Here is a 56110-nt window from a genome sequence, read left to right on the forward strand (position 1 = left end):
AGCGCCAACTACAACGACGGCACCAACGTCACCGACGGGCTCACCCTGCGCACGGATACTCGCGCAAAGGTGTTCCGTCAGGCACTCGAGCAGCGCACCGACAGCCGGTCGGGACGCAGGTCCTTTGGCAGCCGTTTCCGGAGCGGATAATGCGGGTCCAACCGAAGCGTGCTGTCGCTGTCCCTGGGATCGCGCTTCCACAACATGTCGGGGCGCGAGAGCCGGAACCTTCGAGAGCCGCACGTCCGATGGAGCGGTGAGCACCTACGGCACGCAGGTGAACGACGCGGAGACGCGGACCCGGAGCCTCAACGGCCAGCTGGCCTTCCGGCACAAGGCCCCAAAGGAGGGCAAGGGTGGTCTGGTGGACCTCACGCATTGCAACCGCTGGGACCGCGACGGCGAGTCGCGCTTCCGGCGCTTCATCGCCGATGGCGGCCCGGGCACCACCACGCCAACGCATCCCGGGACAAAGCCTGGGCGGATCGTACTACGACCAGTGGTCCGCTTCAGTTCGACATGGTGGACCCGCTGAGCGAACGGAGCAAGCTGGAATACGGGAGTGAAGAGCAAGCTGACGTAGGACCGCACCTGGCTGGACGTGCTGCTCACCACGCCACAGACGCCGTCAGGCGAGCTGGACAGTGCGCTCACCAACGACTACCGGATGCGAGGGTTCGCTCGACGCAGCCTACGTGAACTGGACGCGTACGCTCAGCGAACGCGCTGGAGCCTGCAAGCCGGCCTGCGGTTCGAGCAGACGTGGTTCGAGACGGGCTGATGCGGCGAGACCCAGGTGTTCAGCTACAAATACCCCGATGGAAGTCAGGACCTGCTCAAGGCGCTGTTCCTGCCCGGTCTACCTGGTGCACCGGTGGCCGGGCGGCCTGCGCCGAACTGCAGGTGAACTTCTCGCGCAAGATCGACCGTCCGCGCTCTGGCGGATAAGTGCCCTTCATCATGTTCAGCGACGCCCGCAACGTGCGCATCGGCAACCCGGGCCTGGCGCCGGAGATGAACAACCTGGCCGAGGTGAACGCCCTGCTCCCCTTCTGGAAGAGGCCGGGCCAGCTGGCTCACCAGCGTGTTCGGACGCTACACGGAGGATGTGATCGCGGGCTGGCACTCCGCCAGCCTCGACGGCACCGTGCTGCTGAACACCTTCGTGAACTGGCAGCTACAGCGTCACTGCGGGCTGGAGAACATTGCACAGAAGGTGGAACCGGTGCAGGGCCTCCAGCTCACGCTGAAGCCGGAACGGCGCAATACCTGGACGTGGCCTTGTCACTCCGCAGACGGCGGCGTCGGGTACAGGGCCTCAGTGGAACTATAAGCTGCTCGTGAACTACCGCCTGCCAAAGGACTGGTCCGTGCAGGTGAACAGCAGTACGAGGGACCCCGCGTGCAGCCGCAGGAGCGTGGCCTGGAACAGTACGGGGTGGACCTTTCGGTGGGCAAGGACATCACCCGCCGGTTGAACGCCGTGGTATCGGTGAACGATGTGTTCTTCACGCGTCGCTGGGGCAACACGGTGGAAACGGCCTTCTTCGAACAGGAGAGCTACCGCCGCCGCGAGATGCGCTAGGATGCGCTTCACCCTCACCTGGAAGTTCGGCGAGCAGGACGGCTCCTCTTCCTGGCGCCGTCAGCCTGCCGCGCGATGCCGGCGACGGTGAAACATGGAAATGTAAGTGCGCTGGCTCCCGCACCTCCCCCAGGTGGGGCAGCCCACGGTTCCCAGATGCGTCGTAGAAGTCCAGGAAGTGGGCTTGTGGAACAGCCCCTGCGCATCATGGATGATGTACACGATGGAGGGTCCACCGTGTAGGCACCGTCGTCGAACGAATGGGTCTTCCAGTCGAAGCCGATGGCGTCCTTGCGGTGCTGAAGGGATGCTGCAAGGTGTCCGACTGGGCTCACCGTGGCCATGTCGGCGGCAACGATGCGCGCCACACGGACCCCGGGCGGGGTGAGCACGCCTGTGACGATGTAGGGGATGAAGGGTTCGTGGAACTGGTGCGTGTACTGCGTGAAGACCATGTCCCAGCTGCCTGCGGACGGCTCCACGTCCACCGGCCCGGAAGCGAAGCTGAACATGGTGGAGGAGATGTCGACCCACAGCTGGTCCTGATAGCCGCTGCCCGTACAAGCTGCACCTGGGCCGCCTCCCACGCGGGCGGGCGGGCACGGGGATCATCCTTGATGCACCCGGAGAGGAACAGGATGGAGAGCGGGAGCAATGCGGTGGCACGCATGGTCAGGATCGCTTGCGCAATTCAACATCAAGGCGCATGAAGCAGGTGCGCCCGGTGGTCATCGGCACGGCGGTGGCGCCGGCAGGTGAACCCCTTCGGCCATGGTGGCCCGCCAGGTTCCGCACATCGAACAGGTCCTTGCAGCCCACGGAGAGGCTGATGCGCCGGTCGAGGAGGCCTTCGTCAGGGGTGGCGTCGGCCAGGTGGTAGGCGCCGATGCGTGTCGCGGGTCACTGCGCCGTCGGCATCGGCGATGTAATTGGCGAGCTCTCCTGGTACTTGTAGAAGAGGATGCCGTAAGGCCATCCGGCCGTGGTTCCAGGTCAGCGAGGCGCGGGCCTCGGGGCTCCACAGGGCGGCGGGCGAGACAGCATCCTCCCTCCCGGTGATGGAGGCTCCGGTGGACGCGCATGGCGTCCATCATCCCACCCTGCGCCCACCGTGCCCCATAGGTGCGCAACCCGCCGATGTTGACGTAGGTGTAGCGCGTGCCGCTCACCTGGGCCAGGCTGATGACGTCCTCCACCTCGTTGAAGAAGGCGGTAAGCTCGGCCCGGACCAGGTGCCCCCGCTCCCGTTGTGCGCGATAGAGTGAGACCGGCGCTGCCGTGGTGCGCCCGCTCCGGACCCTGTTCGAGGTTGCCGACGATGTCGTGGTTCACATCCACGAAGAGAAGAGGTACAGCTCCTTCAAGGAAGGCGCGCGGAACCCTCGGGCATAGGCGACGGCGCGGACGGTGAGCGTCGGTGCCGGTGTCCAGCGGACGTTCAACGAAGGGATCGACGGGGCTTCGTACCGGGTGTTGTACCGCGTAGCGCAGGCCGGGTCGCAGGGTGAGGCCGCTCCACGGGCTGTACTCCGCGCTGGCGAAGGCCGCCGACCGCTGATGGTCTCGCCATCACCCGCCATCCGATCGCCCTCCCCGGTCTCGTGGTTGAGGTCGTGCCCACCTCCCCGCCAATCGGGCACTGTCCGGTGCCGAGGCCCGTGTGGCGCGCAGGTTGGTGAGCGTGAACCGCGACGTGTCCTGCGTGCCGGGCGTGGTCACCAGCTGTTCGCTCAGGTCGGTGAGGTCGCGGAACCAGGTGTTGCGGATGCGGCGGTAGCGCTGGTGCGCGAGCAGGGCGTTGAACCGGCGTCCCCGGTCCCACGGCCCTCGGCGAAGACCGCGTTATCCAGGCGGTGCGTGAGGTACTGCTCATCGAAGGCCGTCTCGTGATAGGGCGCGCGCGGACGACCCCGGTTGGTGATGCGGTCCTGGAAGGCCTCTCCCTTGTACCCCAGGTCCCAGTGCGTGCCGCGCCAACGGTGGTTGAGGCGGGCGAAGTACTGCTCACGGGGTTTCCATTGCTGGTGACGCGTGCTGTCGGCCAGGGTGGGCGCAGGGTCGTACCAGCCCGCCGGTGGAGGGGTCCCAACCCGCGAAGGCATTGCGGCCGCCAGTGATCACGAGGTCGTGGTGCCCAAGACGGGCGGTGGCGGTGCCGGTGAGGTTGAGCCGGCCGATGTGCTCGGCGTAGGCCGTAGCCCTGGCGCTGGAGCGGTCGTTGGAGCGCTTGCGGGTGATCCGAGGTTGATGGTGCCCGCCAGTGCGTTGGTGCCGTAGTTGACGCTCAGCGGACCCTCCACCACCTCCACCCGCTCGATGCCGGTGAGGTCAAGCTGCGCCAGATCGAGGTTGCCATCCTGCCGCCCGATCACCGGAACACCGTCCACCAACACCTTCACGTTCTCGCCGCCCAGTCCCTGCATGCTCACCGCGGTGCCGAGGATGTTGTCCTGGCCGAGGCGCACGGTGAGCTCATTGCGCAGGGCCTCGCCCAGGGTGTTGGCGGCCATGCGATGATCCGCCCGCGGTCGATCACACGCACCCGATGCACCGCGTTCTCCGCGATGCCGGCGCCCGACTGTCCGGTGACCACGAGCTCGGGCATGTGGATGGACGCCGGCCGCAGGTGCAGCGCGTGTGGACCGGCTCCGATGAGCGTATCGGCGAAGGCCGCAAAGCCCATCATGTGCACGCGCACCAGCAGGGGCCGCGAGGCATCCACCGGCACCGTCAGCGCACCCTGGTCATCGGCTTGCGCCGTGGTCGGTCCGCCGCCCTGCTGCCAGGTGACGCTTGCGAACGGAAGGGGGGCCCCGTTCTCAGCCACAGATGAGCCGGACCTGGGCGTGGAGGATGACCGGGCTGGTGGCAGCGGTCAGGGAGGAGGGCCGGGAGGGACGCGCAGGAAGGGACCCATCGGAAGGACCTTAGCCAAGGAGCGCACACGTGCGCGTGCGCACGGTCACGCGCACGTCAGGTTCAGCTCACTGGCGAAGCAGCCGGGCCACGGCAGGGCCACGGTCGGTGAGGAGACGCACGGTGTAGCTGCCGGCTCCAAGCCCTCCAAGTTCCATGGTGAACGGCGCGGCGCTCAAGGCCCCGAGGGAGCGCACAAGGCGGCCGGATGCGTCCAACACCTCGAGGCCCAGGATGCGGGCTTCCCCGGCATCGATGGTGAAGGTGCCATCAGGCGTGGGGTTCGGCCATACGCGGAGGTCCGCCGGCCGGTCGCGTTCGGCCAGACCGGTGGCGCTCACGAGCTCCTGGGTGAAGTCGGTCGTGCCGGAGGTGCTGCCACCGAAGCCCGTGAAGGCCACATGCCCACACGTTGCCTCCCAGGTCCTTGACGAAGTAGCTCAACGAATCCTCGATCGCCCCACTGGAAGGTCTGCATGTCGAAGCGCTTCCAATCGAAGCCGATCGTGTTGATGTGCGCGCTGTAGGCGGCGGAGGTCCAGTCGGCATCCGCAGGAGGAACACCGGCGGCCCGGGCGGCCTCGATGCCCCTTGCTTCTGGAGCACCCGGTGACCCCGTAAGGCTGCGGGATGAAGGCGACGTACTTCACGAAGGTGAGGTCCCAGCTGTCATTGGCCGGCTCGCGGTCCACGGCCGTGTGGGTCTCCAGGTCCCAGTAGGCGAAGTTCTTCGTGCTGTATGCCGCCTTGTTGATCGACCGACAAGCTCGTCGCTGCCGTCGAGGTCGGCGTGCGTGAAGGTGTACGTGCCCGTGGCCAGGCCATCGATGCGCAGCTTCCGCCAGCTGCCGTTGGCGAGGTGGATCGGAAGATGGTGTGCCGGCCACCACATGGGGGCCGATGTTGTAGTTGCCCCAGCCCAGGTCGAACTCATCGGCGAAGGGACCCTGGTTGGGGGCGCCGAAGCTCCAGCTGGTGTCCGCATTATGGGCACGCGGCCAGGTGGAGAGCCCTGTGGTGTCCACACTGTTCCAGTCGGCGATGCTGAAGGGGCTCTTCACCACTTCGACGCCGGCCTTCTGGTGTTCACCAGCACACTATGGGTCGGGGTTCGGGGGTGCAAAGCAAGTGAGGGTCCATGGGCAGGAACAAGGGGAACGCCGGGTGGTGGGTCATGGAACTGCAACATGAAAAAATCAGCGAGGCCCGGGCTTCACCGACCTGCGTCGGATGCCCAGGCCCCGGCTTCACCGGACCTCGTAATCAGTCCACTTTCGTGAACCGCTGCGTGATGACCCCATCGCCGATCGTCAGGCGCAGGATGTACTGGCCGGGCACGAGACCGGCCACATCGATCGTGGTCCGGGTCTCACCCTTGCCGGCGTTCACCGCCAGGGCAGGGATGGCCTCCTGGCCCAGGATGTTGATCGCTCATCTCCACGCGGGCCTCCGCATAGGTGTTGAGCGCGATGTTGAGCACATCGCGGGCAGGGTTCGGCCACAGGTTCAGGTCGGCCAGCGGCATGTCCTGTTCGATGGCCTTCACCAGTTCCTCGTCCACCACACGGCCGTCGCTCAGCACCAGCGACTGGGTGCCGTCCTGATCACACCGAACACACCGTTCAGGATGGCGCAGAGGAACGGACCCACGACGAGATGCGGAGCGCCGGTGACATCAAGGCTGGCGCAGATGCTGCCGCCGCCCTGGATCAACAGGCCGTTGACGTCGAAGCCCGTGGTCACGCCCAGCTGCACGATGCTCAGGTCCAGCGTGGCCGGATGGTACACCAGCGTGTGGATGCGGTACAGACCCAGCTGCTGCACCGTGAACACCGGCGTGGCGCTCACCTGCTGGATCGTGAGCCCGGTGCCGCGCGTCAGCACGTACAGGGTCTGGTAGCCGGCCGGCACCACGGCATCACCGCCGGGCAGTCCCACCAGCGTGGCGCTGCCGCCGACACGGCACTCGATGAAGTCCTCCGGCGCGATGGTACCGGCGTCCGCCAGGCACTCGTCCGTGCAGACGCTCACGTTGAAGGCCGCACCCGCACATCCAGGCTGGCGCAGATGCTGCCACCGCCCTGCACCAGCAGGCCGTTCACGTCGAAGCCGGTCGTCACCCAGCTGCACGATCCCGGGAGATCGAGCGTGGCCGGGTCGTACACCAGCGTGTGGATCGTGTACAGGCCATCGGCCGTCACATCGAAGCTCGGGTTCGCACCCGCGTTCACGATGGTGAGACCGGCGCCCTGCGTCAGCACGTAGACCGTCTGGTAGCCGGCGGGCACGTTGGCGTCACCATTGGCCGTGGCGGACAAGGTGGCCACACCGTTCTCCAGGCAAACTTCCGTGGACACCGCGGTCAGAGGTGCCGGCGTTCGGGCTGGCCACGTTGAAGGCCGCACCCGGCACATCCAGGCTGGCGCAGATGCTGCCGCCGCCCTGCACGAGGAGACCGTTCACGTCGAAGCCGGTCGTCACGCCCAGCTGCACGATCGAGAGATCGAGCGTGGCGGGGTCGTACACCAGCGTGTGGATCGTGTCCAGGCCGTCGTCGGTCACGTCGAAGCTCGGGTTCGGACCCGCGTTCACGATCGTGAGACCGGCGCCCTGCGTCAGCACGTACACCGTCTGGTAGCCGGCGGGCACGATGGCGTCGCCGTTCGGCGTCGCCGTCAGCGTCACCGCGTTGCCGTCGCCGCAGATCGAGGCGCCACCGCTCAGGGTGCCGGCGTTCGCATCGCAGTCAAGGGGACATTCCACCGCCGTGGTCACAGCGCCCGGCACGTCCAGGCTGGCGCAGATGCTGCCGCCGCCCTGCACCAGCAGGCCGTTCACATCAAAGCCCGTGGTCACGCCCAGCTGCACGATCGAGAGATCGAGCGTCGCCGGGTCGTACACCAGCGTGTGGATGGTGTATGTGCCCAACGCGCTCACCTCGAATTCCGGCACCGTGTTCACGTTCTGGATACGAGGCCTGCGCCTTGCGTCAGCACGTAGATCGTCTGGTAACCGGCCGGCACGTTGGCGTCACCGTTCGGGGTCGCGGAGATCACCGTTCCCTGCTCGAAACAGACCTCCTCGCATCCGCGGTCAGGTCCTGCGCTCGGCGTACCCACCGTGAACTGCGCTCCCGGCACATCCAGTCTGGCGCAGATGCTGCCGCCGCCCTGCACCAGCAGACCGTTCACATCAAAGCCCGTGGTCACGCCCAGCTGCACGGTGCTCAGGTCCAGCGTCGCCGGATCATACACCAGCGTGTGGATCGTGTACAGGCCGTCGTCGGTCACGTCGAAGCTCGGGTTCGGACCCGCGTTCACGATCGTGAGACCGGCGCCCTGCGTCAGGACGTACACCGTCTGGTAGCCGGCAGGTGCGTTGGCGTCGCCGTTCGGGGTGGCCGACAGCGTCACCGCGTTGCCATCGCCGCAGATCGACGCGCCACCGCTCAGGGTGCCGGCGTTCGGGCTGGCCACGTTGAACTGCGCTCCCGGCACATCCAGGCTGGCGCAGATGCTGCCGCCGCCCTGCACCAGCAGACCGTTCACATCAAAGCCCGTGGTCACGCCCAGCTGCACGATGCGCAGGTCGAGCGTCGCCGGGTCGTACACCAGCGTGTGGATCGTGTACAGGCCGCCGTCGGCCACGTCGAAGCTCGGGTTCGCACCGGCGTTCACGATCGTGAGACCAGCGCCCTGCGTGAGGACATAAACCGTCTGGTAGCCGGCGGGCACGTTGGCGTCGCCGTTCGGGGTCGCCGTCAGGGTCACCGCGTTGCCATCGCCGCAGATCGAAGCGCCACCGCTCAGGGTGCCGGCGTTCGGGCTGGCCACGTTGAACTGAGCTCCCGGCACATCCAGGCTGGCGCAGATGCTGCCACCGCCCTGCACCAGGAGGCCGTTCACATCAAAGCCGGTCGTCACCCAGCTGCACGTCGAGAGATCGAGCGTGGCGGGGTCGTACACCAACGTGTGGATCGTGTACAGGCCGTCGTCGGTCACGTCGAAGCTCGGGTTCGGGCCCGCGTTCACGATCGTGAGACCAGCACCCTGCGTCAGGACATACACCGTCTGGTAGCCGGCCGGCACGTTGGCGTCGCCGTTCGGGGTCGCCGTCAGCGTCACCGCGTTGCCATCGCCGCAGATCGAAGCGCCACCGCTCAGGGTGCCGGCGTTCGGGCTGGCCACGTTGAACTGCGCACCCGGCACATCCAGGCTGGCGCAGATGCTGCCACCGCCCTGCACGAGGAGACCGTTCACGTCAAAGCCCGTGGTCACGCCCAGCTGCACGATGCTCAGGTCCAGCGTCGCCGGATCATACACCAGCGTGTGGATCGTGTACAGGCCGTCGTCGGTCACGTCGAAGCTCGGGTTCGGACCCGCGTTCACGATCGTGAGACCAGCGCCCTGCGTCAGCACGTACACCGTCTGGTAGCCGGCGGGCACGTTGGCGTCGCCATTCGGGGTCGCCGTCAGCGTCACCGCGTTGCCGTCGCCGCAGATCGACGCGCCACCGCTCAGGGTGCCGGCGTTCGGGCTGGCCACGTTGAACTGCGCACCCGGCACATCCAGTCTGGCGCAGATGCTGCCGCCGCCCTGCACCAGCAGGCCGTTCACATCAAAGCCGGTCGTCACACCCAGCTGCACGATCCAGAGATCAAGCGTCGCCGGATCATACACCAGCGTGTGGATCGTGTACAGGCCGTCGTCGGTCACGTCGAAGCTCGGGTTCGGACCGGCGTTCACGATCGTGAGACCAGCACCCTGCGTCAGGACATACACCGTCTGGTAGCCAGCAGGCACGTTGGCGTCGCCGTTCGGGGTCGCCGTCAGCGTCACCGGCGCACCGCCGTTGCTGCACAGGGAGGTCCCGCCGCTCAGCGTACCGGCATCGGGGGCGATCACGGAGACCTGCACACCGGCCACATCCAGCGCAGCGCAGATGCTGCCGCCACCTTGGATGAGCAGACCGTTCACATCGAAGCCGGTGGTGACACCGAACTGGACGATGGAGAGGTCAAGCGTGGCGGGGTCGTACACCAGCGTATGGATGGTGTAGTTGCCCGGTGTGTTCACTTGGAACTCACTGTCCCCGTTCACGGCCTGGATCACCAGACCCGGGCCTTCGGTGAGGACGTAGAGGACCTGATACCCGGCGGGCACCACGGGGTTCGTGGCCGCTTCACCGGAAACGAAGGTCCCCCTGCATCGAAGCAGACCTCCGGTTTCTGGGTGGTGAGCGTTCCGGCGTCGGCCACGCATTCGGCGGTGACGTTCACCGTGTAATCCTCCACTTCACCCAGGGAGAAACTCGCACAAGGACCGTGGTAGACCGGGGAGCTCATGCTGATGCGCATGCGCGTGGGACCTGCCGGTGCGTTGGCGGGCACGGCAATGCTGCCGTTCACCTGGCCGAAGCCGGAACCCTGAAAGGCCAGCTCGCTTCCCGCGAACACCCCGTTGCGGTCCCAGTCCACCCACACACGGTACCTCCGCTGCAGGAAAAGAGACCGTTGCCGTCCAGCGCGATGGTGTTCGACGTGCCCGGGGTGACCGTGGCGGACAGGGCGGTGAAGTCCCCGTACCCGTTGTTGTCGCCGGACGTATTGTCGATCCCAGCATACTGCACGCGCTGTATGTTGAACGTATTGCCTGAACCACCGTCACTGGGACAGTAGGTCTGGGCGCTGATCGGGGCGGCCGCCAGCAACAAGGCGGTCGCCACGGTCGCTCGACGCGCTCGCCGTGCACGGCGCGCCGTCGGACCTGGGGGAGGATTGTGCTCCATGATCGGAAGGGATTGGATGGGTTCCTGCCGAAGGGCAAGCGTTTAGGGTTTTTGGACCAACCTTAAACAAAGTGTTCGGCCGAGTGTTCGCGGCCTGCTGGAAAAAAGGCTGGGGGACCCCTTAGAAGCGAAGGATCACTCGCTCGTGCAGCAGAGCACCACGCCGGGCCGGCGCAAGGAACTCGAGCCCGATCACCTGCACACGGACATCCGGCCAGGAAGCGACACGTACAGGCGCATGACCAGCGGCGCGCAAGGCTTCTTCGTGGGCGGGATCCGTGTAGATGTGCACCCCCGGACCGATCACCCGGGCGGCCTCCTCCACGTTGGAGAGCCAGGGCACGGCAAAACCCGCGTAGCGGTCCAGCGCCGTACCCGCTGCTTGCAGCCCAAGGAACCGGTCAGGGCCCAGTCCATGCTGAGCGGCCCAACGGCCGGCCTGGGCATTGGCCTGAAAGGACAGGAGCGTGGGGTACACATGCAGGTTGAGCGCAAGGCCGCCCAGGAGGAGGGTCGCCACGCTGCGGATGAGCACCGGTGTCGGTGCGGCCTTCCCCCATGCTCGCAGGACCCACAAGATGCCCAGGCCGGCCGCCACCGCGAAGGCCGTTCCGCGCGGCGAGGCAAAGGACCACCCGCAGAGCACGATGACCACGGCGAGCAGCGCGGCGAGCACCATCAGCTGGGCGCGCCACCATCCCCGGCCGAGGTCGCGCATGCCGCGCGCGGCCAGCACGGCGAAGAGCGGAAGGGTCACATAGATGTAGTGCGGCAATTTGAACTGCGAGAACGACAAGGCGATCAGCACGGACAAGCCTCCGAACAGGGACACACGTTCCCGGTCGGCCTTCAGCTGGCGGAACGCAAGGACCAGACCGGCGACCATGAACAGCGTCCAGGGCAGCATCAGCCAGGGCAGCTCGTGGAGGAAGTAGAGCGGGGTGGAGTCGTCCTTCCAGCGGTTCTCGCCGGTGATGCGGCCGAAGCTCTGTTCCCAGAAGAAGAAGCGGATGCCATGCAGGCCGTGCTGTTCGTACAGCCCGATGAGCATGGGCACCAGCATCACGCCCGCGATCGCGGCCACCACGGACCAGGCGGGGTTGAACAGGCGGGACCACCGACCGCGCCAGGCGGCGTCAAGCCCGAGCGCGAGGGCCGGTGCCACGGCGGCGATGGGCCCCTTGGCCAGCAGCCCCGCACCCAGCGCCACACCGCAGCCTGCCAGGGCCCACCAGCGGCGGTGCTCCATCCACACCGAGCCTGTCCAGATGGTGCCGATCACCGCTGCGGTGAGCAGGGTGTCGGTGCGGACATCGTTCGTCATCAGCAGGAAGGCCGCGCTGCATCCCATCACCAGCACGGATCGGCGCGCACAGTCCGCGTCGTCGTGCATCAGGGTGAACCGGTACAAGGCCCACAGGCCGAAGAAGGCGGCCAGGACGGAGGGAAGCCGGTAACTCCAATCGTTCACCCCGAACACCATGTGTGAGACCGTGGCGCTCCAGAACAGGAGCGGGGGCTTGTCCAGGTAGTCGGCACCGCGGAAATACAGATGGAGGAGGTCACCCCTGTCCATCATCTCCTGTGTCATGGCCGCGTACTGGGCCGCGTCCACCTCCATCAGGTCGAGGCCGAGGCCGGCCAGCACCACCACCACCAGGCCCAGGAGCGACCAGCGGAAGAAGGTGGGACCGACCATGGATCGAAAGGATCGTTAACGCAGGGGCGGCCAAGATCGTGAACCTGTAACATTGTCCGGAGCATGAAGCGCCGCGGACTGGCCACCCTGGTGATCCTTGCCACGCTGAGCGTGGTGGGCGTGGTGCTCATCCAGATCCTGTGGCTTGACCGCGCCTTCCGCATGCAGCGCGAGCAGCTCACCCTGCAGCGCCAGCAGCAGGTGCAGCTCGACAAGCAGTTCAACGACCGGGTGGTGATCGCGCTCACCGATGTCACCGAACGGATCCTGTCGATCAACAAGGACCCGTCCGACCTGTTCGACGCCGTGAAGCAGGAGCGGCCCAACTACTTCGTGGTCACCATCAACGACACGCTCCACCCCTACCTGCTCGAATCCATGCTGAAGAAGGAGTTCCAGCGCAGGGGCATCAGCGAGGACTTCGAGTACGGCATCTATGACTGCTTCACCGACTCCATCGTGTACGGCAACTATGTGGGCCTGGACTCCGTGCCTGCGGACACCACCCATTCGCAGCTGATGAAGCTGGACAAGGACGGCCACTATTTCGGGGTGTACTTCCCCGGCGGCACAGTGCGCTATGGAGCCCCGAACCCGCGAGCAGCGGCACCTGGATCTACCCGGCGATCGTCACCCTCATCGTCTTCGGCTTCTTCGCCTACAGCGTGTGGATGATCATGCGACAGAAACGGCTGAGCGAGATGAAGAACGACTTCATCGGCAACATGACGCACGAGCTGAAGACGCCGATCAGCACCATCGCGCTCAGCAGCGAGGTGATCGCCGATCCGTCCATCGTGCGCGAGCCGGACCGGCTGGCGGCCTACGCCCGCATCATCCGAAGCGAGACCGAACGCCTGCGCGCCCAGGTGGATCGCGTGCTTCAGCTCACCACGCTGGAACGCGACGGCCCATCACTGAAGACCGAGCTCGTCGACCTGCATGCGCTCATCCGCGAGGTGACCGCGTCCTTCACCCTGGTGTTGGAGGAACGGAAAGGGGACCTCGCGCTCGACCTGCGTGCCGCGCAGCCCATGGTGAAAGGCGATCGCGTGCACCTCTCCAACGCGCTGGCCAACCTGGTGGACAATGCCATCAAGTACAGCCCCGATCCGCCGCGGATCACCGTGTCCACGCGGGAGGATGGCGGCGATGTGGCGGTGGAGGTGGCCGACCACGGCATCGGCATCGCGCGCGAACATCTGCGCCACGTCTTCGAGCGGTTCTACCGCGTGCCCACCGGCAACGTGCACGACGTCAAAGGCTTCGGCCTGGGTCTTCATCACGTGCAACAGGTGATCAAGGCGCACCAGGGTTCGGTGCGTGTGCACAGCGAACCCGGAAAGGGCAGCCGGTTCACCCTGCTCCTTCCCCGCCACACCTCATCCCCATGAGCGACAGCAAAGGACACATCCTGCTGGTGGAGGACGACCCCAACCTGGGCTTCGTCATCCAGGACGCCCTGGCCCGCAAGGGCTACACGGTGCACCTGTGCCGCGACGGCAAGGAGGGGCTGCGCTACTTCAACAGCCACACCTATGACCTCTGCGTGCTGGACGTGATGCTGCCCCAGAAGGACGGCTTCAGCCTGGCGGAGGACATCCGCATCACCAACGAACAGGTGCCGATCGTCTTCCTCACGGCCAAGAGCCAGACCGAGGACCGCATCGCGGGCTTCAAGGCCGGCGGCGACGACTACCTCACCAAGCCGTTCAGCCATGAGGAGCTCGTGCTGCGCATCGAGGCCATCCTGCGCCGCACCAAGGGCAGGGGCGAGGACAAGCGCCAACGAGAACGGTTCGAGCTGGGCAGCTACCTCTTCGATCACCGCGACCTGAGCCTGAAGCATCCTGCCGGCGACCGCAAGCTCACCCGCAAGGAGGCCGACGTCCTGCGCCTGCTGTGCATGCACCAGGACCAGGTGCTCCCGAGGGAGCTGGTGCTTAACATGGTGTGGGGTGACGACACCTACTTCCTCGGCCGCAGCCTCGACGTGTTCATCAGCCGGCTGCGGAAGTACCTGAAGGCGGATGCCTCGGTGCAGATCGTGAACGTGCACGGCGTGGGCTTCAAGTTGCAGGTGGGCTGAGCGTGCGTTTACCTTGGGCGGGTGAGCCGCGTGCCCCGTTCCCTGGTCTGTGCTGTTCTTGCGGGCGTATTCACCATCACCGCGATGGCAGGCACCACGGACTCCCTGTGGACGCGCTATCAGGATGCCCGGCTGAGCGTGCGTGAGCGCCTGACCTCACTCCACCTGGTGATCCATGAACTGCGCGCATACGATGTCGACAGCAGCAGGGCCCTGGCGGAACGCATGCGTGCCGAGGCCCTGGTGGCGAAGGACACCCTGATGACGGCCTTGGCCGAACGCGACCTCGGGATCGCCGCGATCATTCAACGCGACAACGACCGGGCCCGGCTACACTTGGAACGCGCGTTGGAGCTCTACCTCCAGGTGGGCGACAGCGTGGGCCACAAAGGTGCCGGGGCCGCGCTCAGCAGCCTCGGCATCGTGCACAAGAACGCCGGCCGCATGAACGAAGCGGTCACCGCGTACCGGCGCTGCATCGCCGAGCACAGGCTCGCGAACGATGAAGGGGGCACCGTGTACGCCTTGAACGGGCTCGGCCTTGTGCACGAGATGCAGGGCACCTACGACAGCGCCCTGGTTTACTACGGTGCTGTGGCGGAAGTGGCGGCGCGCCTGAAGATGGAGGACATGGAGGCCGCAGGCTACGGCAACATGGCCAATGTGAACGCCGAGATGGGCCGCATCGGCGAGGCGATTGACCTCACGTACCGCAGCCTGGCCATCATGGAACGGCTCGGCGATCGGAAGGGCGTGGCCCTGCCTCACCGGGATCAGCGCGCTGAAGCACGCCCTGGGAGAGCACGATGAGGCGTACGCCCTGCAGCGAAAGGCCTTTTCGCTCTACACCGAGGTGGGCTACCGCCAGGGCATGATGACGGCGGGCACCACCCTTGGTTCCATGCTGCTGGCGCGCGGTGCGGTGGACAGCGCCGCCTTGGTGCTTGAGGGGACCGTGGACCTCGTGCGCGCCGCGGACGCACGCGATGTGATGGGCCGGCCGCTGCGTGACCTGGCCGCCGTGCGTCGCGCGCAACAGCGGACCGGCGAGGCGATGGACCTCTTGAACGAAGCGGTACATCTCGCGCGCGAACTGGGCGACGCACCGGGTGAGGCCCTTTCGCTCATCGGGCTGGGGTTGACCGAACTGGCCCGTGGACGTTCCGCCGAAGCCGTCAGGTACTGCGCCCAAGGCGAGCAGCTCGCCCGGGTCCATCGCACCCGGGACGAACGGATGGAGGCCTGCAGCTGCCTGCATCAGGCCTACAAGGCGCAGGGGCGCGGCATGGAGGCCCTGCGCTACCACGAGACCTGGGTGATGTTGCGCGACAGCATCGCGAACGACCGCACCACGCGGCAGCTCACCCAGCGTGACATGCTGCACACCTTCAACAAACAGCAGCTCTCCGACAGCCTGCGGCACGCCAGCGAACTGGATGAACTGGAAGCTGCGCGCACCATCGAAGCCCTGCGCGCCGACCGCAACCGGGCCCGCGCTTGGGCGGTGGGCGGTGGTGGCCTGCTGTTGCTCGTGGGCGGCGGTCTCTGGTACCGCACCGACCGCAGGCGCCGCCGCGAACGCTTCGAGAAGGAGGCCGCCCACCTGGAGACCCAGGCCCTGCGCAGCCAGATGAACCCCCACTTCATCTTCAACGCCCTCAACTCCATCAACGCCTACATCCAGCGCAACGACCCCGACGCCGCCGGATCCTACCTCACCCGCTTCGCCCGCGTGATGCGCTCGGTGCTCGAGAACAGCCGCCACGCCACCGTGCCCCTGCACGACGACCTGGAGACCCTGCGCGGCTACATGGACCTCGAACGCCGACGCCTGCAGGAGAAGTTCGACTTCACCATTCACGTGCACCCCGACATCGACCCGCAGGAGGTGCAGGTGCCGCCCCTGGTGGTGCAGCCCTTTGTGGAGAACGCCATCTGGCACGGCGTCACCCACATGGAGGGCAAGGGCCACATCACCCTCACCGTGGAGCCGCGCGGTGGCCAGCTTCTGTGGATCATCGAGGACGATGGTGTGGGGCGCCACGCCCCGAAGGCCACCGCACCCGAACAGCCCACCAAGAAGACCTCCCTGGGCACGGCCATCACCCGTAGTCGGCTTGATCTGGTGCAGAAGCAGCACGGCGGCTACGCCGGCTTCCGCTATGTGGACCGCCCCACCGGCACCCGCGTGGAGGTGGAGATGCCGTTGTTGCGGGATGGGTAGCGGTTGAACGCCCCTCCCCACACGTCCTCACGAGCCCGGCTCTGCGGGCGAAGCGATCTCCCCTCCTCACACCGTCATCGCGAGCCCGGCTCAGCGGGCGAAGCGATCTCCCCGGAAGTGCTCTGATCATTGGCCCGGGAGACCGCCACGGCGCACAGCGCACTCCCACGCAGCGCAGCGACGGGTTGGAACTGCTCCGCGTGCTCCCTCCCGCCACTTGCGCCCTCCCCCCCGCCACCTGCTCGCCGGGGCTCACCCACCCCCTGCCCCTGGGGCTTGCTTTGGGTCACCAACGACACGGAACCCCCAACGCCCAAGGCCATGACCATCACCGCCACCCTCCGCCAGCTCGCCCTCGCCGCCACCCTGTGCACAGCCGCGGTCCACGCCGAGGAGGCCCGCATCCTCCGCATCGACGGCAAGGTGCTGAGCAGCGAAGCCCTCACGGGCGCCACCCTGACGGTGTTGCAGGACGGCGCGGCCTTCACCCGCATGGACCAGGGCCTGGTGCAGTTCCAGCTGGACCTGCCCCTGGGCCACGAATACCGCCTGAGCTTCGAGCGGCCGGGCACCATCGCCAAGGAGCTGGTGTTCGATACCCGTCTTCCGGGCGATGTGCAGCCCCGCAAGGACTTCCTGTTCCACTTCCAAGTGAGCCTGCTGGCCCAGCCGGCCGAGGGTCCGATGCGCTACGACGGTCCGGTGGGCCTCATCGCCTTCAACAGCAAGGAAGGCGACTTCGGCTACGAGCACCTGCGCACGGCCCGCCTGGTGCCTGCGGAAAGCCCTGCCGCCGCCCCGGTGAAGCGCGTGCGCCGCGAGGCCGCCCCTTCGTGGATCCCACGATGGAGCTGGCCGCCTGGGTGGAGACCCAACGCGCCGAGGCCAAGCAGTGAACCCCTTGACGCCCAGCCACCGTATGACGCCCCGAAGCCGATCCGCCACGCCCATGCACCCCTTCCTGGAGACCCTCAAGCGCCGCATCGCCCGCAGCGGTCCTGGCTGGCCGTGGAGCCGCTCCACGGCGAACGCCGACCCCTCGATCCCGCCCTTCAGCGTGATCCGCAAGGCGCTCGACGACCTGGACCGGGATGACTGGCGGCCCCGGTCAGTGTCCGGTCCGCTGCAGGTGCGCGGCCAGGTGGAAGGCCTCAACGACCATCCCTGCGCGGTGAGCATCGTGCTCAACGAACGGCTTGCGCAGGTGATCGATACCGACGACGAGGGCCGTTTCGCGCTGCAGCTGCCGGAGGATGTCGCCATCCGCCTGGTGCTGGTGCAACCGGGCCACCTGCCGCGCATGATCGAGATCCGCCCCTGGGAGGACCGCCCCGCGGCCGACCATGGCAAGCCGCTGCCGATCCCCCTGCATGTGATCCTCACCCCGCGGGACGGCACGGCCGTGAAGCCCATGGCCGAGCGGATCACCCTGCTGGACCGCCACGGACGGCTGCTGGTGGAATGGGACCGGGCCCGCGGGGTGCGCGAGAGCGGTCCCCACCCGGCTCCGCTGCTCCGCCGCGCGGTCTAGCGACCCGGCCCGCCTGCCGGTGCCTCCGGCGAAGGCCAAGCTGCTGCCTCGCATCGCCGCAGCCTTGGCAATGGCGAGCCCCTGCTCCTGGCCCCTGCTTCGCCTGCCGAAGCCTTCGGCGAAGGCACGGCTCCTGCTTCCTCAACGTCCTCTGCGCCTCTGCGTGAGGCCCTTCGCTGCTCCCTCCCGCCACTTGCTCCCTGTCCCCCACCACCTGCTCGGCGGGGCTCACGCTCCCCCTGCCTCCGGGCCTTGCTTTGGGTCACCAACGAACCCCGACCCACGCCATGAACCGCCTCGCCACCCTCCGCAGCCTCCTGGTCCTCATCAGCCTCATCACCCTGGCCCAGGGCAGCTTCGCCGCCGCCCTACGCAAGGCCGCCAAGGGCAAGCCGGTGCGCACCGAGCGCCGCATGGTGGCCCCCTTCGTGGACCCCACCATGGACCTGGCCGCCTGGACCGAGCAGCAGCGGGCCGCCCAGGTCGCCACGGTGCGCATGGCCAAGTGAGCGCCTCGGCCGACCCGATCCGAAAGCCCCGATGAGGGGCTTTTCCGGTTCCTGGTGCCACCCGTCCGCTCGTGCTACCTTGCCCGCCTCAACTGAGCGACCATGAGCACCCTCACCGCCGTCATCGTGGACGACGAGCAACACTGCCGCGATGCCCTCAGCGGCCTGCTGCAGCGCAAGCATCCGGAGATCGAACTGCTGGGCATGGCCACCAACGTGCCTGAGGGCATCGACCTGCTGAGCAAGGTGAAGCCGAAGGTGCTGTTCCTGGACATCGAAATGGGCAAGCAGACGGGCTTCGACCTGCTGCAGGCCATCGGTCCGGACCGGCCGCACGTGATCTTCACCACGGCGCACGAAGGCTACGCGGTGAAGGCCATCCGCTTCAGCGCGTTGGACTACCTGCTGAAGCCGGTGGACGCGGAGGAGCTGGCCACGGCCATCGGCAAGGTGCGGCAGGAGGAACGCACGCCGCAGAGCCCCGACCAGTTCATGGCCCTGCTGAAGAACCTGACCCGTCCCGCCGGGGCTGACAAGCGCATCGCCCTGCCCGTGGCGGACGGCCTGGAGATGGTGGACGTGGACGACATCATGTACTGCGAGAGCGACAGCAATTACACGGTGGTGCACCAGAAGGACAAGAAGCGCCTGGTGATCAGCCGCACGCTGAAGGAGTTCGAGGACATGCTGGACCCCGCCCAGTTCGTGCGGGTGCACCACAGCTACCTCATCAATGTGAAGCACGTGAAGAAGTACATCCGGGGCGAGGGCGGCGAGGTGATCATGACCGATGGCACGAACGTGGCGGTGAGCCGACGCAAGAAGCAGGAGTTGATGGACAACCTGGCCAAGCTGTAGCACACCCCGGAACGGGGAGCACGCAAAGGGGCGCCCGAGGGCGCCCCTTTCCTGTTCCGTGGTGGGTGGATCAGCCGGCCAGGAGGCGCTTCACGAGCGCCGCAATGGTCCCGCCATCGGCCCTTCCCGCAAGCTGCTTGTTCGCTTCGCCCATCACGCGGCCCATGTCCTTCATGCCGCTGGCGCCTGTGGCGGCGATCACGGCGCGCACGGCGTCCTCGAGCTCCGCGTCGCTGAGCCGGGCGGGCAGGTAGGCCTCGATCACGCGGGCCTGCGCCTCCTCCTCACCGGCCAGGTCGGTGCGGCCCTGCTGGTGGAAGATGGAGGCCGCCTCCGCACGCTGCTTGTGAAGCTTCTGCAGGATGCGAAGTCCCGCCTCATCACTGATCCCGGCCGTACCTCCGCCCTCCTTGGTGAGCTCCAGCAGGATCGCGCTCTTGATCGCCCGCAGGGCGTTCAGCCGGTCCTTGTCACGGGCCAGCATCGCAGCCTTGATGTCCGCGTCGATGCGTTGTTGGAAGTCCATGCGCTCAGGCTTCAGTCCACGTTGTCGTGCAGGAACGGGTTGTTGCGCCTGAGCTCCACACGACGCTCGCCGTTCTCGTCCTGGTCCTCGGTCAGCGTGTATCGGCTGACGTTGCTGTCGGTGCTGCGGGGCCCTTCACTCAGGGCGATGCGCTTGCGCACATAGGCCGGCTCGCGCTCCATGTCGTTGATCCCGTTGGGCGAACGCAGGCGCATGGTCATCTCGCGCATCCGCATGAGGCGCTCCTCGACGCGGGCCTGATGTTCGGCCGGGTCGAGACGGGGCTGTGCCGGCTCGCTGGCGGCCGGCGGCGGGGTGGCCGGCGCGGCGGTCGCGTCGTACAGGTCGTGGCGCACCTTTCCCTCCACCGGCGGCGTCACCTCGAGCTCCACGGTGCGCTCGTTCACCGGTGCCGCGGGCCGTGCCGGTTCGTGGCCCATGGGATCATGCTGCGGCGCAGCGGGCTTCAGGTAGGGCTCGAACGGGGTGTCGACCGGCGCGTCCTTGACCTCCCGCAGTGCGGTGGGCTGGGCGGTGGCGACCGGGTTGCTGATCGGCTGTGTGATCATGGTGGGCACATCGGCGTCGAGCGGGATCACCTTGCGCGCCTCGGGCACGTGGCCCACGGCGCCCGTTTCCGGGTTCACCTGGAAACCCGTGGCGATCACGGTCACGCGCAGCCGCTCACCGAGGCTCTCCTCGCGGCAGTAGCCCCAGATCACATCGGCGCTGCTGCCGGCCGCATCCTGGATGTGGTCGGTGATCTCACTGATCTCGTCCATCAGCACCTCGCGGGCGCCGTGCGTGATGTTGAGCAGCACGAACTTGGCCCCCTTGATGTCGTTGTCGTTGAGCAGTGGCGAGGCCAGGGCCTCCTGGGCGGCGCGCAGGGCGCGGTCCTCTCCTTCCGCCTCGGCCATGCCCATGATCGCGGCACCGCTGTTGGTCATCACGGTCTTCACGTCCTCGAAGTCCACGTTCACCTTGCCGGTCATGGTGATGATCTCGGCGATGCCCCGGGCGGCGGTGGTGAGCACGTTGTCGGCATGGCCGAAGGCGTTGTCCAGGCTGAGGTTGCCGAAGAGGTCGCGCAGGCGGTCGTTGTTGATCACCAGCAACGTATCCACCGATCGGCGCAGGTCGTCGATGCCGCTCACGGCCTGGAGCTTGCGCTTGCGGCCCTCCCACTGGAAGGGCATGGTGACGATGCCCACGGTGAGGATGCCGAGCTCGCGGGCGATGCTGGCGATCACCGGTGCGGCGCCCGTTCCGGTGCCACCGCCCATGCCGGCGGTGATGAAGACCATCTTGGTGCGCGCGCTCAGCAGGTGGCGGAGCTCGTCGAGGTTCTCCTGGGCGGCGTCCTTGCCGCGCTCGGGGATGGAGCCGGCGCCGAGGCCGTCGGTGAGCGCGGGGCCGAGCTGCACCTTCACAGGCACCGGGCTGATGTCAAGCGCCTGCTTGTCGGTGTTGCAGATGATGAAGTCGACGCCCTTGATGCCCTGGGCGTACATGTGGTTCACGGCGTTGCTGCCGCCGCCCCCCACGCCGATCACCTTGATGATGGAGGAGAGCTCTCGGGGAAGGTCGAATTTCATGTCGTTGAGGATTGGAGAGTGGAACTGCGGTGGCGGGGATGCGGTCTAGATGTCGTCGTCGCTGAGGATCTCGGAGGCGCCCTTGATCACCTTGTCGAAGAAGCTGCCCACGCGGCTGCCCTGGCTGTGGCCCTTCACCTTGGGGGCCTGTGCAGGCTGGCCGCCCTGCTTGGCGCGCTGGCGGTGCAGGAAATCGAAGCCCTTCATCACCAGGCCCACGCCGGTGGCGAACAGGGGGCTGGTCACCTGCTCGACATTGCTCTTGGCCAGATGTTCATTGGGGTATCCGATACGGGCGGTCATGCCGGTGATATACTCCACGAGCTGGCGCAGGTGCTTGAGCTGGGCACCACCACCGGTGAGGACGACGCCGGCGATGAGCTGCTTCTCCAGCCCGCTGTTCTTGATCTCGAAGTGCACGTGCTCGAGGATCTCCTCCATGCGGCTCTGGATCACCTCGGCGAGCATGCGCAGGCTGATCTCCTTGGGGTCGCGGCCGCGCAGACCGGGGATGCAGACCACCTCGTTGTCCTTGTTCTCCGCGGCGAGCGCACTGCCGAACTTCACCTTCAGCAGCTCGGCCTGCTCGCGCATCACGCCGCAGCCCTGGCGGATGTCCTCGGTGATCACGTTGCCGCCGAAGGGGATCACGGCCGTGTGGCGGATGATGCCGTCGTAGAAGATGGCGATGTCCGTCGTGCCGCCACCGATGTCGACGAGCACCACGCCCGCCTCCTTCTCCTCGGCGCTCAGCACGGCGTCCGCGCTGGCGAGCGGTTCCAGGATGAGCTCGGTGACATCCAGCCCGGCGCGATGCACGCACTTGTTGATGTTGCGTGCGGCGGTGACCTGCCCGCTGATGATGTGGAAGTTGGCCTCGAGCCGCACACCGCTCATGCCGATCGGGTCGCGGATGCCCTGCTCACCATCGACGATGTACTCCTGGGGCAGCACGTGGATGATCTCCTCGCCGGGCGGCATCACCAGCTTGTACATGTCGTCGATCAGCAGGTCGATGTCCAGCTGGCGGATCTCCTCCTCCAGGCTCTGGCGCGTGATCATGCCGCGGTGGTGCATGCTGCGGATGTGCTGCCCGGCGATGCCCACGTTCACCGTGCCGATCTCCACGTTGGCGTTGGCCTCGGCCTCCTTCACGGCGGCCATGATCGAGTCCACGGTCTTCTGGATGTTGGCCACCATGCCACGGCTCACCCCTTCGGAGCGGCTTCGGCCCATGCCGAGGATCTCGATCTTTCCCTGGTCGTTCCTGCGCCCGACGATGCAGGCGATCTTGGTGGTGCCGATGTCCAATCCGGCCACGATCTCTTGTTGGTCCATGTGTACAGCGTGTTAGGGCGTTGAGCGTTGGGTGCAGACGACCTGCCCGTCGAAGCGCAGGTCGATGATGGCATGTCGGCGCCAGTCGGTCTGATCGATGCCCTGGCGGTAGAAGAGGCGGAGCTTCGCGAAGCGTGGTTCGAGGCGGTCGGCACCACCGATGCGGATGCGCTGACCGCCCACCCGGGGCACCAGCTCGAACTCGCCTTCGGGCGTGACGATGATCTGGTCGATGAGGGCGGCCCAGAAGGGGTCCTGGTGCAGGAAGGTGGCGATCCGATGCACCTCGGGCAGGTGCGATGCGGCGATCAGGCTGTCGGTGGCATGCAGGTCGATCACGCGATCCGCCGCCCCGTCGAGATGCACCGCGCCCAGGGCCACGGGCACACGCGCCGTGTGCTGCGCGCTCAGGGGCATGGTGTGACCCTCCGCATCGAGGTAATAGCCGCGGCCATCCCGGTCCAGCACGCGCACGATGGGCTCGCGCTGCTCCACCCGGACGTGCAGGATCCCGTCCAACGTGTGGTAGGCCTCCACGGCGCTCACCCAGGGCACTGCGCGCAGCCGCTCCTCGATCGCCTCCAGGTCCATCTCGGCCAGGGGCACGCCCACCACCTCCCCGCCCATGCCCAGCACCTGCTCGCGAACCTGCTGCGGGGTGATGAACCGCGCATCATCCACTTCGCGCACATCGATGGCGAGGTCCTGCACAGGCCGGCGGTCGGCGGTGCGCTCCACGAATCCCAGGGCCACCACGACCAGGGCTGCGGTGGCGGCGAGCAGCAGGGGACGGACGATGGCGCGCGGAGCGTTCATGCGGCAACGGGGTGTTGGAGGACGGCGGCGATGCGGGGCACGAGCCTGTCGATGTCGCCGGCACCCAGGGTGAGCAGCAGCTCGGGGCGCTCGGCGGAAAGGCGTGCGACCAGTTCGTCCCGGCCCACGAGGTGCTTGTCGGCCAACGCCACCCGCTCCAGAAGCCAGGACGAGGTGATGCCGGGGATGGGCTCCTCGCGCGCCGGATAGATGTCCAGCAGGAACAACCGGTCGGCGCCGGCCAGGCTCCGCGCGAACCCGTCGACGAGGTCGCGCGTGCGGGTGAAGAGGTGGGGCTGGAAGACGACCGTGAGCCGGCGTCCGGGGTGGAGCTCGCGCGCCGAACGGATCGCGGCGTCCAGTTCCGCCGGATGGTGGGCGTAGTCGTCGATGAAGATCGTGCCCGGTCCGTCGAGGATGGCCTGGAACCGGCGCTCCACACCGCGGAACGAGGCCAGGGCGGCACGCACCGCCTCCGGCGTCACACCGGCCCGCAGCGCCATGGTGGCCGCCGCGGTGGCGTTCTCCACATTGTGCCGTCCGGCCATGCCCAGGCGCAACCCGCGGAGCGTGACACCCTCGGTGACCAGGTCGAACCGGTAGGCGCCCTCGCGCACTTCCACCTGCTCCGCACGCGGCACGCCCTCTCCGCCGATGGCATAGGTGTCGGCCTTGAGCCCGGGAAGCGCGGCCTTCACACGCTCGTGCACGAGCAGCCGCCCCGTGCACAGGCCGGCGAAGGACCGATACGCGTCGAGCATCGCTTCCGCCGTGCCATAGATGTCGAGGTGATCGGGATCGGCGGCGGTGATGATGGCATCCGCGGGGCTAAGCTGCAGGAAGCTGCGGTCGTACTCGTCGGCCTCCACCACGTTCGCCACCGCCCCTTCGTCCAGCAGCACGTTGGTGTGGTAGTTCGCACTGATGCCGCCCAGAAAGGCGTTCACCGGCACACCACCGCTGTGGAGCAGATGCGTCAGCATGGTGCTCACGGTGGTCTTTCCATGCGTGCCGGCCACGGCGTAAGTGCGGCGGTCGCGGGTGATGAGCCCGAGCAGTTCGCTCCGCTTCACGATGCGCGCACCGGCGGCGGTCCACCAGGCCAGCAACGGGCTCGCTGCGGGCACGGCGGGCGTGCGCACCACCAGCACCTCGGCCGGCCGTTCGCGCAGCGTTGCCGGGATCGAGGCGGGGTCCTCGTCGAAGTGGATGCTCATGCCTTCCGCGGAGAGGCTGTCGATGAGCGGCGATGGCGTGCGGTCATAGCCCCCGACGACAGCGCCGGCACGACGGAAGTAGCGGGCCAGGCCGCTCATGCCGATGCCGCCGATGCCGACGAAATAGAGGCGTTGGACCGCGATGCTCATGGGCGCATGGAGGTGTTGGCGAGCGCGATCACCTCATCGGCGATGGCACCGGCGGCGTCCGGATGGCCGAGGGCGGCGATCGCCGAGCGCATGCGGTCCCGGGCCGGGGCATCGTTCAGCAGGCGCAGCACGGTGGGTCCGAGCTGCTCCCGTGTGTCGCTGTCGCGGACGAGCAGCGCGGCGCCCCGTTCGGTGAGGGCGCGGGCGTTGGAGGTCTGGTGATCCTCCGCTGCGGTGGGCAGGGGGACGAGGACCGCGGGCAGCTTGACCAGGCACAGTTCGCTGATGCTGATGGCGCCCGCCCGGGCCACGACCACATCGGCGCAGGCGTAAGCCAGGTCCATCCGGTCGATGAAGGCGCTCACCTTGCAGTCGACGTGGCCGATCTCGCTCACGGCCGTGCGCGCCTGGTCGAGGAAGGGCGTCCCGGTCTGCCAGATCACCTGCACCCCCGCCGCTTTCCAGACGGGAAGGGCGGCGGCCACGCCCAGGTTCACACCACGCGCGCCAAGGCTGCCGCCGGTCACCAGCACGATGGGCGCGTCACCGCGAAGGCCGAAATGTGTGAGCGCCTCGGAGCGCTTGCCCTCCAGGTGAACGGTGGCGCTGCGCACAGGATTACCGGTGAGGCGCAGGCGGTCCATCGGGAAGTACTTCTCCATGCCCGGATAGGCCACGCAGATGCGATGCGCACGCCGGCCCAGATGGATGTTGGTCCTGCCCGCGTGGCTGTTCTGCTCCTGGATGAGCGTGGGCACGCCCATGCGCTGGGCCATGGCGAGCAGCGGACCGCTGGCGTAGCCGCCGACGCCGACCGCCACATCGGGCCGGAAGGAGCGGACGAGCCGTCGGGCCTTGAGGAAACTGCGCAGCAGCCGCCAGGGCAGGCCCAGGTTGGCGAGCACCGCACCGCGCTGGAATCCGCGGATCGGCAGGCCCTCGATGCGGTAGCCGGCCGCCGGCACCTTGGTCATCTCCATGCGGCCCTCGGCCCCCACGAAGAGCACCTCCGCATCGGGCAGGCGCTCCCGTACGGCGTTCGCGATGGCGATCGCCGGGAAGATGTGTCCGCCGGTGCCTCCTCCGCTGATCATCAGCCTAAGCGGCCGCCGGAGCGGTGCGGGGTTGGGGTTGGACATGGTCGTTCGCGGGTTCGTCGTACACGCTCCGGCTCACGCTGAGCACGATGCCGATCATGAGGCTGGTGAACCAGATGGAGGTGCCGCCCATGCTCACCAGGGGCAGCGGCTGTCCGGTGACGGGCACGAGGTTGACGGCCACGGCCATGTTCACCAGCGCCTGCAGCACGAGGCTCAGGCTGAGGCCCAGGGCGGTGAGCGCGCCGAAAGGCTTGGGGCAGAGGCGGGCGATCTTCACCGCGCGCCCCATCAGGATCAGGTAGAGCAGCAGCAGGCCGAGACCGCCGAGCAGGCTGCCATACTCCTCGATGATGAAGGCATAGATCATGTCGGAGTAGGGATGCGGAAGGAAGTTGCGCGAGGTGCCGCTGCCCGGGCCGTTGGGGAGCAGGCCGCCGCTGGCGATGGCGATCTTGGCGTGCTCCACCTGATAGTTGGCGTCGCTGTCGCCCGAACCATGGTTCTCCAGGCGCGCGCGCCAGGTCTCCACACGCGGCAGGAGCCCCAGGTCACCCGCCTCGTTCACCGCCACCAGCAGGGCGAAGGCACCCGCGGCCAGACCGACCGACGCGGCGATCCACTTCAACGGGACTCCGCCGAGGAAGGCCACCAGCATGCACACGCCGAAGAGCAGCGCCGCGGTGCTGAAGTTGGCCGGCAGGATGGTGCCGCACACGGCTCCGATGGGCAGCATGAGCTTCAGCACCACATCGCGGAAGGTCCAGGGCGTGTCCTTCTGCCTGGCGATGGCGCGCGCCACGAACACGATCAGCACCACCTTGGCCAGGTCGCTGGTCTGGAAGCTCTGGCCGATGATGGGGATGCGGAGCCAGCGGCTGGCATCGTTCAGGTTGGTGCCCAGCACGAGGGTGAGCACGAGCAGGCCGATGGTGACACCGAGCAGCAGCTGCGACAGGCGACCATAGATCCCGAAGCGAAGCCGGTGCGCCCCGTACATGATGGCCCCACCGCTCGCGAGCATCAGGCCGTGCTTCATCAGGAAGTGCAGGGTGCTTCGCCCCTCCTGCTTGAACGCCAGGGAGGCGATCGAGCTGTACACGGCCAGCAGGCTGACCACGCCCAGCAGCAAGGCCACCATCCAGATGGTGCGGTCGCCGCGCAGGTGTTCGTGGAAGAGGCGGTTCATGGCGTGGGTCTAGAGCTCGAGCACGGTGCGTTTGAAGGCGTGACCACGTTCCTCGTAGTTGGCGAACCCGCCGCCACTGGGGCACGCGGGGCTGAAGAGCACCACATCCCCGCTGGCCGCCAGTTCGTGCGCCAGGAAGACCGCCGTGCGAAGGTCATCGGCCAGGAAGGCCTCTCCGAGCGCCTCGCGGAGGCCTTCCGGCACGTCGCTCGACGTGGGCGTGCACAGGATCAGGGCGCGCACGCGGTCCCGCAGGAAGTCGAGCACGGCCGGATCCAGCAGGCCTTCAGGCAGGTCGCCCGCGATCCACAGCACGGGTCTCCCGATGGTGGCGAGGGAGTGCAGCGCGGCGTCGAGGAAGGTCGCGCGCGAATCGTTGATGTACTCCACGCCGCGCGCGGAGCCGACGAACTCCATGCGATGGGGGGCGCTCCTCAGCTCGCCAAGGGCGCGCGCACGCGCCTCCACCAGGCCGGCACGGGCCTGGCGGACGGTCAACAGGTGCAGGGTCTCCTTGTCCATGGGTATCGATCGTTCAGGGGGTCAAAGGGCCTTGACGGCGGCCTTGAACCGACGGCCGCGCTCCTCGTAGTTCTCGAACAGGTCGAAGCTGGCGCAGGCGGGGCTGAGCAGCACCGCATCACCGGGCTCGCTGAGGTCGTAGGCCGCACGAACGGCGCCCTCGGCACTGTCGGTGTCCGTGATGGTGGGCACCACCGCACCGAAGACGGCATGGACCTTGGCGTTGTCCATGCCGAGGCACACGATGGCCTTCACACGCTGCTTCACCAGCGGCAACAGCGTGCTGTAGTCATTGCCTTTGTCCACACCGCCCGCGATCCAGATCACGGGCCGGTCCATGCTCTCCAGGGCGTACCAGGCACTGTTCACATTGGTGGCCTTCGAGTCGTTGATGAAGGTGACCCCGTTCACGGTGGCGACGCGCTCCAGGCGGTGCTCCACGTTCTGGAAGTCGCTCAGGCTCTCGCGCAGGGACTCGCTGCGCACGTCCAGGATGCGCGCGGCGATGCCGGCCGCCAGCGAGTTGTACACGTTGTGCCTGCCCTGCAGGGCGAGTTCGAGGATGGACATGCGGAACGGGTTTTGGTCGGTGTGGATGTGGATGTGCGTATCGTCGAGCCATCCGCCCCGGTCAACGGGACGTTGGATGGAGAAGGGCCAGCGTTGCGCGTGCACCGGATGCAGGTCAAGCCCGCGCGCCACCTCCGGATCGTCGGCATTGTGGATGAAGTGGTCCGCGCCGGTCATGTTCATCGCGATCCGGAACTTGCTCGCGACGTAGTTCTCCATCCGGTATGCGTACCGGTCCAGATGGTCCGGGGTGATGTTGAGCAGGACGGCGATGTGCGGCCGCAACGAGCGGATGCCATCGAGCTGGAAGCTGCTCAGCTCCAGCACGTACAGGGCGTGGTCACGCTCGGCGACCAGGCCGGCGAAGCTGCGGCCGACGTTCCCGCCCAGACCGGCGTCCAGTCCGGCCTTCATCAGGATATGGTGGGTGAGCAGCGTGGTGGTGGTCTTGCCGTTGCTGCCGGTGATGGCCACGATGGGCGCGGTGGTGTGCCGGGCGGCGAGCTCCACCTCGCTGATCACGGGGATGCCACGCTCATGCGCGGCGGCGACCAGGGCGGCGGAGTCGGGGATGCCCGGGCTCTTCACCACCTCATCGGCGGCCAGCACGCGGGCGGCCGAATGACCGCCCTCCTCGAAGGGGATGTCGTGGGCCTCGAGCACCTCCCGGTAGCGCGGCTTGATCGGTCCGCCATCGCTGACGAACACGGGCAGGCCGAGCTTGCGGGCCAGCAGCGCCGCGCCCACCCCGCTCTCCTGCGCACCGAGCACCACCATCGAGCTCATCGCAGTTTGAGGGTGACGATGCTCAACACGGCGAGCATGATGCCGACGATCCAGAACCGGCTCACGATCTTGCTTTCGTGGATGCCTTTCTTCTGGAAGTGATGATGCAGGGGCGACATCAGGAAGATCCGACGGCCCTCACCATACTTCCGCTTGGTGTACTTGAACCAGGACACCTGCATCACCACGCTGAGGTTCTCCACCAGGAAGACCCCGCACAGCACGGGGATCAGCAGCTCCTTGCGCACCAGGATGGCGAGCGTGGCGATGATGCCCCCCAGCGCGAGGCTGCCGGTGTCGCCCATGAAGACCTGCGCCGGATAGGCGTTGTACCAGAGGAAGCCGATGCACGCCCCGAGCATCGCACCGATGTAAACGGCCAGCTCCCCGCTGTCGGGGATGTACATGATGTCCAGGTACTCCGAGAAGATGATGTTGCCGCTCACATAGGCCAGCACGCCCAGCGCCAGCACCATGATGGCCGAGGTGCCCGTGGCGAGTCCGTCAAGGCCGTCGGTGATGTTGGCCCCGTTGCTCACCGCGGTGATGATGAAGATGACGACCAGGATGTAGAGCACCCAGGTGTAGCGCCGCGCGTCCCGACCGAACAGGCCGAGCACCGAGGAGTAGTTGAACTCGTTGCCCTTCACGAAGGGGATGGTCGTGTTCGGGCTCTTGCGGTCCAGCAGGTGATGCACCGTGCCGTCCTCCTCCACGAACGTGCTGAGCGCGGCGGGATCGAGCTGCTCGGCGAGCACCGGGGGCACCTCCACCTTGGTGCGGATGGACGGGTGGAAATAGACCACCGCACCGACGATGATGCCGATGCCCACCTGCCCGACCACCTTGAACCGCCCCGCCAGCCCGCGCTTGTCCTTCTTGAAGACCTTGATGTGGTCATCGATGAAGCCGATGACACCGAGCCAGACGGTGACGGACAGCATCAGCAGGATGTAGATGTTGTCCAGGCGGGCGAACAGCAGGGTGGGGATCAGGATGGCCGAGAGGATGATGAGCCCGCCCATGGTCGGCGTGCCCTGCTTCCCCATCTGGCCCTCGAGGCCCAGGTCGCGCACCGTTTCGCCCACCTGCATGCGGCGCAGCAACCGGATGATGCCCTTGCCGAACCACAGGCTGATGAGCAGCGACACGAAGACGGCCATGCCCGCGCGGAAGGAGATGTAGTTGAAGGCCCCGCTGCCGGGGAGGGCGAAGCCGATGGCCTTGAACAGGTGGTACAGCATGGTCAGCGGTGCATCAGTTCAAGGGTCTCCTTCAGCACGGCGGCATCATCGAAGGGGTGGCGCACTCCCGCGACCTCCTGGTAGGTCTCGTGCCCCTTGCCTGCGACGAGCACCGCATCACCGGGCGCGGCCATGCCCACGGCCTGGCGGATGGCCTCGCGGCGGTCGGCGTTCACGAACACGCGGTCCGCGTCCCCCGCGGGCACACCGGCCCGCATCTCGGCGAGGATCGCCATCGGGTCCTCACTGCGTGGATTGTCGCTGGTGAGCACCACACGGTCGCTGAGCTCCGCGGCGATGTGGGCCATCACGGGTCGTTTGGCCCGGTCGCGGTCGCCGCCGCAGCCCACCACCGTGATCACGCGCTGGTCCGCACTGCAGACACCCCGCATGGTCTCCAGCACGTTGCGCAGGGCGTCGGGCGTGTGGGCGTAGTCCACCACACCGAGCACACCGCCCGGACCTCTCACGGCCTGGAAACGGCCCCGGGGCGGCTCCAGGTCGCTCAGCGCGGTGAGCACGTCCATCGGTGCGAGCCCGAGATGCACGGCCACCGCGTAAACGGCGAGCAGGTTGCTCGCGTTGAAGGCGCCGACCAGACGGGTGTACACGTCGTGGCCATCGATGTTGAGGTGGAGGCCGGTGAGCTCGTTCTCGATGATGCGGGCACGATGGTCCGCCATGCCATGCACCGCGTAGCTGCGCTTGCGGGCCGCGGTGTTCTGCACCATCACGGCACTGTTGGGGTCGTCGGCGTTCACCAGCGCCAGCGCGTCGGCCCCGAGCTGGTCGAAGAAGCGCTTCTTGGCCTGGATGTACGCGGCGAACGTGCCGTGGTAGTCCAGGTGGTCGTGCGTGATGTTCGTGAACACCCCCACGTCGAAGTGCAGGCCCGTGATGCGCTCCTGCACCACCCCATGGCTGCTCACCTCCATGAAGCAGTGGGTCACCTTCTCCTCCACCATCTCGCGCAGCAGGGCGTTCAGTCGCACCGCATCGGGCGTGGTGTGCGTGGCCGGGATGGTGCGCTGGCCGATGCGGACCTCGACGGTGCTGATGAGGCCGCACTTGTGCCCGAGCGCGCGGAAGAGGCGGTACAGCAGGGTCGCGGTGCTCGTCTTTCCGTTGGTACCGGTGATGCCCACGAGAGTGAGCGCGCGCGAGGGATGATCGTGGAAGTTGGCCGCGGCCACGGCGAGCGCATGGGTGCTGTCGGCCACCCGCACGTAGGAGACGCCCTCCCTGTACCGCTCCGGCATGCGTTCGCACACGATGGCCGTGGCGCCGCGCTCCACCGCCTGATCGATGTGGTCGTGCCCATCGACCCGGGTGCCTTTCAAGGCGAAGAAGGCGCTGAACGGCACCACCTCACGGCTGTCGGCACAGAGCTTCTCGATGGCGGCATTGGTGCTGCCCACCACCTGTTCGAGGCGCGCGCGGTAGAGGATGTCCTTCAGCAGCTTCATGTGGTGAGCTCGAGCAGGATGGTGGTGCCCGGGGTGAAGCGATGGCCGGGGGTGAGCGACTGGCGGCGCACCATGCCCGCCCCCGAGACCTGCACGCGCAGGCCGCGGTTCTCGAGGAGGTAGAGCGCATCGCGCAGGCCCATGCCCTGCACGTTGGGCACCACGTGCTGCGCATCACCGGGCAGGCCGCGTGGCCGCAGCACCACGCTGGTGTCGGCGGCCTGGGACACCACCCATTCGCCCTCGCCCTCCTGCTGCACGGGCACGCCCAGCCCGGCAAGGGCGGTGCGCAGGTCGCCGGCATGGCCGCCGAAGGTCACCGGGGTGCGTTCCTGGGGCGGGGCCAGCCCGGCCAGGCCCGTCTGCATCTCCAGGCGGTTGCTGTGGATCTTGTCCGCGATCTCCTTGAAGATGGGACCGGCCACCACGTTGCCGTAATAGCCGCTCATGCTGGGGGAGCTCACCACCACGATGCAGCTGTAGCGAGGCGCGTCGGCGGGGAAGTAACCGGCGAAGGAGGCCTGGTAGCTCACGCCCGCGCTCTTGTAGCCCGAACGTTCCTTGGCGATCTGCGCCGTGCCCGTTTTGCCCGCGATGCGGAAGTGAGCGGCCTTCAGGTTGGTGGCGGTGCCCGTGTCCACGACCCCTTCCAGCATCCGGCGCACCTGCTCGAGCGTGGAGGGCGAACAGATCCGCTCGTTGAGCACCAACGGGTCGAAGCGCTGCAGCTCCTTGCCCGCGCGGGTCACACGCGACACGAATTGAGGCTGCATCAGCCTGCCGTCGTTGGCGATGGCGTTGTAGAAGGCCAGCACCTGGAGCGGTGTGAGGCTGATCTCGTAGCCGATGCTCATCCACGGAAGGCTCACTCCGCTCCAGCCCTTGTCGCCGGGATCGCGCATCACCGGCAGCCCCTCTCCGGGAATCCGCACCCCGAGCGGACGGTCGAGGCCCATCCTGCGCAGCCCCGCCACGAACCGCTTCGGGTCGTTGCGATAGGCCTTGTGGATGACCTGCGAAACGGCGGTGTTGCTGCTCACCTCCAGCGCGCGGTGCACGGTGATCCTGCCGTAGCCGCCCTCATGCGAATCCTTCATGATGCGGTCGTGGAACCGCACCTGGCCGTTGCGCGTGTCCACCGTATCGGTGGCCTTCACCACGCCGTCCTCGAGCGCCACCATCAGGCTCGCGGTCTTGAAGGTGGAGCCCGGTTCGGTGGTGAGGCCCACCGCGTAGTTGAGGTCCTCCACGTAGGTGCTGTCTCCCTGCAGCGTGAGGTTGCTGATCGCCTTGATGTAGCCGGTGGCCACCTCCATCACCACCACACAACCATGGTGGGCACCGTGCTTGCGCAGCTGGGCCTCGAGCGCCGCATCGGCCACGTCCTGCAGGTTGATGTCGATGGTGGTGTGCACATCGCTGCCGGGAACGGGGTCCTGTCCGTTGCCATCATCGATCGGCATCCAGATGCCTCCGGTGAGGCGGCGCTCCAGACGGCGGCCGGTGACACCGCGCAACCAGGTATCGAAGCCGCCTTCGATGCCGATGGCGTTGCTGTCCTTCAGGACATAGCCGACGGAGCGGGCCGCCAGCCGGCCGAAGGGCCGGATGCGCACGGTGCGCTTCTCCAGGATGAGACCGCTGGCGAAGCGTCCGCGACGGTACAGGGGCATCTCCTTCACCACCTGCAGCTGCTCGTGGTCCACCTTGCGCTTCACCAGGTGATAGCGGTCCCCGCGGGCCCGCGCGGCGAGCAGGTCGCGACGGTACTCGGCTGCGGTGCGATCGGCGAACAGGGTGCTGAGGGCCTGGCAGAGGTCGTCGATCTCGGCCCGCAGGAGCTCGTCACTGAGCCCGTCGGCCATCATGTCCATGCGCACCTCGTACTCCGGTACGCTGGTGCTCAGCAGCCGTCCATCCTCGCTGAAGATGTGCCCGCGGTCGGGCTGAACGGTCCGGTAGGCCGTGGCCACGTGCTCGGCGCGGGCCGTCCACTGCTCACCCTCCACCAGCTGGATGGTGAACAGCTGCACCACGATGGCCAGCGCGAACAGCAGCAGCGCGCTGTAGACGAACAGGGTGCGGAGGCGGAAGGCGCGTTGGGGGTCCATGGTCAGCGCACGGCCTCGGCCTGTTCGGGTTCGACGGTGAGCTTGCGGGGGGGTACGCGGCTCTCGCGCAAGCCGAGGCCGGAGATGTCCTCGGCCACCTGGCTCTGCTGCTCGGTGCGGTCCAGGTGGCTGCGCACGGTGATGTACTCGCTGCGCAGCTCCTTGAGGTCCGCGTCGGTGCGGTGCAGGTCGCGCACCGTGCGCTCGGTCCAGTATCCGTAGCCGATATAGACGAGCATGAGCCCGGCGATGAACAGCAGGAAGGGCATGTTGCCCAGCACCTGCTCGCGGGTGAGGAAGGACCCGTTCAGCACGCCGGCAAGGATGCCGGGCCGCTTGGTGCGCGGCGGCGCGGGAGCGCCCCCGGCTGCGGGTTCCTCTGGGGTGCGGGGTCGGTTGCGGTTCACGTTCGTTCTGCGATCCTGAGCCTGGCGCTGCGCGCCCGGGGGTTCTGGTTGATCTCCAAGTCGTCCGGTCTGATCGCCTTCGTGTTCAATGGCCTGAAGGGTCGGAGGCTGTTGCCGTAGAGGTCCTTCCGCTCCTCGCCGCCGAGGTCGCCCGCGCGCATCCAGTGCTTCACCAGCCTGTCCTCCAGGCTGTGATAGCTGATCACCACCAGGCGGCCACCGGGCCGGATGATCGACGGGCTCTCGGTGAGCAGGCGCTCCAGGGAGCCGAGCTCATCGTTCACCGCGATGCGCAGGGCCTGGAAGACCTGGGCGAGGAAGCCGTTGGCATCCTGGCGCGGCGTCACCGGTCGGAGCGCATCCACCAGATGCCCGGTGGTGGTGATGCGCTTCCCGGCGGAGGCCCTGAGGATGCAGCGGGCCACACGATGCGGCGCGTCCACCTCACCATAGGTGCGCAGCACACGGGTGAGCCCGGCCTCATCCGCGGCGTTCACCAGGTCGGCCGCGGTGCGTCGTGCGCGCCGGTCCATGCGCATGTCCAGCGGACCCTCGTGGCGGAAGCTGAAGCCGCGCGCCGCGGTGTCGAACTGGTGGCTGCTCACCCCCAGATCCGCCAGGAGGCCATCGACCGGAAGCCGGCCGAGGAAGCGCAGGTGGTTGCGCACCCACCGGAAGTCGGAGCGCACCAGCGTGAACCGCGGGTCGTGCAGGGCCCTCGCCCACGCGTCGGCGTCACGGTCGAAGGCGATGAGCGCCCCCTGGGGACCGAGGCGTTCGAGGATCGCCCGGCTGTGCCCGCCGCCGCCGAAGGTGACGTCCACGTAGACGCCATCGGGACGGATGTTCAGGCCATTGACACAAGGTTGGGAAAGAACGGGAGCGTGGTACTCACTGGCCATTCGCATTGCCTAGGCTGCCCATCACCTCTTCGGCGAGGGCGGTGAGGTCCACGGCCTCGCGCTGCATCCGAGCATGGCCCTCCTTGCTCCAGAGCTCCACCCGGTCGAGCAGGCCCATCACCTTCAGGTCCTTGCCGATGCCGGCATGGTCCATCAGTGGCTTGGGCAGCAGGATGCGGTCGCTGCCATCGAGCTCCACCCGGGTGGCCCCGTTCGTGAAGCGCCGGATGAACTCCCGGTTCTTCTCCACAAAGGGGTTCAGGCGGGCCATCATGGCCTGCGTCCGCTCCCACTCGCTCATGGGGTACAGCACCAGGCACGGCTTGAACACATCGCGGGCGATCACGAAACCCTTGGTCGCCACCTCGGCGAGCTGACGCTTCAGCCCGCTCGGCAGCACCAGACGCCCTTTGGCGTCCAGCCGCAGATCGTATTCACCCAGGAGGTTCAGCATGCGGATGCGCGTGCGAGACGGCAGCGAAAGTAGAGGTTTTGCCCCACTTTGCTCCACTCACTCCCACTTCTTACCCTGTTGTCGATAACTTGTCAACGGCGAAGCTCGGGATTTGTTGCCAAACCCCTCATCAACATTGGAAAAACAAGGACCCAGCGAGGTGGGAGAAAGTGGGAGTAATGAACACCCTCCGCGGGGCACCTTCCAGGATCACAGCATCCCGAATGGCGCGACCACGAAGCTCCCATCGGAACCACCGAAGCCTGCTCACCCCGCACCCGGCTTGCTCACATCGGCTTGTGGATAGCCCGCTGCAGGTGCGGGTGCTGACGGGAGCGCTTCACTACATTTGGACGGAAGCGGTCCCCCACAGGGCCGCGCGGTACCGATGTTGCACGGGTTGAAGGAGGAAGGCGAGTTCCGCTACGTGGAGGAGGGCGATGGTCCCGTGCTTCTCTTCCTGCACGGCCTGTTCGGGGCCCTGAGCAATTTCGAGGAGGTGTTCCGCCACTTCGCCGGGCGGTACCGGGTGGTGGTGCCCATGCTGCCCTTGTACAGCATGCCGATGCTGAGCACGAACGTGCCCGCCCTGGCCGAATTCCTGCACAGGTTCATCCGGCACAAGGGCTACACCGAGGTGAACCTGCTGGGCAATTCACTGGGCGGCCATGTGGCCCTGATCCACTGCGCCCGTCGGCCCGAAGGTGTGCGCACCCTGATCCTCACCGGCAGCAGCGGCCTGTACGAGAACGCCTTCGGCGGCAGCTTCCCCCGCCGGGAGGACAAGGAGTACCTGCGCAAGAAGATCGCCCTCACCTTCCATGACCCTCGGCATGCGACGGACGAGCTGGTGGACGAGTGCTATGAGACGGTGAACGACAAGGCCAAGCTCATCCGGATCCTCGCACTGGCCAAGAGCGCGATCCGGCACAACATGGCGCGCGACCTGCCGAAGCTCTCCATGCCCGTATGCCTCATTTGGGGAAGGCAGGACGGCATCACCCCGCCGGAGGTGGCCGAGGAGTTCCACCAGCTGATCCCCGGCAGCGAGCTGTATTGGGTGGATGAATGCGGCCATGCAGCGATGATGGAGCAACCCGCCGTCTTCAACCGCATCCTCGACGAATGGCTGACGCGCAAGCTGGCCTGAGCGCCGTGTCCGCGACTTCCGATCGGCGCTGCAACCCTTCCGGGTCATGCGCACCCTGAACGCCACGCACCTGGGCAGCGGCCGCGAGGCCCGGCACTGGCCTGCGCCCACCCTGCCCGAGTACGCCTTCATCGGTCGCAGCAACGTGGGCAAGAGCTCGCTGGTGAACATGCTCGTGGGCATCAACAAACTGGCGCGCGTGAGCGCCACACCGGGCAAGACCAGGAACGTGGAACACTTCCGGGTGGAACCGACCCGGGGCGATTCGGGTCGACCGTGGCTCCTGGCCGACCTTCCCGGATACGGGTTCGCGCGCACGAGCCGCAGCGAGCGGGAGGAGTGGAAGCGCATGATCGACCGGTACCTGCTCACACGGGAGAACCTGCAATGCGTGTTCGTCCTGGTGGACGCCCGGCACGAGCCGCAGAACAGCGATCTGGACATGATCCAGTGGTTGGGCGAGAACGGCATCCCCTTCGTCATCGCCTTCACCAAGAGCGACAAGCTGGCCCAGCCCAAGGTGCAGAGCAACGTCGCGCTGTTCCGAAGGGTGCTGAAGAAGACCTGGCAGAACCTGCCGTTGATGTTCATCACCTCCAGCGGAACACGTCAGGGACGTGAGGCCGTCCTGGAGTACATCGATGGCATCAACGCGCAGTGGGTGGCCGGTGGTTGAGGGGTGAGGGCCAACGGTCCCCGACGCCGCCCCTGCCGGGTCCCGAGGCTCACTCCTGCGGCTTCGCACCCAGCATGTGTTCGGCGAAGTAGGCGCCGAAATCGCGCATCTGCGCGGCCATGCGCCCTTCCCCGGTCGCACGCTCGAAGGTGTCGGCCATGGTGAGGATGTTCTGGTGGAAGAAGCGCTTCATGTCGTCCACGCTCATGGTCTTCGTCCACAGGTCGATGCGCAGGGTGTTCTGCTCGCGTTCGTCCCAGAGCGCCAGGAGCACGGCGCGCGCCTCACTGCGCGCCCCGCCGTCCTCGGCCTCCCAATGGATGCGCTCGGGCACATGGTTCTCGTCCAGTTGCACGTCGAGCCGGATCTCCGATGTCCTCATGGTGATGTTCAGTCGCGGGGCTTGTAGGCCTTCAGGATGGTGCGGGCGTCCGGCCCCGGAAAGAGGTCGGGCGGCCGGGTGCCCGGATGGGCGTTCAGGTAGGCCTGCACCATCCGGAGGCCGATCCACTCCCCGATGTGTCCGGGGCTTTCACGGGGCAGCCCGCTCGTGAAAGGCCCGTCGTTCAGCCAGGTGGCGATGCGCTGGGGATCCTTGCTGAACAGGTGCCCATCGCGGACGAGGGTGCGCCAGATGTTGAACTCGTTGGCCTCGCACCAGGCAAGCTGTTCCGCGGTGAAGGCCAGCTTGAGCGCGGGATCGGCCTCGGGGAGCACGGCATCGAGCAGCGCCATCACCTTGCCCACCTCCACCAGCTGGGTGAGCAGGTCCTCCCCGGTGGCATCCCTCAGGTAATGCACCATCAGCCATCCCTTCATCGCGGCCGGCACCAGCATGTCGGGCACCATCCGCCGCTTCACATAGTTGGGGAAGGCCTCCGGGGCCAGAAGGCCCACCACCGGATGATCCGCGCCGATGAACCATTCGATGCCGACGCCCAGCACGCTGTCCGTGGGGAAGATGCCGTAGTTGTATCCGGCGTTGAAGATGACCACGCGCGGCACCAGGCTGTCGGGGAAGAGCGCTTTCAGCCTTCCGAAGGCGGACCCGAACGCCGCGCGTTCCGAGGCCATGTCACCGAAGAGGCTGTCGGCGGCGGCCTGTGCGGCGGACCAGTCCGGATCGCGGGTGAAGTGCATGAGGGCCATGCTGAGCCGCGGATCATCCAGCGGAGCCGCCTGCAGCACCTGCTCCACGTAGATGCGATGGAAGTCCCCCAGGTCGGCGTAGGCGCGAAGGCTCACGGCCGCGAGCGAATCGGCGGGTGCATGGAAGAGCAGCTGGTCCAGTCGATAGGGCACCAGCTGCACCGGAACGGGCTCCACTTCATCGGAGCCGGTCGGAGCGCCACAGGCGATGAGCTGCAGGAGCATCGCACCGGAAAGGAAGCGCACCGCCCGATTACCTTTGACGCCAACGAACATCGCGCAAACCTATGAAGAAGGCGTTCCTATCCCTGGCTGTCGCAAGCCTGCTGGCCCTTCCGTCGATGGCCCAGGAGTCCCGGGGCTTCAAGCTCGGCATCAAGGCCTCCCCCAACCTGGGCTGGATCAATTCCACCACCAAGGAGCTGGAGGGCGACGGGGTGAACCTCGGCTTCTCCTTCGGCCTGATGGGCGACTTCCGCCTGGGCAGCGACAACTACGCCCTCAGCACGGGCCTCTTCATGAACCTCCTCGGCGCGAACCAGACCAGCAAGGCCTACAAGACCTCCGTCGGCGGGTTGGAGCGGACCATCCCTTCCTTCGAGTTCGCCCGTCGGTATCAGTATGTGGAACTGCCGATCCTGATCAAGCTCAAGACCAACGAAATGGGCTACATGACCTACTTCGGCCAGCTGGGCTTCGGCTCGGCCTTCTGCGTGTCGGCCAAGAGCGATGTGTACAGTTACAACGCAGCGAGCACCGGTATCGGCCCGGATGCGAAGTTCGACCGCGAGGAGAAGGCCAACATCCTGTCGGAAACGGTGCCGTTCAGGGCCTCGCTGGTGGTGGGCATCGGCGCCGAGTACAAGTTCGCCGGCAACACCACGCTGGTGTTCGGCATCAACTACAACAACGGCTTCACCGACACCTTCGACAAGGACAAGCTCTTCGACCGGAAGGATGCCGAAGTGGCCGACGAGGTGGAGGCCCACGGAAAGCTGCACTATGCGGAGCTGCTCCTGGGCGTGTACTTCTGATCCCGGTCAACGACCCATTGAAAGGCCCTGCGCACCTTCGCGGGGCCTTTCCCATTGCAGACGACCATGGACAGCATCGGCATCGCGGACCATATCTCGGGGTGGTTGAAGGATCAATGCGTGCGCACCGGCCAGCACGGCTTCGTGGTGGGCGTCAGCGGCGGCGTGGACAGCGCGCTCACGAGCACGCTCTGCGCCCGGACGGGCCTGCCCACGCTCTGCGTGGAGATGCCCATCCACCAGGCGCATGCCCAGGTGCAGCGCGCACAGGACCACATCAGCTGGCTTCGCGAGCGTCACCCGAACGTGCGCATGGAGGTGGTGGGCCTGACGCCGGTCTTCGACCAGTTCATCGCCTCCCTTCCGTCCTTCCCCGACCGGGCGGTGATGGAGTTGGCCCAGGCCAACGCCAGGGCCCGCCTCCGGATGACCACGCTCTACTACTTCGCCGGTCTGTTGCGCCACCTGGTGGCCGGCACGGGCAACAAGGTGGAGGACTTCGGCGTGGGCTTTTTCACCAAGTACGGGGATGGCGGGGTGGACCTCTCCCCCATCGCCGACCTCACCAAGACGGAGGTGGTTGCCGTGGCCCGGTCATTGGGGGTGATCGACAGCATCCTTCAGGCGAAGCCCACCGACGGCCTCTGGGGCGATGACCGGAGCGATGAGGACCAGATCGGCGCGAGCTATCCGGAGCTGGAATGGGCCATGGACCTGCGCGAACGAGCGAGCGACCCGTCGACGCTGGAGCTCACCCCGAGGCAGCGCGAAGTGCTGGCCATCTACGATCGGCGCAACGCGGCCAACCGCCATAAGATGGAGCCCATCCCGGTATGCACGGTGCCTGCCGGGCTGAAGTCCTGAAGGTCCGTGCTCCGCATCCGCTCCGTCGTCCTGTTCGCCGCACTGGAGGTCGTTCCAACGCTGAACGCACAGACGGAGCGCTGGGCGACACCCACGAACGGCGGCTTCGACAGCACCTACGTGCTGGACCTCACCCACCTGCTGACCCTGCGGGTGTACATGAGCACGAAGTTCAACTCGATCGAACTGCGTGATGGGGCGCGGGAGAGCCGGGTGACCTACCGGCCCAACACCAACATCAACCTGGGCCTCGGCGCCAGCTACCGCGGCCTCACGGGCAACCTGGGCTTCGGGTTCGGATTCCTGAACAACGACGATGCGGAGCTGGGGGAAACGCGCTACCTCGATGCCCAGGGCAACCTGTTCGGTCGGCGGTTCGCGGCCAACTTGTTCGCACAATCCTACAAGGGCTACTACATCGACGTGTTGAGCTACCCCGGTTCCACGGAGGGCGACACGCTTTATGCGCGCATCCTGCGGGAGGACCGGGTGCGTCCCGACCTGGTGCAGGAGAACCTCGGGCTCAGCGTGCTGCACATCCTCGGGAACCGTCGCTTCAGCTACCGGGCGGCGTTCAACCAGGACGCGTGGCAGCGCCGCAGTGCCGGGTCCATGTTGGTGGGTGGTTACGGGGTGTTCCAGGCCATGCGGTCCGAGCGGCCGGAGATACCATCCGAAGTGGACAGCCTGTTCGCACCCGCCCTGCGCTTCCGGCGCCTGGAGCAGGCCGAGCTGGGGGGCTTGATCGGGTACGCGCACACCTTCGTCATCCGGCACCATGTGTTCCTCTCCCTCTCCATCGCAGGTGGCCTTGGCCTGGTGCGCAGCGAAGGCTGGTATCCGGAAGCGGACACGGACCGGCGCGACATCATCTGGTCGGCCGGCCTGCGGAGCCAGCAGCGCATCGCACTCGGCTACAACAGCGCCCGCACCTGCGTCGGCCTGTCCTTCTCGAACGAGACCTCCAGCACCAACCCCGCACGCGACGCCACCTATGCCTGGAACGTGGGCAACCTGCGCCTCTTCGTCGCCTATCGCGTGCCGGTGCGATTGGGCTTCGTGGACAAGGTGATGGGCCGGCTGGGGCTGTTGTGATCCCGGTGAGGCCGGCTCCCGGCCAGGGCGCTAGCTTCGCGGCATGAACCACCGTGCTCCCTTCCGCACACTGGCGCTCGCAGCGCTTCTGTCCACCGCAACGGTCCCCTTGCTCGCGCAGGACAGGTCGGCCAGCGGTCATCTGCTCAACTGGACGAACCCCATCGCGGTGGAACAGGACACCGTGGTGAACAAAACCCACAAGCTGCCGGCTCATGCGTTCATGGTCCACGAAGCGGAACCCGGCGCGGCCCTGAACGCGTTGAAGGCCGCCTATGCCGGCCAGAACGCAAAGTTCAGTGGCTCGGACCCGATGAGCGGCCTGGTGACCGTGACCGTACTGGGTGAAGCCCCGGTGCTGCTGCTGGCCTCGGCGGCAAAGGACAAGAAAGCGGGTGGAGCGCGGATGCGCGTGACCTTCGCTGCGAACGACAGTACGGCGATCGAGGGAGGGCGCGATGCCGCCCATGCCCTTGCCATCCAGCTCAACCGCGCGATCGTGCAGCAGCAGATCGATGCCCAGCAGAAGATCGTGGACAAGGCCGGGAGCAAGCTGGAGAGCGCACAAAGCGACCAGGCCAAGGCCCAGAAGAAGGCCAGCAATGCGGCCAGCGACCTGGAGAAGGCCAAGAAGGAGAAGAGCAAGCTCGCTGACAAGCAGGCCCAGCTGCAGAAGGAGCAGCAGCGGGCCCAGGAGCGCTACAACACCAGCCAGGCCCCGAAGGACCTGGAGAAGCTCACCAAGGTTCAAGGGCAGCTCGTGAAGGTGCAGCAGGACCTGGCCAAGCAGCTCAAGAAGGAATCCGATGCCCAGAAGGCCGCGAACAAGCGCCAGGATGAGATCCCCGACGCGCAGAAGGCGCAGCAGGTGCACCAGGTGAGCAAGGAGCAGGCCGTGAGCGAACTTGAAGCCTTGAAGCGCAAGCTGGAGGCCATCCGCTGATCAGATCCGCACGCCCAGCACGAGCACATCGTCCACGCTGGGCCTCTCCTGCTGCCAGAGCGCCAGCGCGTCCTGCACGCGACGCTCCTGTTCGTGCATCGGCAGGCCGGCGATGTCGGAGAGCAGTTCCTTGAGGCGTTTGCGCCCGAACTTCCTGTCCGCGGGACCGCCGAACTGGTCCTGGAGCCCGTCCGAACAGAGGTAGAGCATATCGCCCGGACGGACATCGACCTCCTGCTCCGTGAAGGACCCGGACACATCGGGCAGCAAGCCGACAGGCATCCTGTCCGCGGTGAACTCGGTGAGCACGCCACCACGCACCCGATAGAGCGGATGCAGGGCCCCGGCGAAGCGCAGGGTTCCGGCGCGATGGTCGAGCACACAGAGCCCGATGTCCATCCCGTCCATCGGCCCCTGTCCGCCCGGCCGTTGAAGGGCACGGATCATCGCGTCGCGCAAGCGGTCCAGGACCTCGGCCGGACGCGCCACGCGCTGTTCCACCACCACCGCATGCAGCAGGGTGCTGCCCAGGATGCTCATGAGGGCACCGGGCACACCGTGTCCGGTATGGTCCGCTACGGCCCAGATGGTGCGCCCGTCCAGGTGTGCGCACCAGGGCAGATCACCGCTCACGATGTCCTTGGGACGGTGGAGCAGGAAATGCCCTCCGGTGTGCCGGTCGAGAAGGGAGATATCCGGCACCACGGCCTGCTGGATGTTCAGGCTGTAGCGGATGCTGTCCGTGAGGTCGCGGTGCGCGGCTTCGATCACGGCGCGCTGCTCCTGGGCCTCGGCGGTGCGGGCGCGCAGGTCCTCGCGGAGGCGCACCTCGCGTTGCACCAGACGGTGGCGGTTATGGGCCATCACCGTGGAGATCACCATCACGGCGGCGAGCAGGGTGCCGCCATGGGCCATCACTTCGGGGGGTGACAGCGCGCTGTGCGCACCGAGGAAGAGGACGTTGGCCGCCACGGTGAGGCCGACCACGGCAAGGCCCCAGGCCAGCGGCCAGAGGATGATCATCGAGGCGCCGACGAAGAGCACCGCATAGGCCAGCGCGTGCAATCGGAACAGGTCGGGCCCCATGAAGCTCCACATGTAGGCGTTCTCGAGGCTGATCAGCAGAAAGGGCACGAACACGAAGGAGGCCGGTGTGAGCGGCAACCGCCTGCGTCCGACGATGAGCCCCACGATCGCGGCGCTGACCAGAACACGGAGCACGAGGAACTCCGTCCAGCGCTCGGGCATCACCGCGTGGTCGTTCAGGGCGAAGAGCGGATTCAGCAGCGCCGCCACCCAGCTGCCCAGTACGTGATGGCGCCAGGCCGTGCGGTCGAGCTCGGCGCGCCATGCCGGCACCGCACCGGGGTCCCCGGTGCGGAAGAGGCCGATGGTGAACCCGAAAGGCGGACGGACCGCGAGCGCGCGCGTGGGCATCAGGCCCGTGTACGTGAAGGCGGAGGAGAGGTTCAGGGCGGGCCGTGGCGGCTGGATGCCTGTCGGACCTACCCGATCGTCCACGTCCGCTCCCCGAGCAGCAGCGCATCCAAGTCACCCCCGCCCTCTTGCTCCCTGGCCTGAGCCACCTGGGCGTTGATGCGCTCCTCCACGGTGGGGCGCTGCGCCACGTAGAACAGGCCGAAGGGTCGCGGCATGGCCCCCTCGTGGCGCGGATCCTCGAAGAGGCGCACCAGGATGCTGGCCTTGAAGCTGTCGTGCTGGTCGTGCACCCAGAGGTCGCCCATCGATGCGCTGCCGTCGGCCAGGTCCACGATCACCGGGGTCATGCCATCGAGCTTGATGCCCTTGGTGCCGTTGGCGAACTCCGCGTATACCTCTTTCCCAAGGAACTGAGCAGCTACCAACGCGTGGTGGAGAAGGACGGCGCTTTCACAGAGAAACTGAACAGCCTCTTCGAGTACGACCTGGTCTGCATGGGCAGGAAGGACCGGCAGCAGTTTGCTGCATCACGTCAGAACATCAAGGGCGGATCGAGTATTTCGATCAGCATGCAGCCCACAAGCGATGCGGAATTGCAGCGTATGGTGCTAATGCCCCAGGTCACCACGACCCTGGTGAACGACCTTGTGGAACAGGCGCGCCACTTGGAGTGGTTGGAGCGGGAGGCGAAGCGGCAGCAGGCGAAACAAGCGCGATACAAGTTGAGGAGCGCGTTGTTGCCGGTGGTGTTCCCGTGCTGGGGGGAGGGAGTGCCCGGAGAGGAATGAAACAACACCGAGAAGTCGCGTCCATGCTCACCGAGTTACCTTTGAAACACTGAACCGCAAGCCATGAGCACCGACGCCATGAAGCTCGAATTGATCGAGTGGCTGACCAAGCTGAAGGACCCTGGTGTGATCGCGTCGCTGCTCCATTGGAAGAAGGCCAGCGAAGCGGAGGACTGGTACGCCACACTTTCCCCGGAGCAGAGAGCTTCCATCGATCGCGGTTTGGCCGATGCCGACGCAGGCAGGACCATTCCTTCAGTAGAAGTATGGAAGCGCTATGGCCGGTCCGCCAAGGGTTGAGTGGACGCCGGAAGCGCTCGAACAGCTGGAGCGCATTCATGGCTTCGTTCGTCATCAGTGGAACGAGCGCATCGCCGAGCGGTTCCTGACCCTTGTCATGGAGTTCGAGGAATTGATCCTCCGCTACCCGAACGGCTTACCGGCGTCCCCTGCGCATCCGGATCTTCGCATGGGTCCGATCCACAGGAATGTGTAAGCCATCTATCGTGTGGATCCGGATAGGATACTGATGATCACCTTGCTGGATACCCGGGCGGACACTAGTGCTTGGTTCTGAGGGCCGATCCTTGAAGTGAACAGGCAAGATGCCTGTTCGACATTCACCCGATCGTCCACGTCCGCTCCCCGCGCAGCAGCGCATCCAGGTCACCCCCGCCCTTCTTCTCCCTGGCCTGGGCCACCTGGGCGTTGATGCGCTCCTCCACGGTGGGGCGCTGCGCCACATAGAACAGGCCGAAGGGTCGCGGCATGGCCCCTTCATGGCGCGGATCCTCGAAGAGGCGCACCAGGATGCTGGCCTTGAAGCTGTCGTGCTGGTCGTGCACCCAGAGGTCGCCCATCGATGCGCTGCCGTCGGCCAGGTCCACGATCACCGGGGTCATGCCATCGAGCTTGATGCCCTTGGTGCCGTTGGCGAAGACGAGCGGCTTGCCGTGCTCCACGAAGAGCGTGTGGAAGGGCTTGCTGGCCTTCTCGGTGAAGACCTCGAAGGCGCCGTCGTTGAAGACGTTGCAGTTCTGGTAGATCTCGATGAGGCTGGTGCCACGATGTGCATCGGCGGCCAGCAGCACCTCGCGTAGGTGCTTGGGGTCGCGGTCCATGGCGCGGGCCAGGAAGGTGGCATCGGCGCCCTTGCACAGGGCCAGCGGATTGAAGGGATGGTCCACGCTGCCCATGGGCGTGCTCTTCGTCACGGCGCCTTCGGGCGAGGTGGGCGAGTACTGCCCCTTGGTGAGGCCGTAGATCTCGTTGTTGAAGAGCAGCACGTTCACGTCCACGTTGCGGCGCAGCAGGTGGATCAGGTGATTGCCACCGATGCTGAGCGCATCGCCATCACCGGTGATCATCCACACGCTCAGGTCCGGCCGCACCGCGCGCAGGCCGCTGACGATGGCGGGGGCGCGCCCGTGGATGCTGTGCATGCCATACGTATCCAGGTAGTACGGGAAGCGCGAGCTGCAGCCGATGCCACTGATGAAGACGATGTCCTCCTTGGGGCGCCCTTGTTCCTTGAGGACGGTCTCCACCTGCTTCAGGATGGAGTAGTCGCCGCAGCCCGGACACCAGCGCACTTCCTGGTCGGACGCGTAGTCCACCTTCGCCGGGGCGCCGTTGCTGTTGATCACTTCCGAGGCGGTGGTCATGGCTGGAGGAGTTCGATCGCGGCGGCCTTGATCTCCGCGGCGGTGAAGGGCATGCCCTGGATCTTGTTGAGCCCCCTGGCGTCCACGAGGTACTCGGCGCGGATCAGCTGGCGAAGCTGGCCGCTGTTCATCTCGGGGACCAGCACGCGCTTGAAGCGGGAGATCAGTTCGCCCAGCTCCTTGCGGAAGGGGTGGAGGTAGCGCAGGTGGACATGGCCTACGCAGCGGCCCTCGGCGCATAGCTCGTTCACGGCCGTCTTGATGGCCCCGTAGGTGCTGCCCCAGCCGAGGATCAGCAGGTCACCGCTGTCCACCCCGTTGCTCAGGTCCAGGGGGGGAACGCCCTCCACCACCTTGCGCACCTTCTCGGCCCGCAGCCGCACCATCTTCTCGTGGTTCAACGGATCGTAGCTGATGTTGCCGGTGCCGTCCTCCTTCTCGATGCCCCCGATGCGGTGCTGCAGGCCGGCCATGCCGGGGATGGCCCACGGGCGCACCCCGTTCTCGTCCCGCGAATACGGGAGGAACTTCTCCATGTCCGCCTCCGCCTTGGGCGTGGCGAAGGGCGGCCGGATGGCCTTCAGATCGGCGGCCGAGGGGAACCGCCAGGGTTCCGCGCCGTTGGCGATGTAGCCGTCGCTGAGCAGGATCACCGGGGTCATATGCTCCACGGCGATGCGCACGGCCTCGAAGGCCATCTCGAAGCAATCGGTGGGGCTGCTGGCGGCGAGCACGGGGATCGGGGCTTCGCCGTTGCGTCCGTGCACCGCCTGGAACAGGTCGGCCTGTTCGGTCTTGGTGGGCAGGCCGGTGCTGGGGCCGCCGCGCTGCACGTTCACGATCACCAGCGGGATCTCCAGCATGAAGGCAAGGCCCATCGCTTCGCCCTTCAACGCGATACCGGGACCACTGCTCGCTGTGGCGCCAAGCGCACCGCCGTAACTGGCACCGATGGCCGAGCAGATCGCCGCGATCTCGTCCTCGGCCTGAAAGGTGCGCACGCCGAAGTTCTTGTGGCGGGCCAGTTCATGCAGGATGTCGCTGGCCGGCGTGATCGGGTAGCTGCCGTAGAACAGGTCGAGGCCCGCCTTCTGGGCCCCGGCCACCAGACCGAGGGCGATGCCCTGGTTGCCGGTGATGCTGCGGTAGGTGCCCTTGGGCAGCGGTGCGGGCTTCACCTCGAAGCGGGTGGTGAAGGTCTCGCTGGTATCGCCGTAGTTGTAGCCGGCAAGGAGGGCCTTGCGGTTGGCCTCCAGAAGCTCCAGCTTCCTCCCGAACTTCTGTGCGAGGAACTGTTCGCTGTTGTCCAGGCTGCGGCTGTACATCCAATTGATGAAGCCGAGCACGAACATGTTCTTGCAGCGGTCCTTCTCCTTCATGCCCAGGGCGGTGTCCGCCAGGGCGTTCCGGGTCATCTTCGTCACGTCCACCGCGTGCACGGTGTAGTTGGCGAGGGTGCCGTCGGTGAGGGGGTCCTGCCGGTCGATGTAGCCGGCCAGCCGCAGGTTCTTGGCGTCGAAGCCGTCGCTGTTGGCGATGATGATGCCGCCCTGCTTGAGCTTCCCGAGGTTGGCCTTCAGTGCGGCGGCGTTCATCACCACGAGCACATCGGCCTGGTCGCCCGGGGTGAAGACCTCGGTGCTGCCGAAGTGGAGCTGGTAGCCGCTCACGCCGGCGATGGTGCCCTGGGGTGCCCGGATCTCCGCAGGGAAGTTCGGGAAGGTGCTGACGTCGTTGCCGAACAGCGCGTTGGTGTCGGTGAACTGCGCGCCGGTCAACTGGATCCCATCGCCGCTGTCCCCGGCGAACAGGATCACCACGTTGCGTCGCTCTTGGACCGTCTTCGTCCGGGTGGGGCTCTCCATGGGCAAATGCGCGGCAAAGGTACGGGCGGGGGTGGGGCGCTCCGTGATGCCGGTCACTGCCGAAGGAACACGCCCGGGGGAGGGATGTTCCGGCCTCAGACCACCTCGCCCATGTTCACGGCCTCCACGGCCTTGACCTGCGGGGCCACGCGCTTGATGGCCTCCTCCACGCCGGCCTTCATGGTCATGGGGCTCATGGCGCAACCGCGGCAGGCGCCGTGCAATCGGACACGCACGATGCCCTCCGAAGTGATCTCCTCCAGGGTGATGTCGCCGCCGTCGGCCTCCAGGAAGGGGCGCAGGTCGCGCAGGGCTTCCTGCACGCGTTGTTCGAGCTGGCTGTGTTCGCGGCGGGGCATGGTTCAGGCGGTGACCGGCTGGCGGAGGCGCTCCAGCACGGCGGTGCAAAGGTCGGTGAACGCGGCCGCGCTCGGGGTGCCGGATTGCAGGACCGCAGGCCGGCCCACATCCCCCGCCTCGCGGATGCTCTGCACCAGGGGGACCTCCCCGAGGAAGGGGACGCCGAGCTCCTCGGCGAGCTTCCGGGCCCCGCCCTGGCCGAAGATGTGGTAGCGGTTGTTGGGCAGCTCGGCCGGGGTGAACCAGGCCATGTTCTCCACGATGCCCAGTACCGGCACGTTCACGCTGGGCAGGCGGAACATGCCCACGCCCTTGCGCGCATCGGCCAGGGCCACGGGCTGAGGCGTGCTGACGATGATGGCGCCGGTGAGGGGCACGGCCTGCACCAGGCTGAGGTGGATGTCCCCGGTGCCGGGGGGCAGGTCCACGAGCATCACATCGAGCTCGCCCCAATCCCCGTCCTTGAAGAGCTGCTCCAGGGCCTTGCTGGCCATGGGACCGCGCCACACGATGGCCTGGTCCGGTTCGGCGAAGAAGCCGATGCTGAGCAGCTTCACGCCATGCGCTTCCACGGGCACGATCACCGGCTTCCCGTCGCGCTCGCTGGTGCGGGGGCGTTCCTTCAGCACATCGAACATCAGCGGCATGCTGGGGCCGTGGATGTCGGCATCCACCAGGCCCACCTTCAGCCCGCGTGCTGCCAGCCCGGCGGCCAGGTTGGCGGTGATGGTGCTCTTGCCCACACCGCCCTTGCCGCTGGCCACCGCCACGATGTGCTTCACGCCCGGCAGCACTTTGCGCACGTTGGCGCGCTCACCGCTCAGCGGGTTCACGGTCACCCGCACCTGCACCTCGTTGCCCAGTTCCTTCTTCACCTGGAAGGTGACGGCCTCCTCCATGCGCTTGCGGCTGTGGAGGGCGGGGTTGCTCACCTCCACGGTGATGTGCAGCGTGTTCTCGTCAACGACCACCTCGCGCACGAGGTCCAGGGCCAGGATGTCCTTCTTCAGGTCGGGCTCGATGACACGCGAAAGGGCGGCTTGGATGGCTTCGTCGGTGATGGGCATGGGCACGGTGCGCGAAACTAACGCCCGGCACGGTGCGCTGTTCACGGGGTCACCGCGCCGGCACCGCCGCCGATCCCGCCCTGTCCATCAGCCACAGCTGGGCGATGGAGGGATCCTGGAAGAAGGCGATGGTGTACGGCACATCGGCCGGGGTGGCGTTCACCATGCGGTCCACGGCGATCCGGTTCAGGACATCCTCGCTGCTCACGATGGCGATGCGCGCCATGCCGGCCTGCACCAGCAGGGGAACGTACGCGCTCATGGTCCACGCCTGGTCGGCGAAGAGGATGGGGCCCATGCGGCGTCCGTCGCTGAGCCAGTGCTTCAGGCCGTGCGCACGCACGATCTCCAACAAGCGGAGCAGGGTCTCCCGGTACTTCGGGCCGGGCACGGCCTCCTTCCACGTGAGCCGAACCAGCTGCTGCGTGGGGTACACCTCGATCCGGGTGTCGGCATCCTCGTGGGCAACGAACATCACCATGGCCATGGCTGATCGGAGGATGAAGGTAGCCGATCCGACGGGATGCCACCAGGGCCTCAAAGGTCGAGCTCGCTGGCCGGGTCCCAGAACCTCCGGGCGAAGTCGACCACCTGATCATCCTTCACCTTCACCCCTTCGCGCTCCAACAGCTTCCGCATGCGGTCCTCCGGTCCGAAATGGTGCTTGCCGGTGAGCAGACCGCTGCTGTTCACCACCCGGTGGGCGGGCACCTTCGGCTTCACCGTGTGGCTGTTGTTCATGCAATAGCCCACGATGCGGGCCGATCGCGCAGCTCCGAGGTACCGGGCGATGGCGCCATAGCTCGTCACGCGTCCGCGGGGGATCTGGCGCACCACGTCCATCACGTCGGCGAAGAAATCGCGCTTGTCCGCCGGAGTGTCGCGAAGGGGGACGCGCTTGAGCCGCACGAAAGCGGGCTCTTGCACGGCGCCATCACGCACCTGTTCACGAGCGGATGATCGGTGATCGGAGCTTCCCTTCTTCGCCATGGTTCACCGGACCGGTAGATGAATGCCGAACATTCGATGGGATCAAAGGTCGGGTGCCGAATGAAAGCTCCTATCGTTGTACCTTCCATCGTCCTTACGATCATCGAATCACAACACCGATCATCATGAAACGCTCTGGAACCCCTGCCATCCGGCCCTTCCTGGTCCAGTTTTGCATTCGTTTCAACACGTTGTTCACAAAGGGGGGGGTAGAACGCTCCTTTTCCTGATGATCACCGGCGCCACCACCGCCCAGGCCCAGCGGACCAGCTGGGTGCAGGGGAACGAGGTGGTGGTGCTGACCCCGGGTGAACCCGCGAGCATCTTCGCCCTTCCCCAACCCAACGACCCCAATGCCGGTGCGGACCAGTACAGCGGTGGCGCGGCCACCACATCGGCCTATGTTCAACTGGACGACCTGGGCTGCATCCTGTTCTTCGCCATGGACGGTGACCTGTACGACCGCAATGGCTATCGCATCGCCCAAGGAGGTGACCTCGGCTGCAGCAGCAATGCGGGGTGCCTCCTTGTCGGAAGCACGGAGCTCATCGTAGCCCCCGTGCCGGGTCGGTGCGGTCATTGGTATCTCTTCCACAGCATCGCGGTGGCCGGCTCCCAGGCCGATCCCGTGCTGCACGTCTCGGTGCTCGACATGACCCTGCAGAACCCCGCGTTCCCCAACGACCCGGAGCGGCGCGGACGCGTGCTGGACGACACGGACCTGGACGCCGCCGGGTACGATCTGATGTTCGCATGGCCCTATGCGAACCCGATCGCGGTCGACCTCGGCGCACCTTTCGCTGACCCCTGGGGTGCCGGCGAGCGCTGTCTGCATATGGACGCCATCCGCTCCGAAGCGACGGGCCGCACCTTCTTGTTCGCTACCAACGGTGAGGTGATCGCCCGGTACGAACTCACCAGCAGCAGCATCCTGCTCCTGGGCAGCCAACCCGTGGATCTGGCCGGTGCGGTCCTCAACCCGACAGCTCAGCCACGCGTGGCCAAGGGCGAGTTGGAGGCCGTGGCCGTGGGCAGCACCGTGCGCGTGGCCTTCAGCATCACGTTGTACAGCGACCAGATCATGCCGCCCCCGCCGGACTACAACGCGTTCCTGGTGCATGTGGCCGCGTACGACGCCGCACTGCCCACCGTACCACGCACCTTCTACGAGATCGTACCCATCGGCGACCTGCTCATCACCGCACCACCTGCGCCGACCAACCTGGGCACCACCGTGGCCTACCCCGGTGCCGGAGGGGTGGAGTTCACCGCCGATGGTGCGTTGGTGTATTGGTGCCGGAGCCTCGCCGATCATGGCCAGCCCTTTTGGGATGGACTGCACCACTTGGGCTATTTCGATTGGGCCACGCTCACGACCAACTCCTTTCCCACCATCGCCTTGCTGCCCTCGGTGGACAGCGAGCTGGAGCTCGCCCCGGCCCCCGACGGCAATGGGCTCGCGCTGTATGTGGCCGGCACGGACGACCAGGGCAACGCCTGGCTCAGCGCCTTGAGCGGACCGGATGATCCCAACACGGCCACCTGGCTGCCACAGGCCATTGCAGTGGATCAGGCGAGCCTCTGCGCGGACCCTTCCCTGGGGTGGAACAACGTGCAGGACCGCTACCACCTGCTGCAGGCCCAGGGCTACGACGATGCCTCCTTGGAGCGCATGAGCGATCCCGTGTGCTGCCAGGAGCTCCAGGACATGACCTGTACGGTGGCCTATGCCGCACCTGTGGGCGTGGGCAACTGGACGCCGACCGACAACCCGTTCTGCGATAAACCCGTGGTGCGCATCTGCGAAGAATTGCGCCTCCCCACTGGCGCTCACATCACCGCCCAGGACCTCACCTTCGCCTTCAGCGCGGATGCCGCCCTGGTGATCGAACCTGGCGCCAGCCTCACCTGCACCAACTGCACCTTCACCAGCGCATGCGAGGGGGAATGGTGGAAAGGCATCCGCGTGGAGGGCACCACCAGCGATGGGACGCAATCCCAACAATACCAAGGACGATTATCGCTCTGGAGCAGCGAGGTTCGCAACGCGGAGGTGGGCGTGTGGTGCGCGCGGGAGCTCACGCCCAATGCCGGTGATCCCGACCACTATGGAGGTCGCGTGTTCACGTCGAACAGCACCTTCAGGAACAACATAACCGGAGTGCGGATCGAACGGTTCCATCGCATCGTGGGTGGCAACGAATTCTATAATCTCTGCACCTTCAGCAACACCGAGTTCATCACTGATGCCGACTGGCCTGACATGGCCATATCGCCATTGTGCCATGCTCGCTTGACCGATGTCAACGGCGTCCGCTTCGGTGGCTGTGCCTTCCGAAATAACGACCACACGGCCTTTCAACTGAAACGACGCGGCTGGGGGATCTATGCCTTCGACGCCACCTTCACCTGCAAGGGGGGCATGAACTACGCGGACCACACCTTTGACAACCTCTCCATAGGCGTACTGGCCTTTGCCCCGGACATGACCAAGGTGTACGAAGTGGACGGCATGGGTTTCCACAACAACGCCTACTACGGGCTCATCGACTTCCAAGGGCGGCAGCCGGTGGTGACGAACAACGAATTCCATACGCTCACAACGGATGTACTGCCTGGAGGAACGGCCAGCTGTGGCATGTACCTCTGGAGCAGCGAGGGGTACACGGTGGAGCGCAACACCTTCCTCGGCGAACCCAACGCGCTCTCGCCCACCGTGGGAATCTGGTTCCGGGGGCCGGCCAACGAGGACAACCGGACCTACGACAACGTCTTTGATGGGCTGACGGCTGGAACCATCGCATATGGCGACCATGTAGGCCCCGGACTACCTGGCACAACCACCCTACCAGGCTTGCAATGGCTGTGTGGTGATCATGGCCAAACCCTGGAAAATTCCTACGACCAAATGGTACTGGCAGAGGATGGATCCATCAGGGCCACACAGGGTGAGTCGAACCCGGCCTCCATGGCCGCCAACAACCGTTTCTTCCGGCAATCCAGCTTCCCATGCGACCCGAAGGACGTGTACGTGTATCCGCTCATCAGCCCAGCGCTATTCGATGTGGATTACAAGTACTTTGAGCAGGACAATGACCCTTCCTTGAACCCTGAGCTGCGGCCCAAGTGCATCCACGACCCGGCACCGTCCTACGACCCGCTCTCATTCGTAGATGAGTACTACGACCTGGAAGTGGTAGGGAGCAATGTGGCATTTAATAAAGTGGAGGACTGCAAGAATGGAATCCTGGACGATTTAGGAGGAGGTGGGCATGTCGTCCAACTGAACGAATACCAGCTCCGCCTGCAGGAACTGGCCAGCGCCGTGGCCCAATACCTGGGTAATGTGGATGGCGGCGACAAGCCGGACCTGCTGGAGCTGATCCACTTCGCCAACCCCTGGCACCCCAGCCATGTGTTGCGGGATGCAATGCTGCAACAATCCCCCTTGAGCGATGAGGTGCTCGTGGCGGCCATCTGGCGCGAGGTGCCCATGGACCCCTGGCACCTGACCCAGGTGCTGATCGGCAACAGCGAACTGACCAATGAGGTCTGGCAGGCCCTGGAGGAGAGCCAGGTGCTGAGCCCCTTCTTCCTGGCCATGGTCGACCAGTACCAGGGGCAGCAGAGCCCCCGCGAATTGTATGAGCAGGAGATCGTGCTGCGCCAAGGCCAAAAGAGCCGCCTTCAGCACCGCCTGCTGCGGCGTTATGCCCAGGACACCTTGAGTACCGGCGACCCCACCGACAGCATGGACGTGGTGCTGGCCATGGACCCGAGCCCCACCGCACGGCTCGCACAGTATTGGCTAGCCTGCAGCCGGAGTGATGCGGCCACCGCAGCCACGCTGGAGGCATTATTACACGAGGTGGAGGGAGCGGATGAAGTGATCGACCTCGGGGCCATGCTCTTGCGCGCACAGGGGAGCTGGAGCGACATTCAAGGTGATGACCTACAGGCATTGGAGCTGTATGCCGTTCAAGAAGGACGCCAAGGCAGCGCGGCGGCCTGGGCAGCCCAGATCGGCTTGGCTGAATTTGACAGCCTGCCGCCAGCCTTGATCCCGGCGGAGCTACGCACCTTATGGCAGCCCCGGAAGCGCCAATGGGAAGGGACATACGACCTGTTACAGGCTTACCCCAACCCGGCGAACGACCGGGTGGTGATCACTTTCTTACAAGGGGTCATGGCCGGTCAATTGGTCTGCTACGACGCACAAGGGAAGCTGATCCATGCCGTCCGCATCGGTGAGGGCGCCCCCTTTGTGGTGATCGACACCCGCCACTGGGCTCCAGGCCTCTACCTCGCCACGGCACAGCGGGATGGCTATCGCCTGGGTGAGGTCAAGTTCACGATCTCGCGATGAGCAAGCCCTTCGCGGTATTGACCGTTGTTCTGGCGGGGAGCATTTCGCTCCCCGCCCAGAACACCTTCATCGTGGACTTCGACAGCGTGCAGATGGATAATAACGCGCCTGCGTACAGTGTGGTCGAATTAAACGATGGAGGATACCTGGTGGGCAGCATACAACGCTGGCACGATGGCGATACGACCGGCAGGACGCATGTCATCCTGCGCCGAACGAACTCTTCAGGCCAGGTGACCCATGAGCGGGCGATCCATCATAACGTGAACAGGACGTTCAACAACGGCCTCTTCGGCGCCATGGTCCGCAGTGATACCCTGTTGGTCAGCGGGATCACCACCTACGGCCCCAGCCCCTACGAGTGTACCCTGAACTTGTACTGGTTCAATGAGGATGGGGATACGGTGGCCACCAAGCGGCTGCTCTCGTACAGCACTCAGGACTCCAGCTTCATCCAACATTGGCAAACTATACGGACCATGGATGGCGGGTACGCACTGTGTGGTGTTTATGACCCAATAGATGATAGCCCTCAAGCCCTTATTGTACGGACAGATCACCAGGGAGACACGTTGTGGGTAAAGAATTACGGCAACATAGGTCAGCAGGAGAATGCCTACAGTCTCAGTGAGCTTTTGGACGGAGGGTTCGCTCTAAGTGCGATCCATTCCGAAGGCAACCCCAATGACTCGCACACCTTGTTCCGCACTGATAGCCTCGGTAATCAGATCTGGCGTAGGCAGTACGGAAATTTGGGGTGGATGATCCCTTCTGTGCGCACGGCCTCCGATGGTAACATCATCACGTTTTCGGACTACAAGGAATCAGTCGGTTCTGCGGCCTGGCAACAGATCGAGCTGCGCAAGTGGGACCTGAACGGCGTAGTGATGTGGAGCAAGAAAAGCCACTGGAGCCCCAACAGCAGCAGCGTACCCGGTGATCTCGAGGTCCTGCCCGATGGCAGCATCGTCTGCAGCATCTGGCACTCCGGTGCGTGCCAGCTCGCCAAGTTCAACGCCAACGGGGACAGCCTTTGGTCGCGCGGCTATGTGGTGTACACCTATTGGG

Annotated in this window: 63 protein-coding genes (1 of these 63 cut by a window edge); 26 read left to right on the forward strand and 37 right to left on the reverse strand. The window is 66.3% G+C overall.

Going from position 1 to position 56110, the window contains the following annotated elements:
• From IPM49_08640 to IPM49_08660, 5 genes are all read left to right on the forward strand, one after another.
• Positions 1–150, forward strand: a 150-nt coding sequence (locus tag IPM49_08640; protein ID MBK9274590.1) for a hypothetical protein, incomplete at its 5' end; no start/stop codon positions are given.
• 106 nt (positions 151–256) lie between these two features.
• A complete protein-coding gene (locus IPM49_08645) occupies positions 257–535 on the forward strand; it encodes a hypothetical protein (protein ID MBK9274591.1) in 279 nt (92 codons plus the stop codon).
• Positions 536–601: 66 nt separating this feature from the next.
• Positions 602–781, forward strand: coding sequence for a hypothetical protein (locus IPM49_08650; protein ID MBK9274592.1), 180 nt, complete (start codon positions 602–604; stop codon positions 779–781).
• A 303-nt stretch (positions 782–1084) separates the two neighbouring features.
• Positions 1085–1333 (forward strand): hypothetical protein, encoded by a 249-nt coding sequence (locus IPM49_08655; protein MBK9274593.1) that lies wholly within the window; start codon positions 1085–1087, stop codon positions 1331–1333.
• A gap of 69 nt (positions 1334–1402) precedes the next feature.
• Positions 1403–1585, forward strand: a complete 183-nt coding sequence (locus IPM49_08660) for an outer membrane beta-barrel protein (GenBank protein ID MBK9274594.1) — start codon at positions 1403–1405, stop codon at positions 1583–1585.
• Between the two features lie 1328 nt (positions 1586–2913).
• On the opposite strand, the gene IPM49_08665 is transcribed toward IPM49_08660, so the two are convergent.
• From IPM49_08665 to IPM49_08675, 3 genes are all read right to left on the reverse strand, one after another.
• Entirely contained in the window at positions 2914–3027 is a 114-nt protein-coding gene (locus IPM49_08665; GenBank protein ID MBK9274595.1) for a TonB-dependent receptor, read from the reverse strand.
• Positions 3028–3315: 288 nt separating this feature from the next.
• Positions 3316–3687, reverse strand: a complete 372-nt coding sequence (locus IPM49_08670) for a hypothetical protein (protein ID MBK9274596.1) — start codon at positions 3685–3687, stop codon at positions 3316–3318.
• A gap of 15 nt (positions 3688–3702) precedes the next feature.
• Positions 3703–4095, reverse strand: coding sequence for a TonB-dependent receptor plug domain-containing protein (locus IPM49_08675; GenBank protein ID MBK9274597.1), 393 nt, complete (start codon positions 4093–4095; stop codon positions 3703–3705).
• A gap of 35 nt (positions 4096–4130) precedes the next feature.
• On the opposite strand from IPM49_08675, the gene IPM49_08680 reads away from it, so the two are divergent.
• Complete coding sequence (locus IPM49_08680; GenBank protein ID MBK9274598.1) at positions 4131–4418, forward strand: hypothetical protein; 288 nt, start codon at positions 4131–4133, stop codon at positions 4416–4418.
• Positions 4419–4569: 151 nt separating this feature from the next.
• Here the strand turns inward: IPM49_08680 and IPM49_08685 are convergent, their stop codons facing one another.
• From IPM49_08685 to IPM49_08725, 9 genes are all read right to left on the reverse strand, one after another.
• The gene (locus IPM49_08685) at positions 4570–4902 is read right to left on the reverse strand and encodes a T9SS type A sorting domain-containing protein (protein MBK9274599.1); all 333 of its coding nucleotides are present in this window, start codon (positions 4900–4902) and stop codon (positions 4570–4572) included.
• A gap of 862 nt (positions 4903–5764) precedes the next feature.
• Positions 5765–5890 carry a T9SS type A sorting domain-containing protein gene (locus IPM49_08690; protein MBK9274600.1) on the reverse strand — a complete coding sequence of 42 codons (126 nt, stop codon included), beginning with the start codon at positions 5888–5890 and terminating at the stop codon, positions 5765–5767.
• Positions 5871–6083 carry a hypothetical protein gene (locus tag IPM49_08695; protein ID MBK9274601.1) on the reverse strand — a complete coding sequence of 71 codons (213 nt, stop codon included), beginning with the start codon at positions 6081–6083 and terminating at the stop codon, positions 5871–5873. The genes IPM49_08690 and IPM49_08695 overlap by 20 nt, the downstream gene beginning before the upstream one ends.
• Entirely contained in the window at positions 6077–6532 is a 456-nt protein-coding gene (locus IPM49_08700; protein ID MBK9274602.1) for a hypothetical protein, read from the reverse strand. Before IPM49_08700 ends, IPM49_08695 begins: the two co-directional genes overlap by 7 nt.
• Positions 6529–6858, reverse strand: coding sequence for a hypothetical protein (locus IPM49_08705; protein ID MBK9274603.1), 330 nt, complete (start codon positions 6856–6858; stop codon positions 6529–6531). The genes IPM49_08700 and IPM49_08705 overlap by 4 nt, the downstream gene beginning before the upstream one ends.
• Positions 6797–7462, reverse strand: a complete 666-nt coding sequence (locus IPM49_08710) for a hypothetical protein (protein ID MBK9274604.1) — start codon at positions 7460–7462, stop codon at positions 6797–6799. The genes IPM49_08705 and IPM49_08710 overlap by 62 nt, the downstream gene beginning before the upstream one ends.
• Positions 7459–9663 carry a T9SS C-terminal target domain-containing protein gene (locus IPM49_08715; protein MBK9274605.1) on the reverse strand — a complete coding sequence of 735 codons (2205 nt, stop codon included), beginning with the start codon at positions 9661–9663 and terminating at the stop codon, positions 7459–7461. Before IPM49_08715 ends, IPM49_08710 begins: the two co-directional genes overlap by 4 nt.
• On the reverse strand, positions 9609–9977 hold the full coding sequence (locus IPM49_08720; GenBank protein MBK9274606.1) for a hypothetical protein: 369 nt from the start codon (positions 9975–9977) through the stop codon (positions 9609–9611). Before IPM49_08720 ends, IPM49_08715 begins: the two co-directional genes overlap by 55 nt.
• 432 nt (positions 9978–10409) lie before the next feature.
• Complete coding sequence (locus IPM49_08725; GenBank protein ID MBK9274607.1) at positions 10410–11987, reverse strand: glycosyltransferase family 39 protein; 1578 nt, start codon at positions 11985–11987, stop codon at positions 10410–10412.
• Positions 11988–12050: 63 nt separating this feature from the next.
• Between IPM49_08725 and IPM49_08730 the strand changes: the two genes are divergently transcribed.
• The 9 genes from IPM49_08730 to IPM49_08770 all read left to right on the forward strand — a co-directional run bounded on the left by IPM49_08730 (position 12051) and on the right by IPM49_08770 (position 19198).
• Positions 12051–12662 carry a hypothetical protein gene (locus IPM49_08730; GenBank protein ID MBK9274608.1) on the forward strand — a complete coding sequence of 204 codons (612 nt, stop codon included), beginning with the start codon at positions 12051–12053 and terminating at the stop codon, positions 12660–12662.
• Positions 12663–12664: 2 nt separating this feature from the next.
• Positions 12665–13381: a hypothetical protein gene (locus IPM49_08735; GenBank protein ID MBK9274609.1), complete on the forward strand. Its 717-nt coding sequence runs from the start codon at positions 12665–12667 to the stop codon at positions 13379–13381.
• Positions 13378–14076: a response regulator transcription factor gene (locus IPM49_08740; protein ID MBK9274610.1), complete on the forward strand. Its 699-nt coding sequence runs from the start codon at positions 13378–13380 to the stop codon at positions 14074–14076. The genes IPM49_08735 and IPM49_08740 overlap by 4 nt, the downstream gene beginning before the upstream one ends.
• 21 nt (positions 14077–14097) lie before the next feature.
• On the forward strand, positions 14098–14886 hold the full coding sequence (locus IPM49_08745; protein ID MBK9274611.1) for a tetratricopeptide repeat protein: 789 nt from the start codon (positions 14098–14100) through the stop codon (positions 14884–14886).
• Positions 14774–16300: a histidine kinase gene (locus IPM49_08750; GenBank protein MBK9274612.1), complete on the forward strand. Its 1527-nt coding sequence runs from the start codon at positions 14774–14776 to the stop codon at positions 16298–16300. The genes IPM49_08745 and IPM49_08750 overlap by 113 nt, the downstream gene beginning before the upstream one ends.
• A 321-nt stretch (positions 16301–16621) precedes the next feature.
• On the forward strand, positions 16622–17395 hold the full coding sequence (locus IPM49_08755; GenBank protein ID MBK9274613.1) for a hypothetical protein: 774 nt from the start codon (positions 16622–16624) through the stop codon (positions 17393–17395).
• Positions 17358–17831 (forward strand): hypothetical protein, encoded by a 474-nt coding sequence (locus IPM49_08760; GenBank protein ID MBK9274614.1) that lies wholly within the window; start codon positions 17358–17360, stop codon positions 17829–17831. Before IPM49_08755 ends, IPM49_08760 begins: the two co-directional genes overlap by 38 nt.
• A gap of 287 nt (positions 17832–18118) precedes the next feature.
• A complete protein-coding gene (locus IPM49_08765; protein ID MBK9274615.1) occupies positions 18119–18340 on the forward strand; it encodes a hypothetical protein in 222 nt (73 codons plus the stop codon).
• Between the two features lie 102 nt (positions 18341–18442).
• Positions 18443–19198, forward strand: a complete 756-nt coding sequence (locus IPM49_08770; GenBank protein MBK9274616.1) for a response regulator transcription factor — start codon at positions 18443–18445, stop codon at positions 19196–19198.
• A 70-nt stretch (positions 19199–19268) separates the two neighbouring features.
• On the opposite strand, the gene IPM49_08775 is transcribed toward IPM49_08770, so the two are convergent.
• From IPM49_08775 to mraZ, 15 genes are all read right to left on the reverse strand, one after another.
• Positions 19269–19724, reverse strand: a complete 456-nt coding sequence (locus IPM49_08775; protein MBK9274617.1) for a GatB/YqeY domain-containing protein — start codon at positions 19722–19724, stop codon at positions 19269–19271.
• An 11-nt stretch (positions 19725–19735) separates the two neighbouring features.
• Positions 19736–21322 (reverse strand): cell division protein FtsZ, encoded by a 1587-nt coding sequence (gene ftsZ / locus IPM49_08780; GenBank protein ID MBK9274618.1) that lies wholly within the window; start codon positions 21320–21322, stop codon positions 19736–19738.
• Between the two features lie 45 nt (positions 21323–21367).
• Entirely contained in the window at positions 21368–22660 is a 1293-nt protein-coding gene (gene ftsA / locus IPM49_08785; GenBank protein ID MBK9274619.1) for a cell division protein FtsA, read from the reverse strand.
• A 12-nt stretch (positions 22661–22672) separates the two neighbouring features.
• Positions 22673–23476, reverse strand: coding sequence for a hypothetical protein (locus IPM49_08790; GenBank protein MBK9274620.1), 804 nt, complete (start codon positions 23474–23476; stop codon positions 22673–22675).
• Positions 23473–24843, reverse strand: coding sequence for a UDP-N-acetylmuramate--L-alanine ligase (locus IPM49_08795; GenBank protein ID MBK9274621.1), 1371 nt, complete (start codon positions 24841–24843; stop codon positions 23473–23475). The genes IPM49_08790 and IPM49_08795 overlap by 4 nt, the downstream gene beginning before the upstream one ends.
• Positions 24840–25982 carry an undecaprenyldiphospho-muramoylpentapeptide beta-N-acetylglucosaminyltransferase gene (gene murG / locus IPM49_08800; protein ID MBK9274622.1) on the reverse strand — a complete coding sequence of 381 codons (1143 nt, stop codon included), beginning with the start codon at positions 25980–25982 and terminating at the stop codon, positions 24840–24842. Before murG ends, IPM49_08795 begins: the two co-directional genes overlap by 4 nt.
• The gene (locus IPM49_08805; protein ID MBK9274623.1) at positions 25942–27129 is read right to left on the reverse strand and encodes an FtsW/RodA/SpoVE family cell cycle protein; all 1188 of its coding nucleotides are present in this window, start codon (positions 27127–27129) and stop codon (positions 25942–25944) included. Before IPM49_08805 ends, murG begins: the two co-directional genes overlap by 41 nt.
• Positions 27130–27138: 9 nt before the next feature.
• Entirely contained in the window at positions 27139–27651 is a 513-nt protein-coding gene (locus tag IPM49_08810; GenBank protein ID MBK9274624.1) for a hypothetical protein, read from the reverse strand.
• A gap of 21 nt (positions 27652–27672) precedes the next feature.
• Positions 27673–29007: a UDP-N-acetylmuramoyl-L-alanine--D-glutamate ligase gene (gene murD / locus IPM49_08815; protein MBK9274625.1), complete on the reverse strand. Its 1335-nt coding sequence runs from the start codon at positions 29005–29007 to the stop codon at positions 27673–27675.
• Positions 29004–30251: a phospho-N-acetylmuramoyl-pentapeptide-transferase gene (locus IPM49_08820; GenBank protein MBK9274626.1), complete on the reverse strand. Its 1248-nt coding sequence runs from the start codon at positions 30249–30251 to the stop codon at positions 29004–29006. Before IPM49_08820 ends, murD begins: the two co-directional genes overlap by 4 nt.
• A 2-nt stretch (positions 30252–30253) precedes the next feature.
• A complete protein-coding gene (locus tag IPM49_08825; GenBank protein ID MBK9274627.1) occupies positions 30254–31717 on the reverse strand; it encodes a UDP-N-acetylmuramoyl-L-alanyl-D-glutamate--2,6-diaminopimelate ligase in 1464 nt (487 codons plus the stop codon).
• Entirely contained in the window at positions 31714–33828 is a 2115-nt protein-coding gene (locus IPM49_08830; GenBank protein MBK9274628.1) for a transpeptidase family protein, read from the reverse strand. Before IPM49_08830 ends, IPM49_08825 begins: the two co-directional genes overlap by 4 nt.
• Before the next feature lie 2 nt (positions 33829–33830).
• Entirely contained in the window at positions 33831–34142 is a 312-nt protein-coding gene (locus tag IPM49_08835; protein ID MBK9274629.1) for a hypothetical protein, read from the reverse strand.
• 89 nt (positions 34143–34231) lie between these two features.
• Complete coding sequence (gene rsmH, locus IPM49_08840; GenBank protein ID MBK9274630.1) at positions 34232–35143, reverse strand: 16S rRNA (cytosine(1402)-N(4))-methyltransferase RsmH; 912 nt, start codon at positions 35141–35143, stop codon at positions 34232–34234.
• On the reverse strand, positions 35127–35591 hold the full coding sequence (gene mraZ / locus IPM49_08845; GenBank protein ID MBK9274631.1) for a division/cell wall cluster transcriptional repressor MraZ: 465 nt from the start codon (positions 35589–35591) through the stop codon (positions 35127–35129). The genes rsmH and mraZ overlap by 17 nt, the downstream gene beginning before the upstream one ends.
• Before the next feature lie 388 nt (positions 35592–35979).
• Between mraZ and IPM49_08850 the strand changes: the two genes are divergently transcribed.
• Together IPM49_08850 and IPM49_08855 are read left to right on the forward strand one after the other, a co-directional pair.
• Positions 35980–36741, forward strand: a complete 762-nt coding sequence (locus IPM49_08850; GenBank protein MBK9274632.1) for an alpha/beta hydrolase — start codon at positions 35980–35982, stop codon at positions 36739–36741.
• A gap of 46 nt (positions 36742–36787) precedes the next feature.
• Positions 36788–37417 carry a YihA family ribosome biogenesis GTP-binding protein gene (locus tag IPM49_08855; protein ID MBK9274633.1) on the forward strand — a complete coding sequence of 210 codons (630 nt, stop codon included), beginning with the start codon at positions 36788–36790 and terminating at the stop codon, positions 37415–37417.
• Positions 37418–37466: 49 nt separating this feature from the next.
• On the opposite strand, the gene gldC is transcribed toward IPM49_08855, so the two are convergent.
• Positions 37467–37799, reverse strand: coding sequence for a gliding motility protein GldC (gldC, locus tag IPM49_08860; GenBank protein MBK9274634.1), 333 nt, complete (start codon positions 37797–37799; stop codon positions 37467–37469).
• An 8-nt stretch (positions 37800–37807) separates the two neighbouring features.
• Positions 37808–38791: a hypothetical protein gene (locus IPM49_08865; GenBank protein ID MBK9274635.1), complete on the reverse strand. Its 984-nt coding sequence runs from the start codon at positions 38789–38791 to the stop codon at positions 37808–37810.
• 62 nt (positions 38792–38853) lie between these two features.
• Here IPM49_08865 and IPM49_08870 point away from each other — a divergent pair, with 62 nt between their 5' ends.
• The 4 genes from IPM49_08870 to IPM49_08885 all read left to right on the forward strand — a co-directional run bounded on the left by IPM49_08870 (position 38854) and on the right by IPM49_08885 (position 42502).
• A complete protein-coding gene (locus IPM49_08870; GenBank protein ID MBK9274636.1) occupies positions 38854–39600 on the forward strand; it encodes a PorT family protein in 747 nt (248 codons plus the stop codon).
• Between the two features lie 66 nt (positions 39601–39666).
• The gene (nadE, locus tag IPM49_08875) at positions 39667–40464 is read left to right on the forward strand and encodes an NAD(+) synthase (protein MBK9274637.1); all 798 of its coding nucleotides are present in this window, start codon (positions 39667–39669) and stop codon (positions 40462–40464) included.
• A 6-nt stretch (positions 40465–40470) separates the two neighbouring features.
• The gene (locus IPM49_08880) at positions 40471–41559 is read left to right on the forward strand and encodes a DUF4421 family protein (protein MBK9274638.1); all 1089 of its coding nucleotides are present in this window, start codon (positions 40471–40473) and stop codon (positions 41557–41559) included.
• A gap of 43 nt (positions 41560–41602) precedes the next feature.
• Positions 41603–42502 carry a hypothetical protein gene (locus IPM49_08885; GenBank protein MBK9274639.1) on the forward strand — a complete coding sequence of 300 codons (900 nt, stop codon included), beginning with the start codon at positions 41603–41605 and terminating at the stop codon, positions 42500–42502.
• Here IPM49_08885 and IPM49_08890 read toward each other — a convergent pair whose 3' ends face one another.
• Together IPM49_08890 and IPM49_08895 are read right to left on the reverse strand one after the other, a co-directional pair.
• On the reverse strand, positions 42503–44023 hold the full coding sequence (locus IPM49_08890; protein MBK9274640.1) for a serine/threonine-protein phosphatase: 1521 nt from the start codon (positions 44021–44023) through the stop codon (positions 42503–42505).
• The gene (locus IPM49_08895; protein MBK9274641.1) at positions 44008–44367 is read right to left on the reverse strand and encodes a hypothetical protein; all 360 of its coding nucleotides are present in this window, start codon (positions 44365–44367) and stop codon (positions 44008–44010) included. The genes IPM49_08890 and IPM49_08895 overlap by 16 nt, the downstream gene beginning before the upstream one ends.
• 6 nt (positions 44368–44373) lie before the next feature.
• On the opposite strand from IPM49_08895, the gene IPM49_08900 reads away from it, so the two are divergent.
• The 3 genes from IPM49_08900 (at position 44374) to IPM49_08910 (ending at position 45226) form a co-directional block, all read left to right on the forward strand.
• Positions 44374–44730, forward strand: coding sequence for a hypothetical protein (locus IPM49_08900; protein ID MBK9274642.1), 357 nt, complete (start codon positions 44374–44376; stop codon positions 44728–44730).
• Between the two features lie 63 nt (positions 44731–44793).
• Positions 44794–45030: a hypothetical protein gene (locus tag IPM49_08905; GenBank protein ID MBK9274643.1), complete on the forward strand. Its 237-nt coding sequence runs from the start codon at positions 44794–44796 to the stop codon at positions 45028–45030.
• A complete protein-coding gene (locus IPM49_08910; GenBank protein ID MBK9274644.1) occupies positions 45008–45226 on the forward strand; it encodes a type II toxin-antitoxin system RelE/ParE family toxin in 219 nt (72 codons plus the stop codon). The genes IPM49_08905 and IPM49_08910 overlap by 23 nt, the downstream gene beginning before the upstream one ends.
• A gap of 124 nt (positions 45227–45350) precedes the next feature.
• Here IPM49_08910 and IPM49_08915 read toward each other — a convergent pair whose 3' ends face one another.
• The 6 genes from IPM49_08915 to IPM49_08940 all read right to left on the reverse strand — a co-directional run bounded on the left by IPM49_08915 (position 45351) and on the right by IPM49_08940 (position 50676).
• Complete coding sequence (locus tag IPM49_08915; protein ID MBK9274645.1) at positions 45351–46394, reverse strand: 2-oxoacid:ferredoxin oxidoreductase subunit beta; 1044 nt, start codon at positions 46392–46394, stop codon at positions 45351–45353.
• Positions 46391–48259, reverse strand: coding sequence for a 2-oxoacid:acceptor oxidoreductase subunit alpha (locus IPM49_08920; protein MBK9274646.1), 1869 nt, complete (start codon positions 48257–48259; stop codon positions 46391–46393). Before IPM49_08920 ends, IPM49_08915 begins: the two co-directional genes overlap by 4 nt.
• A gap of 95 nt (positions 48260–48354) precedes the next feature.
• Positions 48355–48618 carry a NifU family protein gene (locus IPM49_08925; GenBank protein MBK9274647.1) on the reverse strand — a complete coding sequence of 88 codons (264 nt, stop codon included), beginning with the start codon at positions 48616–48618 and terminating at the stop codon, positions 48355–48357.
• A gap of 3 nt (positions 48619–48621) precedes the next feature.
• Positions 48622–49686: an Mrp/NBP35 family ATP-binding protein gene (locus IPM49_08930; protein MBK9274648.1), complete on the reverse strand. Its 1065-nt coding sequence runs from the start codon at positions 49684–49686 to the stop codon at positions 48622–48624.
• Between the two features lie 49 nt (positions 49687–49735).
• Complete coding sequence (locus tag IPM49_08935) at positions 49736–50173, reverse strand: hypothetical protein (protein ID MBK9274649.1); 438 nt, start codon at positions 50171–50173, stop codon at positions 49736–49738.
• Between the two features lie 50 nt (positions 50174–50223).
• Positions 50224–50676 (reverse strand): MGMT family protein, encoded by a 453-nt coding sequence (locus tag IPM49_08940; GenBank protein ID MBK9274650.1) that lies wholly within the window; start codon positions 50674–50676, stop codon positions 50224–50226.
• Positions 50677–50905: 229 nt separating this feature from the next.
• Here IPM49_08940 and IPM49_08945 point away from each other — a divergent pair, with 229 nt between their 5' ends.
• Together IPM49_08945 and IPM49_08950 are read left to right on the forward strand one after the other, a co-directional pair.
• Entirely contained in the window at positions 50906–55042 is a 4137-nt protein-coding gene (locus IPM49_08945) for a hypothetical protein (protein MBK9274651.1), read from the forward strand.
• Positions 55039–56110, forward strand: partial view of a hypothetical protein gene (locus tag IPM49_08950; protein MBK9274652.1) — the 5' portion only. It continues 464 nt past the right edge of the window; only the first 1072 of its 1536 coding nucleotides appear in the window; its start codon is at positions 55039–55041; its stop codon lies off the right edge, out of view. Before IPM49_08945 ends, IPM49_08950 begins: the two co-directional genes overlap by 4 nt.

The organism is Flavobacteriales bacterium (assembly GCA_016715895.1).
In the GTDB taxonomy this organism is placed as follows: Bacteria; Bacteroidota; Bacteroidia; order Flavobacteriales_F; family PHOS-HE28; genus PHOS-HE28.

Excerpts from the sequence above, each read along its gene's own strand:
- IPM49_08670 (MBK9274596.1), bottom strand. The coding sequence starts at position 3,687 with ATGCCTTCGCGGGTTGGGACCCCTCCACCGGCGGGCTGGTACGACCCT.
- IPM49_08675 (MBK9274597.1), bottom strand. The coding sequence starts at position 4,095 with ATGGCCGCCAACACCCTGGGCGAGGCCCTGCGCAATGAGCTCACCGTG.
- IPM49_08680 (MBK9274598.1), top strand. The coding sequence starts at position 4,131 with ATGCACCGCGTTCTCCGCGATGCCGGCGCCCGACTGTCCGGTGACCAC.
- IPM49_08725 (MBK9274607.1), bottom strand. The coding sequence starts at position 11,987 with ATGGTCGGTCCCACCTTCTTCCGCTGGTCGCTCCTGGGCCTGGTGGTG.
- IPM49_08730 (MBK9274608.1), top strand. The coding sequence starts at position 12,051 with ATGAAGCGCCGCGGACTGGCCACCCTGGTGATCCTTGCCACGCTGAGC.
- IPM49_08735 (MBK9274609.1), top strand. The coding sequence starts at position 12,665 with ATGCGACAGAAACGGCTGAGCGAGATGAAGAACGACTTCATCGGCAAC.
- IPM49_08740 (MBK9274610.1), top strand. The coding sequence starts at position 13,378 with ATGAGCGACAGCAAAGGACACATCCTGCTGGTGGAGGACGACCCCAAC.
- IPM49_08755 (MBK9274613.1), top strand. The coding sequence starts at position 16,622 with ATGACCATCACCGCCACCCTCCGCCAGCTCGCCCTCGCCGCCACCCTG.
- IPM49_08765 (MBK9274615.1), top strand. The coding sequence starts at position 18,119 with ATGAACCGCCTCGCCACCCTCCGCAGCCTCCTGGTCCTCATCAGCCTC.
- IPM49_08770 (MBK9274616.1), top strand. The coding sequence starts at position 18,443 with ATGAGCACCCTCACCGCCGTCATCGTGGACGACGAGCAACACTGCCGC.
- IPM49_08775 (MBK9274617.1), bottom strand. The coding sequence starts at position 19,724 with ATGGACTTCCAACAACGCATCGACGCGGACATCAAGGCTGCGATGCTG.
- ftsZ (MBK9274618.1), bottom strand. The coding sequence starts at position 21,322 with ATGAAATTCGACCTTCCCCGAGAGCTCTCCTCCATCATCAAGGTGATC.
- ftsA (MBK9274619.1), bottom strand. The coding sequence starts at position 22,660 with ATGGACCAACAAGAGATCGTGGCCGGATTGGACATCGGCACCACCAAG.
- IPM49_08790 (MBK9274620.1), bottom strand. The coding sequence starts at position 23,476 with ATGAACGCTCCGCGCGCCATCGTCCGTCCCCTGCTGCTCGCCGCCACC.
- IPM49_08795 (MBK9274621.1), bottom strand. The coding sequence starts at position 24,843 with ATGAGCATCGCGGTCCAACGCCTCTATTTCGTCGGCATCGGCGGCATC.
- murG (MBK9274622.1), bottom strand. The coding sequence starts at position 25,982 with ATGTCCAACCCCAACCCCGCACCGCTCCGGCGGCCGCTTAGGCTGATG.
- IPM49_08805 (MBK9274623.1), bottom strand. The coding sequence starts at position 27,129 with ATGAACCGCCTCTTCCACGAACACCTGCGCGGCGACCGCACCATCTGG.
- IPM49_08810 (MBK9274624.1), bottom strand. The coding sequence starts at position 27,651 with ATGGACAAGGAGACCCTGCACCTGTTGACCGTCCGCCAGGCCCGTGCC.
- murD (MBK9274625.1), bottom strand. The coding sequence starts at position 29,007 with ATGAGCTCGATGGTGGTGCTCGGTGCGCAGGAGAGCGGGGTGGGCGCG.
- IPM49_08820 (MBK9274626.1), bottom strand. The coding sequence starts at position 30,251 with ATGCTGTACCACCTGTTCAAGGCCATCGGCTTCGCCCTCCCCGGCAGC.
- IPM49_08825 (MBK9274627.1), bottom strand. The coding sequence starts at position 31,717 with ATGAAGCTGCTGAAGGACATCCTCTACCGCGCGCGCCTCGAACAGGTG.
- IPM49_08830 (MBK9274628.1), bottom strand. The coding sequence starts at position 33,828 with ATGGACCCCCAACGCGCCTTCCGCCTCCGCACCCTGTTCGTCTACAGC.
- rsmH (MBK9274630.1), bottom strand. The coding sequence starts at position 35,143 with ATGCGAATGGCCAGTGAGTACCACGCTCCCGTTCTTTCCCAACCTTGT.
- mraZ (MBK9274631.1), bottom strand. The coding sequence starts at position 35,591 with ATGCTGAACCTCCTGGGTGAATACGATCTGCGGCTGGACGCCAAAGGG.
- IPM49_08850 (MBK9274632.1), top strand. The coding sequence starts at position 35,980 with ATGTTGCACGGGTTGAAGGAGGAAGGCGAGTTCCGCTACGTGGAGGAG.
- IPM49_08855 (MBK9274633.1), top strand. The coding sequence starts at position 36,788 with ATGCGCACCCTGAACGCCACGCACCTGGGCAGCGGCCGCGAGGCCCGG.
- gldC (MBK9274634.1), bottom strand. The coding sequence starts at position 37,799 with ATGAGGACATCGGAGATCCGGCTCGACGTGCAACTGGACGAGAACCAT.
- IPM49_08865 (MBK9274635.1), bottom strand. The coding sequence starts at position 38,791 with ATGCTCCTGCAGCTCATCGCCTGTGGCGCTCCGACCGGCTCCGATGAA.
- IPM49_08870 (MBK9274636.1), top strand. The coding sequence starts at position 38,854 with ATGAAGAAGGCGTTCCTATCCCTGGCTGTCGCAAGCCTGCTGGCCCTT.
- nadE (MBK9274637.1), top strand. The coding sequence starts at position 39,667 with ATGGACAGCATCGGCATCGCGGACCATATCTCGGGGTGGTTGAAGGAT.
- IPM49_08885 (MBK9274639.1), top strand. The coding sequence starts at position 41,603 with ATGAACCACCGTGCTCCCTTCCGCACACTGGCGCTCGCAGCGCTTCTG.
- IPM49_08905 (MBK9274643.1), top strand. The coding sequence starts at position 44,794 with ATGAGCACCGACGCCATGAAGCTCGAATTGATCGAGTGGCTGACCAAG.
- IPM49_08910 (MBK9274644.1), top strand. The coding sequence starts at position 45,008 with ATGGCCGGTCCGCCAAGGGTTGAGTGGACGCCGGAAGCGCTCGAACAG.
- IPM49_08915 (MBK9274645.1), bottom strand. The coding sequence starts at position 46,394 with ATGACCACCGCCTCGGAAGTGATCAACAGCAACGGCGCCCCGGCGAAG.
- IPM49_08920 (MBK9274646.1), bottom strand. The coding sequence starts at position 48,259 with ATGGAGAGCCCCACCCGGACGAAGACGGTCCAAGAGCGACGCAACGTG.
- IPM49_08925 (MBK9274647.1), bottom strand. The coding sequence starts at position 48,618 with ATGCCCCGCCGCGAACACAGCCAGCTCGAACAACGCGTGCAGGAAGCC.
- IPM49_08930 (MBK9274648.1), bottom strand. The coding sequence starts at position 49,686 with ATGCCCATCACCGACGAAGCCATCCAAGCCGCCCTTTCGCGTGTCATC.
- IPM49_08935 (MBK9274649.1), bottom strand. The coding sequence starts at position 50,173 with ATGGCCATGGTGATGTTCGTTGCCCACGAGGATGCCGACACCCGGATC.
- IPM49_08940 (MBK9274650.1), bottom strand. The coding sequence starts at position 50,676 with ATGGCGAAGAAGGGAAGCTCCGATCACCGATCATCCGCTCGTGAACAG.
- IPM49_08945 (MBK9274651.1), top strand. The coding sequence starts at position 50,906 with ATGATCACCGGCGCCACCACCGCCCAGGCCCAGCGGACCAGCTGGGTG.